Raw genomic sequence first — 56700 nt, forward strand, 5'->3', positions numbered from 1 at the left:
CTTTATCGGGACTGGTTGCCTTCGAGTCATGAAGAACTGCGGGATCATCCGTTGTTCTTTCAGTACCTGAGTGTGTATCCGGAAACGCCGCTGGAGCAGTGGGAGACGGATGTTTATGTGCCGTTGAAGTAAGCATGGTCATGGGTAGCGGGCAACGCCAACCATCACAGGGCCAGACGCATCGCAGGCCAAGTTGGTAGATTGTGCCCAGTCCCCAAATCCCCCGGCGTCGGGCAACCACGCCGGGTATCAGATACGTGTCTCAGAGGGCTCAAGAATCAGCTCAAATTCAATGTGCGGAACCGTTCCGGCCGTTCAGCGTTTTGCCGATGATGGATTGGGCCTATTCTTCCTGAAGATCTTTAACTACATGGCTTCCATAGCAACCATTCCGCCCTAGTACCATTTTTGTACTATCTGTTCTACCCCAACCCAGACCTTGCACAGACATACACTGTGTATACACACAGCAATCAAAGTAAGCCCTAATCATTTACCGATGCGGGCCGATAACTGACGCGGGGCCACACCTGACCCGAGAACACGAGACGATTATCACCTGCTTGTGTGACCGGATCGCTCAGCGCACTCGCGACAGCCGCCGACCGAGGCGAACTTTGAAAGGAAGGCGATGAAGGTCAGGATTGCATTCGGGTTACCTTATGATTGTCAATATACAATGCATCTCGATTTTCCATAATGCATCTCTCCCCAAATCTGGACGGATAGCTTCCTAGAATGCAAGATCATCGCCCTTGAAAGGAAACATCTTTGTTAATCTCCACCATCTTCATCTCTACCATTTTACCGTTAGAGACGCATCCAATAAGATACTTAGAGTTCACACTCCCAAGCAAATAGCAATCGGATTTTAAATCTGACGTCTTTGGCAGAGCAGTCTGCGCAGTTAATACCTCATAGCCCCATAACTTACCTAGATAATTTGGGGTTAGATAGAGCGAGATTAATCCTCCAAGCAGAGCCAACACCAAAACCATCCGAGTCAAACCGGCGCTGACATAGACATAGCCAGCGCACGCCAACAAACACCCTGAGGAGAGGAACAACAGACCACTTATAAAATCAGCCGTACTGAATGTTGTAAACCAATCGTCACCCCAACCAGTTTTTGGTGGAAACACGAAAAAACACACCACTAAACCAGCAATCCAAAAGGATAAAATTTTCAACCACACCCATCCACGGGTATAAAAAATATACGCCCCTGCCAAAGTTACAACGCCCACCATTACCAACGAATAACTTCCCACTCGCAAAATATCTTGCGACGTCAGAAACTCTACAACCCACCCCCCTCCGATCGCCTTATACATTGCAAGAGCCTTAACATAGCCTGCAACATAAGCAAACAAAGACAATCCAACAACTGCCCCGCCAAGCTTTGTTAAACCGTCAAAGAAATCATTTGTTGACACGGTATCGGATAGTAATTTATTCATTCTCTCCTGCCTCAATGAGTGCCAACCAGCAGCCGGCACTCGTAACACTTATTGATTCCCAAGCCATTCAACACCAAAAACTTTATATCTCTTCAGTTCTCCACGCCCCGTCAGAACCCTAGAAGCATGCAAAGCGATTTTACCATCTAACCCCCTATTCCTGTCATGACTGGACCTTGTAAGGAGTGCTTTTTCATCTGCACTCACATCCTCATCAAGATCGAACGGCACAGTCTTATCTAGCTCGTCAACAAACACCCTTCCATACCCACTAAGGATATTGTATTTTGTTACATTGCCAATAATCCCATCCTCTGGATCTTCCTCGTCCAAAATATTGACATAAGCCATAGTTGCTTGGTTCAACCGGACTATTTCGCCGACCTTGGGCCTGGAAATTGAGATCTCCATGTTAGCAGAATTTTCAATCGGACGGTGTAAGGAGGCCATGGGGCTTTCCAAGGCTATCCCAATCTCTCCGATTAAGGGTTCAACTCTATCTTCAAGCCTTTTTACGAATGGCGTCTGGGGGCGGTGCTGTTGCCCTACCGCTTCGGACCATGTCCACTTAACAAAGTCCCAAAACGCAGCTGCTATAACACTCCCGCCAATAGCCTGCACAACCGGATCACTAAATACAATTGTGACTAGCTCTTCAAAGCTTCCCTTGCGCGGCGGGTGTAAATACACCTTGGCTCCTTTCACCCTTTCTGCGCGCTTACGTATTTGCCCATCATTTACAAATGCATGAGTGGTGATAGATAAGGCCCGCGCCAGCCCTTGGGTAGATACACTTGCATCGTAAATATCAAGCAGACCCTGGTCTGCTGATCCGCCAGTATATGATATTTTAAAGTTTAATTCTTTCACGTTAATTCTCTTCTCCATGAGCCAGTGCCCACATGATGGCGATGGGCTACTTCCAATTAAGCCTCAATTCTGGAATTTTCCCAAGCCCCCTGTGATCAGCGAGCAAGAACTCGCCAGAGCTGATCTATCGGGGTCGTATAGGATTGGCTAATCATATCTCGGCGCATCCCCCACCCCGCGGGCGCGCGCGAGGCTAGCTACCTGCCTCATCACCCGCCCATACTTGTCATTGATCTCATCCAGTACTGCCATCAGCCGGCCACAAGACTCCGGCTGCTTAACGAGCCAGGGCAGCAGGGCTTGGGCGCCTTTTTGCATGCCCGCATTGGCGCAACGAATGGGCAAAATAGCAGCCGTCCGGCCGGGCCAGCTCGCTGCATCCTAATATTCCTCCCAGCCGAATTCCCAGTCACCCTTCGTGGGTGGCCATCTATGATCGGTGGCTATCGATCCCCCCTCTAAATCGGCTTAATCGGAAAGGTAGAAATGCCTAAATACCTTCCCTTGAAGTTACAGCCCTCGACCTAGAGCGGCCGATGACGGCAGAGGCGCACGCATACCTATTGCCTAAAGCGAAGCGAGTAAGCTAGTCTTCAAAATGCCAGCATGCTGGTAAAGGGACTTGTCGAGTTGATGTCTTTAGCATCAGTACCAATGCGCACTTCAAATCCTCGCGGGCGCCGACGAGAGTATTTTCCTCCAGAAGGTGCGTATCCGGACCACTTGGTGCCTGTTTCAAACTAGGCCATAGATCAATGTCAAAATCAGCTCCTCTCGCCACACTGCTAAAAAACCGTGGTGCACTTCTGCAAATTCTGGTCGCCACAGTTTTCCTCGCAGTGGGCGTAAATTTGCTTTCTTCGGCGATCGAAGGATCGCTATCAGGAAGTTCTGCGCTATGGAAGTTATCACTTCTGCTTTTGACAATAAGCTTGATCGTGATAGTGAAGCAGACAATTCCATCGCGTCACGTTTATCGAGAAATGAAGGGCTTTTTAATCATCCACTCAAAAACCAAGGAACTCATAAAAGTACCCCGATATCATTACAGCGAAGTCCTGAGATCTTTTTTTGTAGCCCTTTTTGCTGAAAACACTGCTCCTAAGCGCTTGTGGGAATCAGATTCTGTTGAAAATGCGTTTAAAGAAATACATGCAGGCGGAAAGCGAATCAGAGAAACCGAAGCAGGCAAACTAATTGTTGAAGCAACAGAGTATTATATACTAGAGGAGCTTTCGACTCATTTGACAGACTACTTCGGTCAATCCGAACTTGAGTCAAAGCGGCTACAGGAACTGTCTAGGGAGGATATTCCCGATATTGTCTTTAACAATAGATTTTTAGATACATTTTCACGACCTATGCGAGAGCGGGCTGCTTTTGTCGGCGAGCCGAACACCCCCCTCAATTTTCAGCCAATTATGTTTTCCGGACCTGGCGGGATTCGCTACTCGAGATTTGACCTAACATTGCCGCTAGGTGCGAATGTGCAGCGGCTCGCACCAGGCTCGATTTCGATTGAAACTCCAAAATTCAAGCTAAAAATCGTCATTGACTTTAAAGGTTTCTCAGCCAGCATTCCATTTGATTTTTCAAGTTTGTATCTTGATGGGCTCAAGCGCTCGGACAATAGACCGTATGAGATAAAGCTCTCAACGAGCGTCGAATTCAAATACTGGTCACTTCTATCTCGATCTGGCTGGGAATACCACGCGTGGCTTGATTCGTTTTTGGCAAAGCTTGAGAGTAAATTCGCTGGTGATGAGTTCTTCAAAAAAATAAATTGGGAAACTGCATCTACAGTCGCACGCTTGGTGCACCAAAGGATGCATCCAGTCGATATTACTTCTAGCGAAAGCCTACGTACCTCCAACACAGAAGACTAATTAGAGCGAGAGTCGAAAGTGGCGCTTAGAGGGTAGACGGTCTGCTTAGGGGTGATTTGAGCTGTTGTCGCACCGGCTGCTCATTGGGTGTCTGCACACTACCTAATAAATCACCTCAACAAGCGCTGCGAGTCGAAAGCGGCCCCTACTGACAGATGGATCGACCAAGGGCCGTGACAGGCGTAGGGGTGATCATGGCCGCCTCATATCGATCAACGTATTCAATGCACTGAGCACGTCCGCTGCAACCGACTCTTTAAGGCGAAGCACAAGTGATGGTCAACTCTGCGCATATCCCAAGCAACTACTCCACCCGGGCGCCTAGGATAACGGGGGCCGGATAATCCGCTCCAACCAACTCCATCCTAAATATCGATCGCCACGCCCCCTCAGATGGGTGTAACGCCGCAGCGAATTCCAGTCCGATCTCCTGCTCGGGGTTCTTCATGTCCCGCACTTTCACCGCCTGGCGATGCTCATCCAGATCCTCCCATATGATGCGAGCGATCTCGTCCATACGTCGCGTAGAAAAGATGGCAAACGCCACGATTTTCAGCATGTGAATGACTCCCGGACGCAGTGCAAGCATCTCAAAGAAGTGCTCGAGCACCTTGTCGAGATCTTCGAGCGTTGGCCTGCGATCCCACCCCCGGCTTTTCATGTTGTAGCCGAGGCGCTTCAGGACAAGGCGCGCGTCAGCCATAGCTTGGGGGATGATCTCGTACCCCGACGTTGCCCTGGCCAACGACAATACTGACCCCAGGTGAGCCAGATCATTGCCGGCTTTCTACGGCTTGATGCCACCGCCTTAAGAGCTCATATGCCATAGGGCATAGTCCACCAGCACCAGCAAATTCCGCGTCTGTCTCTGCCAACTCAGTCTCTCGTCGCCTCCCTCAGCCTTGAGCAGCCTGCTCACGGGCGAACGTCCGGTCTTCTTGGTAGACTAGGACACCCTTTTTCTTGAGGCCGGATCTAAACGGTATAGCTAACCGTTCCATCGGCCTTTTTCCTTGCTCTAATCGTTGCCATGATTTCCGGTGGTACAAGCGTGGCTGGCATTGGTACATCGCACCACCGCCACACCAAAAACCCCCGAAAAATGGTACAAAATGCGTAGACCAGAATGCCCCTAGAATCAGCATCAAAGCCACAAACCACGCGCCCTGAGCCCTCTCGCCGCTTCAGCGTTGCACCCATGATGGACTGGACAGACCGCCACTGCCGCTTCTTCCTGCGCCTGCTCTCCAGCCAAACCCTGCTCTACACCGAAATGGTCACCACCGGCGCCCTGCTCCACAACGACGCCCACCGTTTCCTGCGCCACGATGTCTCCGAGCACCCGCTGGCCCTGCAACTGGGCGGTAGTGTGCCCGCCGACCTGGCTGCCTGCGCGCGCCTGGCCGAGGAGGCCGGCTACGACGAGGTCAACCTCAACGTCGGCTGCCCGAGCGACCGGGTGCAAAACAACATGATCGGCGCTTGCCTGATGGCGCACCCGGCGCTGGTGGCCGATTGCGTGAAGGCCATGCGTGATGCGGTGTCGACGCCGGTGACGGTCAAGCACCGCATTGGCATCAATGGCCGCGACAGCTACGCCGAACTGTGCGACTTCGTCGGCCAGGTGCGCGAGGCCGGCTGCCGGAGTTTTACCGTGCATGCGCGTATCGCGATTCTGGAGGGGCTGTCGCCGAAGGAGAACCGCGAAATCCCGCCGCTGCGCTATGACGTGGCAGCGCAGTTGAAGGCCGACTTCCCGGACCTGGAGATCGTGCTCAACGGCGGGATCAAGACCCTGGCCGAATGCCAGGCGCACCTTGAAACCTTCGACGGCGTGATGCTGGGGCGTGAGGCGTATCACAACCCTTACCTGCTGGCCGAGGTGGACCAGCACCTGTTTGGCAGCGCGGCGCCGGTGGTCAGCCGTACCGAGGCGCTGGCACAGCTGCGGCCTTACATCGTGGCGCATATGGCAAGTGGTGGCGCGATGCATCACGTTACCCGGCACATTCTGGGGTTGGCCCAGGGGTTCAAGGGCGCACGGCGCTTCCGCCAATTGCTGTCGGCGGATATTCACAAGGCCGCTGAGCCGTTGGCGGTGTTTGATCAGGCAGTGGAGTTGTTGCAGGGGCGGTGACAACGCAGGATTGGGAACCTCCGGCCGGCTTGCGACTCGAATCTTCACCTTTCGCACCGCCCTTCGCGGGCAAGCCTGCTGCAACCGCTTGCCTGCATGGTTTCGACGGCCCTTGAGCGGCCGTCGGGGCTCGGGTAATGTCGAGTCATTGCACAGGACAGAGCACGCCCATGACCTCCAAGCTGGAACAACTCAAGCAGTTCACCACCGTGGTCGCCGACACCGGGGACCTGGATGCCATCACCCGCCTGAAGCCGGTCGATGCCACCACCAACCCGTCGCTACTGCTCAAGGCCGCCGCCATCCCGGGCTACGCCGATCTGCTCACGCAGGTGAAGGCCGATGCCAAGGGCAATGTCGACCTGGCTTGCGACAAGTTCGCAGTGGCCGTGGGCTCGGGCATTCTCAAGGTCATCCCGGGGCGTATCTCCACTGAAGTGGATGCGCGCCTGTCGTTCGATGAGCCGGCCCTGCTGGCCAAGGCGCGCAAGCTGATCGAGCTGTACGAAGCGGCCGGCGTTGGCCGTGAGCGTGTGCTGATCAAGCTGGCCTCCACCTGGGAAGGCATTCGCGCCGCCGAAAAGCTGGAGAAGGAAGGCATCCAGACCAACCTCACCCTGCTGTTCTCCTTCGCCCAGGCACAAGCCTGCGCCGATGCCGGGGTGTTCCTGATTTCACCGTTCGTGGGCCGCATCTACGACTGGTACAAGAAGAGCACCGGCAAGGAATACGTCGGCGCCGAGGACCCGGGCGTGCAGTCGGTCACGCGGATCTACAACTACTACAAGGCCAATGGCTACAACACCGTGGTCATGGGCGCCAGCTTCCGCAACATCGGCCAGATCGAACAGCTGGCTGGCTGCGACCGCCTGACCATCAGCCCGGAGCTGTTGCAGCAGCTGAGCGATGACCAGGGCGAGCTGCCGCAGGTGCTGAAACCGGGCAATGGCGGTGAGGCGAAGCAGCAGCTGAATGAAAGCCAGTTCCGCTGGGCGATGAACGAAGATGCCATGGGCACCGAGAAGCTGGCCGAGGGTATCCGCCAATTTGCGCGGGACCAGGAAAAACTGGAGAAGTTGATGGCTGAGAAGGCCTGATACAGTTCGGGTTTGCCTGACGGGCGGGAAGTGTTCAGCATTTTCCGCCCGTTTTGTTTCCCCTGGCATTAGATGTGTATTGAATTCCAGGGCCTCTTCGCGGCGGTTCGGCGCGAAGAGGCCCGATAAGCCACCTGAGCTGTCGATGACCTCCTCTACCCCCTTGCCCCTCGTACTCACCGGCCCGGTACTGCGCCGCCTGGAGCCCCAGCGCCTAGCCATCTGGCTGGTCGCCACCCAACCGCTGCAACCCGATTTCATCTGCCCCGCAGGCGAGGCCCAGGTCGATTGCCAGGTTATCCCGGTCGGCCAGCACGCCTTCATCCACCTGCTGGACATCCACTTCAACCACCCTCTGCCCTGCAACCAGCTGCTTGACTACGACCTGCTCATCAACGGCCAGGGCATCGCGGGCTGGGCACCGCACCTGCTCTACCCCGGCACCCAGCGCCCAAGCCTGGTGCTGCGCGATCGCCTCAATCACTTGCTGCACGGTTCCTGCCGCAAGCCGCACCACCCTGCTGCCGATGGCCTGCTGTGCGCCGACCGCCTGCTGCAAACCTGCAAGCAACCTGAAGACCGCCCGGCCGTGCTGCTGATGACCGGCGACCAGGTGTACGCCGACGATGTCGCCGGCCCCATGCTGCGCGCCATCCATAGCCTGATCGCGCGCCTGGGCCTGTTCGACGAGCAACTGGAGGGTGCGGTGGTGCCTGATAGCCAGGCGCTGTACCAGCACCCGGCCAGCTACTACCACCGCGCCGACCTGCTGCCGGCGCAGGAACACAACGACACCCTGCGCAAGCGTTTTTTCGGCGGCAAGCGCAAGCCGATTTTCTCGTCCAGCAACGCCGACAACCACCTGGTGACCTTCGCCGAGGTCATGGCCATGTACCTGCTGGTGTGGTCACCGGTGCCTTGGCAACTGGTGAACCTGGACATGCCCACCGGCCTTACCGACCAGCGCCAGGCCCGTTACCGGCAAGAGCTGCCACTGATCCAGGCGTTTGCCGACAACCTCGGCCAGGTCGCGCGGGTGATGGCCCACCTGCCCTGCCTGATGATTTTCGACGACCACGACATCACCGACGACTGGAACCTCTCTGCACAGTGGGAAGAAACCGCCTACGGCCATCCGTTCTCGCGGCGCATCATCGGCAACGCCCTGCTCGGCTACCTGCTGTGCCAGGCCTGGGGTAACAACCCGGACGGCTGCAAGCCACTGACCGAGCAATGCCAGGCGCTGACCGGCCAACGCCAGGATGAGCTGATCGGCGCGCTGTTGCGCTTCCAGGGCTGGCAATTCAGCCTGCCCACAAACCCGCCCCTGCTGGTGCTGGACACCCGCACCCGCCGCTGGCGCAGTGAAAGCAGTTTGGCCAAACCGTCCGGCCTGCTCGATTGGGAGGCGCTGAGCGAGCTGCAGCAAGCACTGCTCGACCACCCGTCAGCGGTCATCGTGTCACCAGCGCCGATTTTTGGCGTGAAGCTGATCGAGACGGTGCAAAAGGTATTCAGCTGGCTGGGCTATCCACTCTTGGTCGATGCCGAAAACTGGATGGCCCACCGGGGGGCGGCGCAGGTCATCCTCAACATCTTCCGCCACTCCCGTACACCGGGGCACTACGTGGTGCTGTCCGGGGATGTGCACTACTCGTTCGTCTATGAAGTGCTGATCCGCCACCGCCAGCGCAGCCCTCACTTGTGGCAGGTGACCAGCAGCGGGATTAAGAACGAGTTCCCCCGGCGTTTGCTGGATGTGCTCGACCGGCTCAACCGCTGGCTATATTCGCCACGCTCGCCGTTGAACTGGTTCACCAGGCGCCGGCAGATGGAAGTGGTACCGCGCACGCCCAGCCACAGCAAGGCTGGAGAGCGGCTGTGGAATGGCGCGGGGTTGGGGCAGGTGTTCTTCGACGAACAGGGGCGGCCAGTGCGGGTATTTCAGCTGGATGCCGACGGCGCTGAAGCGACCGAGTTTGTTGCCGGGCGCTAGCCTGGCAACAGGTCAGCTTCGCTCCAGCGCACTGACCAGATCATGGAACGCTTCGCGGTTGGAGTCGTTCAGGCCCATGAGGATCTTGTGCGCCTCTAGCACCTTGGAGCGCACCACATCTTCGTTCTGGTCCTGCGATGGCAGGTCGGTCAGGCATTCCGGGCACGGAATGGGGCGATCGACAATGTTGAACACCTGATCGAAGCCCATCGACTGCAGCAACCGGGAAATGTCCGGGTGGGTGGTAACCACGGTCGGCAGCAGGCCCACCTTCTGCCGCGACAGGATCGACAGCTTGGCCAACAGGCCCAGGGTGGTGCTATCGATGCTTTCGGTTTCAGTCAGGTCGATGACAATCGCCGAGAAGTTCAACGCCGTGAAAATCTTCTCGATCGTCGCATCCAGCGCCGAACACAGGGTCAGGCGCACTTCACCGACAAATTTCAGTACGAAGGTACCACTCTGCTCGGCGAACTGGATTCTACCGGTACTCATTGAAGGTTCCTGCTCAACACCAATAGGGCGATATCATCCGGCATCTCCCCAAGCGTAGCCAATCCAAATCGTTGACGCAGCCCATCCAGGCTGCCACCTGCTGCCTTGACGATCTCCGGCAAGGCGGTTTCTTTATCTTTGAGCGTGTCACCCGGCAAAAGGTCCAGAATGCCATCGGACATCAGGCTGAGGCTGAACTGCGGTGGCAGCTCGACTACCAGGTCCTGGTAGGTGGCCTCTTCGAACAGCCCCACCGGCAGGCCACGGCCTTCCAGGTAGCGGGCATGATCGGGGGTGTACAGCACCGGCAGCGGCAAATGGCCGCCAACGGCGTAGGTCAGCAGACCGGACTCTTCGTCGATCACACCGCCGACCATGGTGACGTGCTTGCCCAGCTTGCTGTTGATCAGGCCGCGGTTGATATGGCTCAGCACTTCCGACGGCTTGAACTCGCGCATCTTGCTGCGCTTGAGCTCGAACATGAGCCGCGTGGTCATGAATTTCAACAGCACGGTGACAAAGGCCGACGACGCGCCATGCCCGGAAACATCGGCGAGGTAGAAGGCAATGCGCCGCTCGTCCACGCGGAAGTAATCGACAAAATCACCCGACAGGTACAGCGACGGAATGATCTGGTGCGCGAAAGCGAACTCGCCGGCTGCCCAGGGGCTTTCCGGCAGCATGTTCATCTGCACCTGGCGACCGGCGGTCTGGTCCTCCTGCAGCAGGTGCAGGCTGGCTTCAAGTTCGCGGTTGGCGGCTTCGAGCTTGTCGCGGTAGCGCTGATTTTCCAGCACCAGGCGCGAACGGTCGAGGGCGCGGCGCACCGAATGCTCGAGTACGGCCAGGTCTTCCAGCGGCTTGATCAGGTAGTCGGCGGCGCCCAGGCGCAACGCTTCCACCGCATCACTCATGACGCCGGCACCCGACACCACGATCACCGGCAACTGCGGCGCGCGCTCGCTGACCTGGCGGATCAGTTCGAGGCCGCCCATCTGCGGCATGCGCAGATCGCAGATCACGAGGTCGGGCTGGTGTTCTTCGAAGACCTGAAGCCCCTGCTGGCCATTACCGGCCTGGAGGACGCTGAAGCCACTGTCTTCAAGATAGGCGGCGAGGCTCGCACGGACCACGTCGTCGTCATCGATGATCAGCAGCGTTGCACTGGTTTTCTGCATGTGGGCGAACGGCGCCGATTTAGGTTGGTGCAGCGGTGTCGGCAAGGCAGACGGCCAGCTACGGGAATTCTTTATGGTCACACTCTACTTGAGTTGTAGGACAAGAACACCTGCCCGGCAACTCTCCGGCAACTGTGAGCGCTACCTTGTAAGGCGCAGACGGTACTCCCATCCGGCAGGGGTTTCAAGCATGCAAGGGTCGACCTCGCCGCTCTTTACAGGGCAAATCACCGGGAGTTATAAGAAAGTCGACCAGCGCAACCCGATGGGAAGGATGCAGCATGCCCCACACGCCCTCCAGCCACAGCGAGAAACGCGACTTTATCCGGATGCGCATCGACACCGAGGTGAGCCTGTTGCATGAAGGCCAGGTGATTGCGGCGGTGTGCCTGGACCTCTCCAGCGGCGGCATGCAGGTGCAGGCACCGCAGCGCTTTCTGGTGGGGGATCATATCGAGGTGCGGATCGACTCGGACCACCCGGCGCTGAAAGGGCTGCATGCCAGTACCGAAGTGGTATGGATTGCCGATCAGCCGGGCGGGCAGCAGAAGTTCGGGCTGCGGATTCTGGCGATGCACTGAACCTGGGGCCGCGTTGCAGCCCCAGGCCTACGGATCAGAAGTCGTCTTCGACTTCGCCGTCCTTCACCTTGAACTCGCGGTTCTGCAGGTAGGCGTTGCGAATGAAGATGTACTTGTCACCCTGAATCAGCTTCTCGGCCGACAGCAGGTCGGCACGGGTGTCGATCACGTCCAGGGCGAAGATCGAGTTACGCGTCGGCACATGGTCTATGTAGCGGTAGGGTTTGGTGTAGGTGTCCGGGTACTTGGCTACGCCGTCACGTACGGTGCTCGGCCCCAGCAGCGGGATGACAACGTACGGGCCGCTCGGCACGCCCCAATAACCCAAGGTCTGGCCAAAGTCCTCGTCATTACGTTGCAGGCCCATCTTGGTGCCCACATCGAAGAAGCCGCCCAGGCCGAACGTGGTGTTGACGATCAGCCGCGCAGTGTCCACGCCCGCTGCATGGGGCTTGAGCTGCAGCAGGTCGTTGGCCAAGTTGGTCACGTCGCCCAGGTTACGGAAGATGTTGTGGATGCCATCTTCAAGGAACTGCGGGGTGACCGCCTGGTAGCCCTTGGCCAATGGCTTCAGGGCATAGGTGTCGAGGGTATCGTTGAAACGGAAGATCGGGCGGTTGACCGCTTCCCAGGGATCTTCCTCGGTGGCGGCCTGGGTGGCTGCCACGGGCGCCAGCAGCAAGCTGGCGCAGACACAGGCCTGGGTGACTCGTTCGATCACACTGGCACCGATCCTACGCATAGATGTCTCTCCATCGAATTTCTCGGCCGCACGCGCAACGGGGCGCGCTGCTGGTAAGGCGGCAGTATAGAGGCTTGCGGCCTGATAAACAGCTTTACACATTTTTGCTCAATATTTTGTGAACAACTGTTGCGCGGGCGAGCCTGTCACAGGCCGGTAACAATCAGCGAATAGCCTGCGGACTATTTGGGGGACGTTGCCATGGACGCTGCACCCGCCTTCACTGCTGTGCTGTTCGGCTTGCGCGGCTGCCTGGTGCAGGCTGCCAATGGCGGCGCCCCCTCACCCGCCCCCGGCGCACTGGCCACCCTTGCCAGCCTGCGTCATCGCCAGGTGCCGTGCATCTGGCTGGATGACCTCACCGCCGCCCACAGCAAACGCCTGGCCCATGTGCTGCCCGACTGGCTGCCAGGGCACCTGGTCAACGGCGTCCGCTGGCCAGCGCCCAACGCCTGCTGGCAGGCCTTGATGAGCCTGGACAGCGAACGCCTGGACGGCTGCGTGCTGGTCAGCGGCGACCCGCGCCTGCTGCAGTCGGGCCTTAATGCGGGCTTGTGGACGGTAGGACTGGCCGCCTGCAGCCCGCTCTGCGACCGCAGCTCGCAGCACTGGCAAGCCATGAGCACACAGGAACAGGACCTGGCCCGCGGCAAGGCGACCCTGGAGCTGTTCAGCCTGGGCGTGCATTCGGTGATCGACCACCTCGAAGCGCTGGATACCTGCCTGCAGGACATCGCGCAGCGCCGGCGCAAAGGTGAAAAACCCTGATACAGCACCTTTGACACGGATCATGCAAAGCGGCGGCAGCTGGATTACGCTGAAGACAGGCCAGAACCTTTGCCGCTTCGCTGAGGTCCATGGTTTGCCAAGCCATTGATGGAGAACTACCAATGCCTGCCCGCGAATTGCAAGAGCGCCTGAACAGCTTGCGCGAGCAACTGGACCGCAACGTACCGCTTTCGGAAGACGAGCTGGCCGCGTTGCACGAAGAAGCGCGCCAGATCGAGGCGCAACTGAAACTTGAGGAAGCCACGCCGGACAACAATCTGGTGGATGGCGTGAACCTGGCGATCGAACGCTTCGAGGCCGACCACCCCGACCTCACCGCCACCCTGCGCAGCATTGCCAACTCGCTGCACAGCATGGGGATCTGAAATAGCCGGGGGCCGCTTGGCGGCCCCCATACCTTACTGCCGAACCAGCCGCGTGTTCTGCGGGCTGATCGCCCCGGTGCTGCGGTAAGGGTTGATGTCCAGCCCACCCCGGCGCACATAGCGCGCATACACCGTCAGGTGCTCCGGCTGCAGCAGGTTCTTCAAGTCCAGGTAAATGCGTTCCACGCACTGCTCGTGGAAGTCGGCATGCTGGCGGAAGCTGATCAGGTAGGTCAGCAGGCTGGCGTGGTCCAGCGCCCTGCCCTTGTACTCGACCACCACGCTGCCCCAGTCCGGCTGGCCGGTAACCGGGCAGTTGGACTTCAGCAGGTGGCTGTGCAAGATTTCTTCCACCACCCGCTCCGGGTCGCAGCGTAGCAGTTCTGGTTGCGGCTGCTCGTAGTTGCTGATGGCCACATCCAGCGCATCGATGCACAGCCCCGGCAAAGCCACCACACCCTGGGCCTCGACCTCGGCCAAGGTCCGCACCTTCACGCCCACCGGCTTGCCAGCGGCAGCGGACAGGTCTTTCTCCAGGCACGCCTGCAACTCGCCCAGCGAGGCGAACACCGTCTGGTTCAGCGAGTTGAGGTACAGCTTGAACGACTTGGATTCGATGATGTTCGGCGAATCAGCCGGAATGGCGAACTCGCCGATCGCCACCACAGGCTTGCCCGACGGCAGCAGCCAGCTCAGCTCAAAACAGTTCCAGTAATCCACGCCCTGCCAGGGCAGGGTCTGCGCGGTGACGCCCAGCTCGGCCCACTTGGCAGTACGCGGGATCGGGAACAGCTGCTCCGGGGAGTAGGTGGCAATGTATTCGCTGGATTTGCCCAGCGGGGAGTGTTCGGCAGCGGGATGCATGGAAACTGACCTAGAGGTTCGAAATTGCCCCTAGTTTACCGGTTTTGCACCCCGCCTTGCAGGGCAAGTCACTCGATGGTCAAGGCCCCGACCATACCGGCCTGGTAATGCCCTGGTACGTTGCAGGCAAACTCGATGGGCGCCGACTGGCGGAAGGTCCAGGTCAGCTCGGCGCGCTGGCCGGGCATTACCAGCACGGTATTGCCCCCACCGTGACCATGGCCGCCACCGTGATCCATCATCTGGCCGTGGTCCATGCCTTCATGGTTCATGGCCTGGGTGAACATCTTGCCTTGCATGGCGACCATCTCTTTCTGGTGCTCGGCATGCATGGCCTTGTCACCCAGGTTGAACTCGTGCGGCAGCTTGCCCTCGTTGACCAGCACGAAGCGCACCGTCTCACCGGCTTTTACCTGCAGGCTCTTGGGCTCGAAGGCAATGTCTTTGAGCACCACCTCCACCGTGCGGGTGGCTTTGGCCGCCGGGGCCGGCTCGCCGAAGGCGAAGGTTTGCGCCTCGCCAGAAAAGGCCGGCAGGCTGACCAAGGCAAGGGTGGCGGCAATGAACAGGTGTTTCATGATGACTCCGGGCATGCGCAACAGTATGAGGCCACCTTAGTCAGGGACGGCTGGCAGCAACCTGACAGGGAGATTACAACTTTGTCAGCTTGAGTGACGGCCGGGATAGTCACGTATCATTTCAAGCATCACCCGGCCCTTGCTGGAGGCAAGCTACCCAATGAAATTGCTGATCGTCGAAGACCAGGCCCGCACCGGCCAGTACCTGAGCCAGGGCCTGAGCGAAGCCGGCTTCGCCACCGAACTGGCCACCGATGGCGAAACCGGCCAGTTTCTGGCGCTGACCGGTGACCATGACCTGCTGATCCTCGACGTGATGCTGCCCGGCCGGGATGGCTGGCAAATCCTGCAAGCGGTGCGCCAGGCCGGCCTCGACACGCCGGTACTGTTCCTCACCGCACGCGACGCCGTCGAAGACCGGGTGCACGGCCTGGAGCTGGGCGCCGACGATTACCTGGTCAAGCCCTTTGCCTTTTCCGAGCTGCTGGCCCGGGTGCGCACCCTGCTGCGCCGTGGCACCAACCCCGGCCAGGACACCACCCTGAGCCTGGCCGACCTGCGCCTGGACCTGATCCGCCGCCGCGCCGAGCGCGCCGGCCAGCGCATCGACCTGACCGCCAAGGAATTCGCCCTGCTCGAACTGTTGATGCGCCGCCAGGGCGAGGTGCTGCCAAAATCGCTGATTGCCTCGCAGGTATGGGACATGAACTTCGACAGCGACACCAACGTGATCGAGGTGGCGATCCGTCGCTTGCGCCTGAAGATTGACGACCCGCACCCCAACAAACTCATCCACACCGTACGCGGCATGGGGTATGTACTCGAAGAGCGTGCAGATTGATGCGCAGGCTTTCCCTCGGCAGCCGTTTGGCCCTGTTGTTCGCCGCCTGCACAGCAGCCGTCTCGCTTGGCGCCGGCCTGTTGTTCAGCAAGGCCAGCGAGCAGCATTTCGTCGAGTTGGACCAACAATTGCTGGACTCGCGCCTGTCGCTGTTCCGCACACAACTGGCCGGCATCAGCACGCCGGAAGATTTACAGGCCCGCCTGCCCGCCCTGCACGATGAGCTGAGCCACCAGGCCGACCTGGCCTTGCGCATCAGCGGCAACGACGGCACCACCTGGTTCGAAAGCCGCACAGGGCTGCCGCAGGCACCACGGCCCGCCGGGCTGGCTACCCTGCACGCGCAAGGCACCGACTACCGCAGCCTGGCCGTGCACCTGGCACAAGGCACAACACCGTCGCCGCAACTCACCCTTTACCTGGACATCACCCACCACCAGCACTTCCTGCAAGGCATGCAACGGTTGATCTGGCTAACCGTCGGCCTGTCGGCACTGGCCACCGCGCTGCTCGGCGCCTGGGCCGCACGCAGTGGGCTACGCCCTTTGCGGCAGATGGGCCAGGTGGCCGCTGGCGTGTCGGCACGCTCGCTCACCACACGCCTGCCGGTGGCGCAGATGCCCGAGGAGCTGGCCGAACTGGCCACCAGCATGAACGCCATGCTGCAGCGCCTGGATGATGCCTTCCAGCGGCTTTCAGCATTCTCTGCCGACATCGCCCACGAGCTACGTACACCGCTATCCAACCTGTTGACCCACACCCAGGTCACCCTCACCCGCCCACGCAGCCTGGAGGAGTACCGCGAAGCACTGCATGGCAACCTGGAAGAGCTGCTGTGGATGGCGCAGATGATCAACGACATGCTGTTCCTCGCCAAGGCCGATCACGGCCTGCTGGTGCCGGGGCAGGCGCCGCTGGCGTTGCATGAAGAAGTGGATGCTCTGCTGGAGTACTACGCGCCACTGGCCGAGGACAGCGGTGTGCAGATGCTGCGCGAGGGTGAGGCCGTGCTGCAGGGCGACCGGCATATGCTGCGGCGAGCGTTGTCCAACTTGCTGGATAACGCCATGCGCTTTACGCCGGCGGGCGGGCAGATAAGGGTGACGCTGGAGCCGGGGCCTACAATCTGCGTGGCCAATACCGGGCAGGCTATCGACCCTGCAGCGTTACCACGGTTGTTCGACCGCTTCTACCGGGTCCACCCGGCGCGACGGGAAGGCAGCAGCGAGCATGCGGGGTTGGGTTTGGCGATTACCCGGTCGATCGTGCAGGCCCATGGCGGGTGCATCCGGGCGGAATGCGAGGATGGGTGGACGCGGTTTTTGATCGAGTTCACTCAGGATCGGTGAAATTGGGGGCTGCTTCGCAGCCCATCGCGACACAAGGCCGCTCCCAGACTCTCAGGTAAACATCAAACCGCCAGGCCAATCGCCGGCTGCACCTGCGATGCCCGATATGCCGGGTAAATGGTCGCCAAAAAGCTCATCACCAACCCCGCCGTGCAGATGATCGCCACATCCCCCCACTGCAACTGCGACGGCAAGCTGCTGACAAAGTACACATCCGACGTAAAGATGTGCTGCCCGCTCACCCGCTCGAGCCATCCAACGATCTGGCTGACATTGAACGCCGCAATCACCCCCAGCACGCCACCAATCAACGTGCCGACAATGCCGATCAGGCTGCCCTGAACCATGAACGTGCCCATGATCTGCGCGGGCGTGGCGCCCAGGGTACGCAGGATGGCAATGTCCGGCCCCTTGTCGTTCACCACCATCACCAGGGTGGCGATGATGTTGAATGCGGCCACCGCGATGATCATCATCAGCAACAGGCCGATCATGGTCTTTTCCATCTTCATGGCGCTGAACAGGCTGCCCTGGGTGTGCGACCAGTCATCGGCGCGGTAGGCATCGCCCAGCCCGGCAGCGATGGCCTTGGACACCTGCGGCGCGGCGTACAGGTCATGCAGTTTCAACCGCACGCCCTGCACCTGGCCCGGCGCCCAGCGCTGCATCTCACCGGCATCCGCCACGTGGATATAAGCCTGCGAACCATCCAGCTCGGCGCCGACCTTGAAAATACCGACCACGGTCAGGCGCTGCATACGCGGGGTAATGCCGCCCGGCTCCTTGCTGATTTCCGGCACGATCAGGGTCAGCTTGTCGCCGGTGTTCAGGCGGAAGCGACGCGCCGTCAGTTCGCCGATGACCACACCGAACTCACCCGGCCGCAGGTCCTGCAAGCGGCCCTGCACGATGTGCTGGCCAACGATAGAGACCTTGCCCTCTTCGGCCGGGTCGATACCGCCCACCTGGATCGGCTGCATCGCCCCCTTGTACGACAGCATGCCTTCCATTTCGGTAATCGGCGCTGCCGCCATCACCGCCGGGTTCTGCAGGGCCGTGTCGGCCACCTTGTGCCAGTCGTCCATCGGCTGCACGCCCAGGATGGCGGCATGCGGCACCAGGCCAAGAATGCGCGCGCTCATTTCACGCTGGAAGCCGTTCATCACCGACAACACCACGATCATCGCCAGCACACCCAGCGACAGGCCGATCATCGAGGTCATCGAAATGAACGAGATGAAGTGGTTGCGACGCTTGGCTCGGGTGTAGCGCGCGCCGATGAAAATGGGCAAGGGTCTGAACATGTACGGAATCACCCAGTGAAAACAGGAAAACGGGGCGGCACCTGCCACCCCGGGCAGTCGATCAGATGGCCACCAGGTGGCCGTCGTCGAGCTTCAATACACGGTCCATCTGCCGCGCCAGGTTGAGGTCGTGGGTCACCACCAAGAACGCCGTGCGCGAAGCGCTGGACAGCTCCTGCATCAGCTCCTGAATGCCCTGGGCGGTATGGTGGTCGAGGTTGCCGGTCGGCTCGTCGAGCATCACCAGGCCAGGGCGGTTGACCAAGGCCCGGGCAATCGCCACACGCTGGCGCTCACCGCCGGACAGCTCGGCCGGCTTGTGGTTCAGGCGATGGCCCAGGCCCACGCGCTTGAGCAGCGCCTCGGCGCGCTCACGGGCCTCGGGGATGGGCGTGCGGCCGATCAGCAGCGGCATGCACACGTTCTCGATGGCGGTAAACTCTGGCAACAGGTGGTGGAACTGGTAGACAAAGCCCAGCTCACGGTTGCGCAGCAGGCCACGGGCGCGCTCGCCCAGCGCCGACAGCTCTTCGCCGGCCAGCCAGACGCTGCCCTGGGTCGGACGGTCGAGGCCGCCCAGCAGGTTGAGCAAGGTACTCTTGCCAGAGCCCGAGCTACCGACGATGGCAATGCGCTCACCGGCATGCAGCTCCAGGTTGAGCCCGGACAGCACCTGCACCGACTCCGGGCCCTCGTCGTAGGACTTGCCCAGGTTGCGGCAACTCAGAACGGCTTTATCACTCATGCGCGACTCACTCATAACGTAGCGCCTCTGCAGGCTGGGTGCGGGCCGCACGCCAGGCCGGGTACAGGGTGGCGAAGAAACTCAGGACCAGCGCCGCACCGCAGACCATGTACACGTCCTGGGCCTGGATCTGCGAGGGCAGGTAATCGATGAAGTACACGTCGGCGTTGAGGAACTTGTGCCCGATCAGTTTCTCGATGCCAGCGATCGCCGCACTCACGTTCAGCGCGGCAACAATCCCGACCACGGCGCCGATCAGGGTACCGATCACCCCGATTACCGTGCCCTGGACCATGAAGATGAGCATGATCTGTCCGGGCGTGGCGCCCAGTGTGCGCAGGATGGCAATGTCACCACGCTTGTCGTTCACCACCATCACCAGCGTGGAAATGATGTTGAACGCCGCCACCGCCACGATCAGCAGCAACAGCAGGCCGATCATGGCCTTTTCCATGCGGATGGCCTGGTACAGGTTGCCGTGGGTACGGGTCCAGTCGCGGCTGTAGTACTCCTGGTCACCCAGCTGCTGGGCAATGCTCCAGGCCACCCGCGGCGCCTGGAACAGGTCGTCGAATTTCAGGCGCAGGCCCTGTACCTGGTCGGGCTTCCAGCGGTGCAAGCGGGACAGGTCGCTGATGTTGGTCAGGCCCAGATAGCCGTCGATCTCGCCCGCACCCACATGAAAGGTGCCCACCACGGTGAAGCGTTTCATGCGCGGGAACATGCCGGCCGGTGTCACGCTGACTTCCGGGGCGACGAAGGTGAGTTTGTCGCCAATGGCCACACCCAGCTTGGCCGCAGCCTTGTCGCCGATCATGATGCCCCACTCGCCCGGCGCCAGCTGGTCGAGGCGGCCTTGCAAAATGAAGTTGTCGATAATCGACACCTCGCGCTCGCGGGCCGGGTCGATGCCGTTGAGCAGCACCTTCTGCACCTTGCCGTCATGGGTCAGCAGGCCCTGCATCTGGGTGAAGGGCGCTACCGCCACCACCTGCGGATTCTGCTTTACTTGTTGGGCAAGGGCAGGCCAGTCGGTAATGGGCTGGCCGCTCTCCAGCGTGGCATGCGGGACCATGCCGAGCACGCGTGTGCGCATCTCGTGGTCGAAACCGTTCATCACCGACAGCACCACGATCATCACCACCACGCCCAGGGCGAGGCCGATCATCGAGGTCAGGGAAATGAACGAGACGAAGTGATTACGGCGTTTGGCACGGGTATAACGCGTACCGATGAATGCGAAAAGAGGTCTGAACATGTCGGGGCTTGTTCGGATGAAAGGGAACGTCCTTGTGGCGAGGCGCCTACGGCGGCTTTACACTCGGACCACCGCCGCTACCTTGGGTTCGCCATGACGACATTAGACGAAGAAGATCGCCGCGAATACTACCGCATCGAAGATCGGATCGCACTTCAAATAAGCCCCCTCAGCGCGGCCGAAGCCCTCGACCCAGATGTGTTGCAAGATGATTCCCCGCTGTTCAACCTGCTCAGCGAACTGCATCTGTCCGACTTCGAGTCGCAGCACCTGCTGCGCCAGCTGAGTGACAAGGACCGCACCCTCGCTGCCTTTCTGCGGGCGCAGAACAAGCGCCTCGACTTGCTTAGCGCGGTGGTTGCGCAAACCCTGCTTGGCGAAGTCGGCCAGCCGCTGCCGGTGATCATCTCCGAAGGCGGTATCGAATTCGTCCAGGCCACGCAGATTGAACCCGGCACCCGGGTAAAAGTGAAAATGGTGCTGATGCCGCGTGCCCATGGCCTGCTGCTGCGCGGCAAGGTCACCCATTGCGACCCGCGCCCGGAGGGCGGCTTCGAGGTCGGCACCGAGTTTACCGACATGACCGACGCCCAGCGTCAACTGCTGGCCCGCTACATCCTGCAGCGCCAGCAACAACAACGGCGCCAGCAGCTGGAACAGAACGACCCCGCCTCCTGAGCCCATTTCCCCCTGATTTGAAGGAACGAACGTGACCCTGATCTACGGCCATCGCGGCGCCAAGGGCGAAGCACCCGAGAACACCCTGACCAGCTTTCGCCAGTGCCTGTCCCACGGCGTCACCCGCTGCGAGCTGGACCTGCACCTGTCGGCCGACAACGAGCTGATGGTGATCCACGACCCTACCCTCAAGCGCACCACCGGCAAACGCGGCAAGGTGGTCGAGCACCCGGCCGCCGACCTGGTGAAAATCGACGCACGTAAAGGCGGCCCGGGCCATGTGCAGCCCTGCCCTATTCCAAAACTGGAAGAACTGTTCGAGAAGTGCCCGTTCGAGCACTGGCAGCTGGAAGTCAAGAGCGCTTCGCGCACCCGCGCCGCCACCACCGTACTGGCGATCCGCGAACTGGCCCAGCAATACGGCCTGCTGGACAAGGTCACCATCACCTCCAGCTCACGCGAAGTATTGGGCGCAGCCCAGGAACTGGTGCCGGACGTGAAACGCGGGCTGGTAGCCGAATACGCCTGGCTCGACCCGTTGAAGGTGGCGCAGAACTACGGCTGCGAGATGCTGGCCCTGAACTGGACACTGTGCACCCCCGAGCGCCTGCTCAAAGCACAGGGCCAGGGCTTGCACGTGTCGGTGTGGACGGTCAACGAACCGGCACTGATGCGCCGGCTCGCTGACTTTGGCGTGGACAGCCTGATTACAGACTTTCCCGGTTTGGCCAAGACCACCCTCGGGTAGGGTTGAAATCGGTCTCTCCGACCGGCTCAGGCCACCGGTCGGAGCCGCTCAAAAAAGCCGGTTCAGGCCGTCGTAAGCAGCTACCCGGTAGGCTTCGGCCATGGTCGGGTAGTTGAACGTGGTGTTGACGAAGTACTTCAGGTTGTTGTGCTCACCCGGCTGGTTCATGATCGCCTGGCCGATGTGGACAATTTCCGAAGCCTGGTAACCGAAGCAGTGCACACCGAGGATTTCCAGGGTTTCGCGGTGGAACAGGATCTTCAGCATGCCCTGCGGCTCGCCGGCGATCTGCGCACGCGCCATGCCCTTGAAGAAGGCCTTGCCCACTTCGTACGGCACCTTGGCCTGGGTCAGCTCCTGCTCGTTCTTGCCGATCGAGCTGATCTCCGGAATGGTGTAGATGCCGGTCGGCACGTCATTGACGAAGCGCCAGCTGCCATTGTCGACGATGCTGCCAGCCGCCGAACGGCCCTGGTCATGGGCGGCACTGGCCAGGCTTGGCCAGCCGATCACATCGCCTGCACCGTAGATGTTCGGCACGCTGGTGCGGTAGGCCTCGTCGACCTCGATCTGGCCACGGCTGTTAACCTTGATGCCGATGTTCTCCAGGCCCAGCTTGTCGGTGTTGCCGGTACGGCCGTTGCACCACAGCAAGGCGTCGGCCTTGATCTTCTTGCCCGACTTCAGGTGCAGGACCACGCCGTTGTCCAGGCCTTCGACGCGCTCATACTCTTCGTTGTGGCGCACGGTGATGTTGTTGTTGCTGAAGTGGTAGCTCAGCGCCTGGGAAATTTCCGAATCCAGGAAGCTCAGCAGCTGGCCACGGTTGTCCACCAGCTCTACCAGCACGCCCAGGCCACTGAAGATCGAGGCGTATTCGCAACCGATCACGCCGGCGCCGTACACGATCAGCTTGCGCGGGGTGTGGCTGAGGCTGAGGATGGTGTCGCTGTCGTACACACGTGGGTGGTGGAAGTCGATGTCGGCCGGGCGATACGGGCGCGAGCCAGTGGCGATGATGATGTGCTTGGCGTTGAGTTTTTCCACCACGCCGTTCGGGCACACCACTTCGACGGTTTGCTCGTCGGCAAAGCTGCCGGTGCCGAAGAACACGTCAACGCGGTTACGGGCGTAGTAGCCCGTTCGCGATGCCACCTGCTTGGCAATCACCTTCTCGGCGCTTTTCAGCACGTCCGGGAACGAGAACCAGCGCGGCTCACCGATGGCACGGAACATCGGGTTGGTGTTGAACTGCATGATCTGCCGCACCGAGTGACGCAGTGCCTTGGACGGGATGGTACCCAGGTGGGTGCAGTTGCCACCGACCTGACGACGGTCATCGACCATCGCTACCTTGCGCCCTGCTTTGGCGGCGTTCATTGCCGCGCCTTCACCGGCCGGGCCGGAACCCAGCACCACTACGTCGTAGTTGTAGACAGCCATGCGTACTCCTTCAGAACTGGCCCGCAAGCCACGGTCGCTCGCGGGGCGCGATCATGCCGCCGGGGCGTCATGAGAAAATTCGGGTGCAGTCTAATCAAGCGTGAACGCCGCGCACATTAACCCTTGGTCGCGTCGTAGGCCAATTTCGCCCGCACTACATATGGTTTACCCATTCCCTGGCGGCAATCATCCCTGCCTGCGCTTTCAATCGCCTTTCACCGCCCGTTCGAATGCGGGCGTAGCTCGGGAGACGAAGCCACCCTCGGCCCGAGTCACCAATACCGCAGCCAGGCCATACGCCAGGGCAAAATCCCAGCCACGCTCAGGGCCAAGGATCAGCAGCAGCGTCGAATAACCGTCGGCCTGCAGCGCCGACGCGTGCAGCACGGTGACGGCGGCCAGGTCATGTTGCACCGGGCGCCCCAGACGGGCATCGAAGGCGTGCGAATAGCGCCGGCCATTCTGCTCGAAATAGTGCCGATAGTCACCCGAGGTTGATACTGAAAGGCCATTGACCGGGATGATCTGCCGGGCGATCTGGCGGTCTTCACGGGGCAGTTCCAGGGCGATGCGCCAAGGGCTGCCATCGGGTTTGCGGCCGACCGCCTTGAGCTCGCCAGTGGCCTCTGCGACAAAGCGGGTTACCCCCATGGCTTGCAGGCGAGCCGCAATCAGGTCGACGGCATGGCCGGCGGCAATGCTGTTGAAGTCGAGCTGCACCGGGGCATCCTTGCACAGGGCCGGGCCTTTGATGTGCAAGTGCCGATAGCCCACGCGCTGACGAGCCTGGGCCAGGGCTTGCGGGTCCGGCACCTGCTCGTGGCGGGCCTGAGGGCCAAAGCCCCACAGGTCGAGCAGGGGCTCGACGGTGAGGTCGAAGGCGCCATCGCTCTGCTCGGCCAGGTGCTGGCCAAGGTTGACCAGTTCGAGCATGTCGGGCGGCAGGGCCAGGCACTGGTTGGCGGGCAACTGGTTGAACAGGCTGACGACGGAGTCTGCGCGGTAGGTCGAATAGTGCTGGTCGATGTCGCCCAGGATGGTTTCGACCGCTGCTTGCACCTGTTCCGGCGCCGGGCCGCCGGGCTCACGGACGTACTGGATGCTGTAACTGCTGCCCATGGTCGGGCCACCCAGGCGCTCCAGGGTGGGGCCTTGGTTGCAGGCGGTGAGCAGCATGAGGATGAACAGTATGGCTTTGCGCAAAAAATCGGTTCCTGGGTGCTTGGCTTGAATTTTGTGGCGTGGCACACATCGAGCGCCGCCCGCGCGGCGCATCGCGAGCTGCGCTCGCTCCTACGTTTGTTTCTGGCCAGTAACGCCTGCGGCAGGCGCGCGCGACCGCCTCGTTTGTACGACACGATATCGAGCCATGCACCAAGGCGTTCGCGCGCAAATTCCACAGGAATAATTGGCCCGAAACAAACGTAGGAGCGAGCGCAGCTCGCGATGCGCCGCGCGGGCGGCGCTCGATCTAACAGGCGCCACACAACTTTCTCCAGGCAAAAAAAACGGGAACCCGAAGGTTCCCGTTTTTTCATTGCCTTACAAGCGCATTAGCGTGGAAACGCTGGCGGGTTCACACCGGCCATCTCTTCCATCACGCGAACCACCTGGCAGCTGTAACCGAACTCGTTGTCGTACCAGACGTACAGAACAACGCGGTTGTCGTTGGCGATGGTGGCCTCAGCGTCAACCACACCGGCGTGGCGCGAGCCGACGAAGTCGGTCGAAACCACTTCCTGCGAGCTGACGTAGTCGATCTGCTTGTGCAGCTCTGAGTGCATGGCGGTCTGGCGCAGGTACTCGTTGATCTCGTCGCGGCTGGTGGCCTTTTCCAGGTTCAGGTTCAGGATGGCCATCGAAACGTTCGGCGTCGGTACGCGAATGGCGTTGCCGGTCAGCTTGCCCTTCAGCACTGGCAGTGCCTTGGCGGCAGCGGTGGCGGCGCCGGTTTCGGTGATGACCATGTTCAGCGGCGCGGCACGGCCACGACGGCTGCCCTTGTGGAAGTTGTCGATCAGGTTCTGGTCGTTGGTGAACGAGTGAACGGTTTCGACGTGGCCGTTGACGATGCCGTACTGGTCGTTGATGGCCTTGAGCACCGGCACGATGGCGTTGGTGGTGCAGGAAGCTGCCGAGATGATCTTGTCATCGGCGGCGATGTCACCGTGGTTGATGCCGTGCACGATGTTCTTCAGCGCGCCCTTGCCAGGTGCGGTGAGGATCACGCGGGCAGCGCCCGGGCAGGCCAGGTGCTGGCCCAGGCCGTCAGCGTCACGCCATACGCCGGTGTTGTCGACGATCAGCGCGTTGTCGATGCCGTACTGGGTGTAGTCGACTTCGCTCGGGCTCTTGGCGTAGATAACCTGGATCAGGTTGCCGTTGGCGGTGATGGTGTTGTTGGCTTCGTCGATGGTGATAGTGCCATCGAACGGGCCGTGAACCGAGTCACGACGCAACAGGCTGGCACGCTTGACCAGATCGTTTTCGGCGCCTTTGCGCACGACGATGGCACGCAGGCGCAGGCCGTCGCCACCACCGGTCTTCTCGATCAGGATGCGCGCCAGCAGGCGGCCGATGCGGCCAAAGCCGTAGAGGACAACGTCGGTGCCTTTACGGGCCGAAGCGTTCTGCTGGCCAACCACCTCAGCCAGCTCTTCACGGACGAACTGCTCGGCAGTGCGGCCATTGCCTTCCTGCTTGAACTTGTTGGCCAGCTTGCCCAGGTCGACCGAAGCGGCGCCCAGTTTCAGCTCGCTCATGGCCTTGAGCAGTGGGAATGTCTCGTGGACGGACAGTTCGGTTTCGTCGGCTTGACGATGACGCGCAAAGCGGTGCGCCTTGAGGATCGAGATAACCGAACGGTTGATCAGGCTGCGGCCATAAATCGAGCTCACCACGTTGTTGTTGCGGTAGAGCTGACCGATAAGCGGGATCATCGCTTCAGCCAGGGCTTCACGATCAATCCACTCACCAAGACACTGGTCGGGCTTCTGAGTCACGGGAACCTTCCACATGTAGGGACAGAAAAAAGGGGCTACATTATGACGCCCCAACGCAGAACCGGCAATGAGCGCCTGTCGCAGTCACGCAAGCCAGCGTTCATGCCCTTTCAAGCCTGACAGGCGGCACTGGCACCGGTACAATCGGTCTCTTTGCCGCAACGCTTGGAGTGCAATCTCCCGTGTCAGTTCTGCGCCTACCGCAAATGTCGGCCACGGCCGGCAAACAAACCTGGGGCAACCTGCCCGGTGCCGCCCTCAGCCTTGCCATCGCCGAGGCCGCCAGCAGTGCTGGCCGCTTCACCCTGCTGCTGACGGCCGACAGCCAGGCCGCCGACCGTCTGGAACAGGAGCTGCGCTTCTTTGCCCCGGACCTGCCGGTGCTGCCGTTCCCCGATTGGGAAACCCTGCCCTACGACCTGTTCTCGCCACACCAAGACATCATTTCCCAGCGCATCGCCAGCCTGTACCGCCTGCCGGAGCTGAGCCACGGCATCCTCGTGGTGCCGGTCACCACCGCCCTGCACCGCCTGGCACCCACACGCTTTCTGCTGGGCAGCAGCCTGGTGCTGGATGTGGGCCAGACCATCGACGTGGAACAGATGCGTACACGCCTGGAGGCCAGCGGCTATCGCTGCGTCGACACCGTGTACGAGCATGGTGAGTTTGCCGTGCGCGGCGCGCTCATCGACCTGTTCCCGATGGGCAGCAAACTGCCCTACCGTATCGACCTGTTCGATGACGAGATCGAGACGCTGCGCACCTTCGACCCCGAGACCCAGCGCTCGATCGACAAGGTGGATTCGGTGCGCCTGCTACCCGCGCGCGAATTCCCGATGCAGAAAGAGGAAGTGACCCGTTTCAAGGCGCGTTTCCGTGAGCGCTTCGACGTCGACTTCCGCCGCAGCGCCATCTTCCAGGACCTGGCCAGCGGCATCATCCCCGCCGGCATCGAGTACTACCTGCCGCTGTTCTTCGAAGAAACCTCGACCCTGTTCGACTACCTGCCAGCCGACACCCAGGTGTTCTCCCTGCCCGGTGTGGAACAGGCCGCCGAACATTTCTGGAACGACGTGCGCGGGCGTTATGAAGACCGTCGCGGCGACCTGAGCCGGCCACTGCTGCCACCGGCCGAGCTGTTCCTGCCGGTGGAAGACTGCTTCGCCCGGCTCAAGCAATGGCCGCGGGTGGTGGTCAGCAGCGATGACCTCGAACCGGGCGCGGGCCGCGAGCGCTTCCCGGCACGCGCCCTGCCCAACCTGGCCATCGAGGCCAAGGCCAACCAGCCGCTGGCCGAACTGGCCAACTTCCTCGACCAGTTCCCCGGCCGCGTGCTGTTCACCGCCGAATCGGCGGGCCGCCGCGAAGTGTTGCTGGAGCTGCTCGACCGGCTGAAGCTGCGCCCGCATACCGTCGACGGCTGGGACGATTTCATTACCGGCAGCGAGCGCCTGGCAATCACCATTGCCCCGCTGGACGACGGCCTGGTGCTGGACGACCCAGGCCTGGCCCTGGTGGCCGAAAGCCCGCTGTTCGGCCAGCGGGTGATGCAGCGCCGACGCCGCGACAAGCGTGGCGAAACCGCCAACGACGCCGTCATCAAGAACCTCACCGAGCTGCGCGAAGGCGCGCCAGTGGTGCACATTGACCACGGCGTGGGCCGCTACCTGGGCCTGGCCACCCTGGAAATCGACGGCCAGGCCGCCGAGTTCCTTACCCTGGAATACGCCGAGAACGCCAAGCTCTATGTGCCGGTGGCCAACCTGCACCTGATCGCCCGCTACACCGGTAGCGACGACGCGCTGGCGCCGCTGCACCGGCTGGGCTCGGAGGCCTGGCAGAAAGCCAAGCGCAAGGCCGCCGAACAAGTGCGCGACGTGGCCGCCGAGCTGCTCGACATCTATGCCCGCCGCGCTGCGCGCAAGGGTTATGCGTTTGCCGACCCGTCTGCCGACTACGCCACCTTCAGCGCTGGCTTCCCGTTCGAAGAAACCCCGGACCAGCAAGCCGCCATCGAAGCCGTGCGTGCCGACATGCTGGCACCCAAGCCGATGGACCGCCTGGTGTGCGGCGACGTCGGCTTCGGCAAAACCGAAGTGGCCATGCGCGCCGCGTTCATCGCCGTGCACAGCGGCCGCCAGGTGGCCGTGCTGGTGCCCACCACCCTGCTCGCCCAGCAGCACTACAACAGTTTCCGCGACCGCTTCGCCGACTGGCCGGTGACCGTGGAAGTGATGAGCCGCTTCAAATCCGCCAAGGAAGTGGCCGCCGCTGCCGCCGACCTGGCCGAAGGCAAGATCGACATCCTCATCGGCACCCACAAGCTGTTGCAGGACGATGTGCGCTTCAAGGACCTGGGCCTGGCCATCATCGACGAAGAACACCGTTTTGGCGTGCGCCAGAAGGAGCAACTGAAGGCCCTGCGCAGCGAGGTCGACATCCTTACCCTCACCGCGACGCCGATTCCGCGCACGCTGAACATGGCGGTAGCGGGCATGCGCGACCTGTCGATCATCGCCACGCCGCCGGCGCGCCGCCTGTCGGTGCGCACCTTCGTCATGGAACAGAACAAGAGCACGGTCAAGGAAGCGCTGTTGCGTGAACTGCTGCGCGGTGGCCAGGTGTACTACCTGCACAACGATGTGAAAACCATCGAAAAATGCGCCGCCGACCTTGCCGAACTGGTACCCGAGGCGCGCATCGGGATTGGCCACGGGCAAATGCGCGAGCGCGAGCTGGAACAGGTGATGAGTGACTTCTACCACAAGCGCTTCAACGTGCTGGTGGCCTCGACCATCATCGAAACCGGCATCGACGTGCCCAGCGCCAACACCATCGTCATCGAGCGTGCCGACAAGTTCGGCCTGGCCCAGTTGCACCAGTTGCGTGGCCGGGTCGGCCGTAGCCACCACCAGGCCTACGCCTACCTGCTCACGCCCACCCGGCAAAAAGTCAGCGCCGACGCCGAAAAACGCCTGGAGGCCATCGCCAACACCCAGGACCTGGGCGCCGGTTTCGTGCTGGCCACCAACGACCTGGAAATCCGCGGTGCGGGCGAGCTGCTGGGCGAAGGTCAAAGCGGGCAGATCCAGGCGGTGGGCTTCACCCTGTACATGGAGATGCTCGAACGTGCGGTGAAGGCGATTCGCAAAGGCACCCAGCCGAACCTCGAACAGCCACTGGGCGGTGGCCCGGAGATCAACCTGCGCCTGCCGGCGCTGATCCCCGAAGACTACCTGCCCGACGTGCACGCACGGCTGATCCTGTACAAGCGCATTGCCTCGGCGGCCGACGAAGAAGGCCTCAAAGACCTGCAAGTGGAAATGATCGACCGCTTCGGCCTGCTGCCGGAGCCGACCAAAAACCTGATGCGCCTGACCTCGCTCAAGCTGCTTGCGGAAAAGCTCGGCATCAAGAAAGTCGACGCCGGCCCCAATGGCGGCAAGCTCGAGTTCGAGGCCGAAACCCCGGTCGACCCGCTGACCCTGATCAAGCTGATTCAGGGCCAGCCCAAACGCTACAAGTTCGAAGGCGCGACCCAGTTCCGCTTCCTGGTGCCGATGGAGCGCCCCGACGAACGTTTCAACACCCTGGAGGCGCTGTTCGAGCGCCTGACCCCACAGCCTGCCTAAGGAAGATCCATGCGTGCCATCCGTAGCCTGACCCTGCTGCTGGCGCTGTTTGCGCCAGCCGCCTTCGCCGAAGGCCTGTATCAGGTTGAAATGATCCTGGTGCGGCAAAACGCCGTGCCCGCCTTCACCAGCCCGTTCGCCCCGGAAAACTGGAGCGCCGGCGCCCCACGCCTGGAAAAGGACGCCGAGCGCCGCCTGGCGCTGGAAGACGAAGCCACCCGCCTGGAAGCCACTGCCGACTACACCGTGTTAATGCATAAGGCCTGGCAGCAACAGGTGGGCAGCGAGCCAAGCCGCATTGCCCTGGGCGAAGGCGCCGAGCAGTTCGGCCACTTCCCCATCGAAGGCAACCTCAGCATCGCTGAAGGCCGCTTCATCACGGTCGATGCCAATTTCTGGGTCAACCAGCTGGACGGCAACGGCAGCGTGCTGCAAAGCGAGCAGTTCAAACAAAGCAACAGCAACGTCAAGGGCGGCCAGCTGACCTTCCTCGACGGCGGCCACCTGGCCGTGCTGCTGAAGGTGACGCCGCCGGGCACGCCGAAAATGCCGGTGATGGACCCGGAAATGATGGAGCAGTGATGTGAGCGAGAGCGATGCGCAGTTCTTTGTGCGGGAGCACGACGGCTGGACGTTTGCGTTTGACCGCAAGTCTCTGCAACGCGGCCTGGATTATGCCGAGGAAGGCAGAAGCGAAATCGTATCGATCCTCGACATGACGATTCGCGCCCAGTGCGCAGGCTCCGCAGGCCGGACCTACTACCAGCGCATCACGCTGAACATGACCGAAGATGGCCTGGAGTGTGAGGGCACTTGCTCTTGCCCGGTAGGAGAAAATTGCAAGCATTGCGCAGCTGCGCTCTATTTGCTGGAGCGGGGGCCGGATTACGCCGAAGGCAGCCATGATGCCCCTCACCCACCTGTTGACGCCTCCCGGCACTCTCTGGACCTCCCACCTGAACTCGCCCATTGGGTCGAAGCTCTGGAAGCGCCAACAAAGCCTGCCGAGCCTGCCAAGCGCAAAGGCCCGTCGCTCTACTACAAGGTCGTTAATGAGCGCGGCCTTTGCACGCTCAGCGTAGCCAAAGGCACCCGCGAAGCCGATGGCCAGCTGAAACTCGCCCGTGCCAGCTCGCTGCCTGAGATGCTCTACTACACGCCACGTTACGTCACGGATGAGGACCTGCGCATCCTCAGGCTGATTGACGCCCTTGGCAAAAACACCAACATGCCCATCGCAAGACTGGAAGGAAAGCAAGGCGCAGAGCTGTACGAGTTCGCATTGGCCAGTGGCCGTCTGATCTATGGCGAGCAATTGTTGCCACTCGCCCCCGGGCCGACACTGCCGGCCGAGTTTCGCTGGATGAGGCTTGAGAACGGCAGCTATCGTGGTGCGTGGCACCATGATGAGCGGTTGCATGACATGGCACTGCCGCTCGACCCGCTCTATTACATCGACACCCAGACGGGCATGACTGGCAAGCTTGCGCATGATCTTGACCCGTTCATTGCCAGCCAACTGGCAAGCGCACCTACGGTGCCCGAACACTTGATCATCCCCCTGAGCCACCGGTTGAATGCGCTGAATCGCCAGGTGCCAACGCCTACAAGCGTACGCAGTGAAGAGATCGACAGTGTTCAACCCAGGCCGCACCTGACGCTGGGCAGCCTCGAATTCAGCGCCTACATGCCCAAGACCGGCCGTATGCAGCGGCAGATGCAGCATCGGGCCGCACTGGCGTTCGACTACGACGGTTTACGCGCCAGCGGCAGCGACGAAAAACCGCTGACCCGCCTGGTCGACAACACCAGCCAGCGCATCCGCCGCCAGCCGCAGGCCGAGCAGGCGCTGCGCAAGGTGCTGCGCGACCTGGGCTTCAAGGCCGCCACCCGGCAAAGCAAGGCCCTGCCTGACAGCGCCGGCGAAATGTTCCAGCTGCCAGACGACGAAGCCTGGCTGCGCTTTGCCCGCGAAGGCCTGCCACGCCTGCGCGAGGCCGGGTGGGACATCGACATCCACCGCGATTTCGCCTTCAACCTGCAAGAGGTGGACGACTGGTACGCCACCATCGACGAAGCCCCCGGCCATGAATGGTTCGACCTGGAGCTGGGTATCGTGGTCGATGGCCAGCGCCACAGCCTGCTGCCGATCGTGCTGCAACTGCTGCGCAGCAACCCGGAATTGCTGCGCCCCAGCGAACTGGCCCGGCGCAGCGACGACGAGCACCTGCTGATCGACCTCAACCGCGGCCGCCTCGATGCCTCGGCCCTGCGCGTTGCCCTGCCCTACGGCCGCCTCAAGGCAGTAATGGGCACCCTGGGCGAGCTGTACCTGCACGAAGACGTAGCCGGCCCGTCCCTGCGCCTGGACCGCGCCGATGCTGCACGCCTGAACGATATCGAAGGCCTGCCCCTGCACTGGGAAGGTGGTGCACATGTGCGGGATCTGGGCCGCCGCCTGCGCGACGCCCGCGACTTGCAGGTAGCCCCGCCGACAGGGCTGCAGGCCAGCCTGCGCCCCTACCAGCAACAGGGCCTTAACTGGCTGCAGGCACTACACGAAATGGGCACCGGCGGCATCCTGGGCGACGACATGGGCCTGGGCAAGACCCTGCAGGCCCTGGCGCACCTGCTGCTGGAAAAGCAGGCCGGGCGCCTGACCGCTCCCGCCCTGGCAGTGATGCCGACCAGCCTGGTGCCCAACTGGCTGGACGAAGCCCAGCGTTTCGCCCCCGACCTGCGCGTGCTGGCCCTGCAAGGCCCGGGGCGCAGCAAGCATTTCGCCACGCTGCACGACTACGACCTGGTGCTGACCACCTATGCCCTGGTGCCACGCGACCTCGAACACCTGCGCAGCCAACCCTGGCATGTACTGGTGCTGGACGAGGCGCAAAACATCAAGAGCAGCACCAGCAAGGCCGCACTCGCCGTCTGCGAGCTGCAGGCCAACCAGCGCCTGTGCCTGACCGGCACGCCGATGGAAAACAACCTAGGCGAGCTGTGGTCGATCTTCCACTTCCTGATGCCCGGCTGGCTGGGTGACCTGAAGCGCTTCAACCAGGACTACCGCACCCCCATCGAACGCCACGGCGACAGCGAGCGGCTGGCTCACCTGGTGACACGCATTCGCCCGTTCCTGTTGCGCCGCACCAAGGAACAGGTGGCCACCGAGCTGCCAGCCAAGACCGAGATGGTGCACTGGGTGGAGCTGAGCGACGCCCAGCGCGACACCTACGAGGCCGTGCGCGTGGCGATGGACAAGAAAGTGCGTGACGAAATCGCCCGCAATGGCGCCGCCCGCAGCCAGATCGTCATTCTCGACGCCCTGCTCAAGCTGCGCCAGGTGTGCTGCGACCTGCGCCTGGTCAAGGGTGTGGAAAGCAAGGGTAACCAGGCCGACAAGGGCAAGCTGGGTGCGCTGCTGGAAATGCTCGAAGAACTGCTCAGCGAAGGGCGCCGGGTACTGTTGTTCTCGCAGTTCACCTCGATGCTGGCATTGATCGAGCAGGAGCTGGAAAAGCGCAAGATCCGCTACAGCCTGCTGACCGGTGACACCCGCGACCGTCGCACGCCGGTGCAGCAATTCCAGCAAGGTGAAAGCGACGTGTTTCTGATCAGCCTCAAGGCGGGTGGTGTGGGGCTGAACCTGACGGCTGCGGACACGGTGATCCACTTCGACCCCTGGTGGAACCCGGCGAGTGAAAACCAGGCCACCGACCGCGCCTACCGCATTGGCCAGGACAAGCCGGTATTCGTGTTCAAGCTGATTACGCGGGGGACGGTGGAGGAGAAGATTCAGCTGTTGCAGCAGGAAAAGGCGGCGCTGGCGGCAAGCCTGCTGGATGGCGGGCAGGCCGGACAATGGCGCATGGGGGATGAGGAAATCGAGGCGCTGTTTGCGCCATTGCCAGGCAAGCGCGGGCGCTAAACCTTTCATCTTCTGTTGCCTGTACTGGCCTCTTCGCGGGCTCGCCCGCTCCCACAGGATTATCAATGCCCTCAAGGGCGATGCTGTACCTGTGGGAGCGGGCATGCCCGCGAAGAAGCCAACACGGTCAATCGATCAACTGAGCTTCCTTCAGCGCCCCCAACGCCTCCAGCCAGCGCGGCTGCTGCCGGTAGTCGGTCCGCGCAAACCCTTGCCCACGCATCCGCGCAATTCGCGGCGAGGGCTTCACCTTCATCCGTTGCGCCGCACTCAGCGCCAGCTCCGCCGCCGCCCGGTCGTTACACACCAGGCCCATGTCACAGCCGGCACTCAGCGCCGCTTCGATACGGCTGGCCGCATCACCCACCACATGCGCCCCGGCCATCGACAGGTCATCACTGAAGATCACCCCGTCAAAGCCCAGCTCGCCACGCAGGATGTCCTGCAGCCAGCGCCGCGAGAAGCCGGCCGGCTGGTTGTCGACCTGCGGGTAGATGACATGCGCCGGCATCACCGCTGCCAGTTGCCCGCTCAGGCGGGTGAACGGCACCAGGTCGGCCTGGCGCAGCTGCTCCAGGCTGCGCTCATCGGTAGGGATGGCCACATGCGAGTCGGCCTCGGCCCAGCCATGCCCCGGGAAATGCTTGCCACAGGCGGCCATGCCCGCCGCATTCATACCGCGAATGAAGGCCCCGGCCAGTTGCGTGGCACGCAGCGGGTGACCCTCGAAGGCGCGGCTGCCAACCACGGCGCTACGCTGGTGGTCCAGGTCGAGCACCGGGGCAAAGCTCAGGTCCAGGCCAACCGCCAGCACCTCGGTCGCCATCAGCCAGCCGCATTGCTCGGCCAGGTACTCGGCATTGTCATTGTCGGCCAGCGCACGCATGGCCGGCAGGCGCACAAAGCCCTGACGCAGGCGCTGCACACGGCCACCTTCCTGGTCTACCGCCAGGATCAGGTCGGGACGAATGGCGCGGATCGACGCACACAGCTCACGCACCTGGCGCGGGCTATCGATGTTGCGGGCAAAGATGATCAGGCCAGCCACTTCGGGCTGGCGCAGCAAGTGACGGTCTTCGGCGGTCAGCCATTTACCGGCGATATCCACCATCAGGGAGCCTTGCAGGCTGACGGTCATGGGTAATCCTTCATTGAAGACTGAGAGAAGCCCACTGGGGGCAGGCGGCTTGTTCGATGCGCACCGGGCAATGGACCGGCACCCGCTCGAACAGGCTTAGCAAGTCGGTGTTACGCAGGCGTATGCAGCCATGGGACAACGCTACGCCCATGGGTTCCGTATCCGCAGTGCCGTGCAGGTAGATATAGCGGCGGAACGTGTCGACTGCACCCAGGCGGTTGACACCAGGTTCGCAGCCGCTGAGCCAGAGGATGCGGGTGAGGATCCAGTCGCGCTCCGGGTTTTGCGCGTGCAGTTCCGGCGACCACACCTCACCCGTCCAGCGCCGCCCGGCCAGTACCGCGTTCAGCGGCAGGCCTGCGCCAATCTTTGCCCGCACCTGATGCAGGCCGCGCGGCGTGCACCCCGAACCGTTACGCTCGCCGGCGCCGTTACGCGCCGTGGACACGGGCACGCGCACGCGCAACTGGCCACGGGCAAAACCGTACAGGCATTGGTCGGCAAGGGAAATGTGCAACAGATTGAGGTCGGGCATGGGCGCTAGCTTAGCCGAAGCGCCCTGCCCCGCCCAGCCTTCAGGCTTTGGCGGTGGTAGCGCTGGTCTTGGTACGCGGGCGCAACTGGGCGCTGGCCATGGCGTCATCGGTGACACCGCTGTCGGCACGCATGCCGGCCGCCAGGAACGGCACCATCAGGCGCATCACCTGTTCGATCGAGGTATTGATGCCGAAGTCGGTCTCGGCGATCGCCCGCAGGGCCTTGATACCGGACATGCTGAAGGCCGCAGCACCGAGCATGAAGTGCACACGCCAGAATAGCTCCAGCGGTGGAATGCGTGGCGCGGCCTCGTTGACCAGCAGCATGTAGCGGCGGAATACCTTGCCATACATGTCTTCCAGATAGCGCCGCAGGTGGCCCTGACTCTGGCTGAAAGCCAGGCCCAGCAAGCGCATGAAGATCGACAGGTCATTGTTGCTGCGAGGCTGCACCGCCAGCGCCTGCTCCACCAGCATTTCCAGCAGCTCTTCAAGGCTGGGCTTTTGTTCCGGCCTGGCCTGACGCCGCTCCAGCTCACGCTCCAGGCTGGCGCAAAACGGGCCGAGGAAGCGCGAGAACACCGCCTGGATCAGCGCCTTCTTGGAGCCGAAATGATAGTTGACGGCCGCCAGGTTGACCCCGGCCTTGCTGGTAATCAGCCGCAACGAGGTTTCGGCGAACCCCCTTTCCGCGAACAACTGCTCGGCAGCATCGAGAATGCGTTCAACGGTTTCCGATTGGGCCATGACTACTCCGGGTACTCCGCCAGACAAACAGGTGTTTGAAACATACGTTTCAGCCCTGCTTCTGTCAAGGCTCGGTGACCGGGCGGTCGCCATTTAAAAGCGCCAGACGGCCGGCTGCAAGCGCCACCTCTGCTGTTTATTGCGCCTTTTGGCTTGCAGCGCATCCAGTACTGTATATAATTCCAGTCACTGTACAAAAAGACAGAGCGCTCACCATGTTGAAACTGACGCCACGCCAAGCCGAAATTCTCGCGTTCATCAAACGCTGCCTGGAAGACAACGGCTTCCCGCCGACGCGCGCCGAGATCGCTCAGGAGCTGGGCTTCAAGTCGCCCAACGCCGCCGAGGAGCACCTCAAGGCCCTCGCCCGCAAAGGCGCCATCGAGATGACCCCGGGCGCCTCACGCGGCATCCGCATTCCCGGCCTGGAAGCCAAAGCCGAAGAAAGCGGCCTGCCGATCATCGGCCGGGTTGCTGCCGGCGCGCCGATCCTTGCCGAACAGCACATCGAGCAATCCTGCAACATCAGCCCCGCCTTCTTCCACCCCCAAGCCGACTATCTGTTGCGCGTACACGGCATGAGCATGAAAGACGTCGGCATCTTCGACGGCGACCTGCTGGCGGTACACACCTGCCGCGAAGCCCGCAACGGCCAGATCGTGGTGGCGCGCATCGGCGACGAAGTGACCGTCAAGCGCTTCAAGCGTGAAGGCAGCAAGGTATGGCTGCTTGCCGAGAACCCCGAATTCGCCCCCATCGAAGTCGACCTGAAAGAACAGGAGCTGGTGATCGAGGGCTTGAGCGTCGGCGTCATTCGCCGCTGATCCAGGAGGCGTCATGCAGCCGTTCATTCACGCACCCGAGCAAGCCCAGTTGCCCCTGTTCGAAGCATTTCTCGCCCAGCCCGTGCTACCGGGCCTGAAAGCCAGTGAACTGGCACGCAAGAGCAGCCAACCCGAGCTGTTCAGCGAACTGTCGCTGCGCGGCGCCCCTGGGCACTGCCAAAGCCTGCTGGCACCGGTACTGCGCGAGCTGAGCGAAGAGGACGAGGCCCGCTGGCTGACCCTGATCGCTCCACCCTCCAGCCTGACCCAGGCCTGGTTGCGCGATGCCGGGCTTAACCGTGAACGTATTTTGCTGCTGCAACCTCGCAGCAATCAAAGCCCGCTGCAACTAGCCTGCGAGGCCTTGCGCCTTGGCCTCAGCCACACCGTGGTGAGCTGGCTGGGTAGCGTCAATGCCACTGCACGCCAACAGTTGCTACGCGCGGCCAGTGTCGGAAATGCACAAAGCCTGAACATCCGCCTAGGCTGATGTTCAGGCTTTGCCTGTCACTTCAAAAAGCCTGACACGTTACTGCACCTTTAGTGCAGCACACGCGGCCCTTCATCACGCTCAAGCTCGCCATCCATCAGGCGACCGGCCATCTGCACGCCCACACTGAGCATGGCCTTGGCCACTTCCACATGCTGACCCTGCAGGAACACCTTGGCGTCTTCCGAGAAATCCAGGGTTACCAGAGAGCCCTCATCCTCGGCGCGACGCAGTTCGATGCGGCCATCAGGCAACTCGACAATTTCCAGAAACGACGTAGACATAAATGGCAGTTCTCCGCGAAAGGCCGCTAGTGTACCAGCCGTTGCGGCTATCAGCACTCACTCAACGCGTCGCGGAAACGTCTTACCAAGCCCTTGAGGTTGTTGCGCCAGCTTTCCAGTTCGGCACGCGACAGTGCAGGATGCTCGGGCTCATCGAGATTGACGGCCTGGATCAGGGGTTGAGTAACGTCAGTTTTCGGCGCCTTCTTCGCGACAGGTGGTCGGAACAAATCGGCATAAGCACCCAGCATTTGCGCCAGCCAGGTTTCGCGCTGACGGGCGATTTCCAGTAGCTCAGCTACTTCCGGGATGGCGATGCCATTCAGCGCGTCGTCAGCCAGTGCCTGCTCAACCGTTGCCACAACCGGCAAGCGATAGAAACCACCGATTTCATGGCACAAGCCCAGCAGCGCGCCGTACAGGTGGAACAGCGCCGATTCGCGCTCGGCCTGCACCAGGCCTTGAGCGTTCATGGCCTGGCTTTGCTCGGCCTTGGCCATGGACTCCAGAGCGAGGCCAGCGAAGAACAGTTTCTGGTTGGTACGGGTGTAGAGTTCCTGGGCCATTTCTGTGCCCTCCCATGAGGCTGCAAGGCGAATGTCTGCATCATAAATGATTGGGGCCGCTTTGCGCCCCTTCGCGGGCAAGCCCGCCCCCACAAGTTTCGCGCAGCCCTTGAATCTGGCGCAGAACCTGTGGGAGCGGGCTTGCCCGCGAAGGGGCGCAAAGCGGCCCCAATTACAGCAGCGTCAGATCAGCGCTTGTCTTCAACCTTCCACGCATTCCCGTCGAAGAACGCCTTCCAGCCGGTCGGCTTGCCATCGACCTCGGACTGCACGTACTGCTCCTTGGTCTTGCGGCTGTAGCGGATTACCGCCGGGCGGCCTTCCGGGTCTTTCTGCGGCGCATCGCACAGGAAGTGGTACTTCGGATCGATCTCATGCTTGTGCGGCACGATCTCCAGCACCAGCGGTGCGCGGGTTTCGCGGTTCTTGGGGAACTGGCTGGCAGCCAGGAACAGCCCCGAAGCGCCGTCACGCAACACGTAGGTGTCGTCGACCTTTTCGCACTTGAGCTCCGGCATGTCCACCTTGTCCATCTTCGGTGGCGCAGCCTCGCCGCTCTTGAGCAGCTTGCGGGTGTTCTTACACGCCGGATTGGTGCAACCGAAGAACTTGCCGAAGCGGCCGGTTTTCAATTGCATCTCGCTGCCGCACTTGTCGCACTCCAGGCTCGGCCCTTCGTAACCCTTGATGCGGTAGTTGCCTTCCTCGATCTCGTAGCCGGCGCAATCCGGGTTGTTACCGCAAATGTGCAGCTTATGCTTCTCGTCCAGCAGGTAGGCGTCCATCGCCGTGGCACAGATCGGGCAGCGGTGCTTGCCCAGCAACACGCGGGATTCCGATTCGCCCTCGTCATCAGCGGCAATCTCGTCACCGGGCACCAGGTTGACGGTGGCCTTGCAGCGCTCTTTCGGCGGCAGGCTGTAACCCGAGCAACCCAGGAACACACCCGTGGAAGCAGTGCGGATCATCATCGGTCGGCCACATTCCTTACAGGCAATGTTGGTCATGGTCGGCTGGTTGGCGCGCATGCCGTTTTCGCTGGACTCGGCAGTCTGCAGTTTCTTGCTGAAGTCGCCGTAGAACTCGTCGAGCACGTTTTTCCAGTCCCGCTCACCCTGGGCCACGTCGTCGAGGTTCTCTTCCATGTCGGCGGTAAAGCCGTAGTCCATCAGGTTGGAGAAACTCTCGGACAACCGCTCCGTGACGATGTCGCCCATCTTCTCGGAATAGAAGCGGCGGTTGTGCAAGGTCACATAGCCACGGTCCTGGATGGTCGAGATGATCGCCGCATAGGTCGAGGGCCGGCCAATGCCGCGCTTTTCCATTTCCTTGACCAGGCTGGCTTCGGTGAAGCGCGCCGGCGGCTTGGTGAAGTGCTGGCTCGGGTCGATCTGGATCAGCTTCAGCGCTTCGCCCTGGACCATTTCTGGCAGCACGTCGTCTTCGCCCGGCTTGCTCTGCTGTGGCAGCACGCGGGTGTAACCGTCGAACTTGAGAATACGGCCCTTGGCACGCAGCTCGAAGTCGCCAGCCGCCACGGTGACGCTGGTGGACAGGTACTGCGCCGGCGGCATCTGGCAGGCCAGGAACTGGCGCCAGATCAGCTCGTACAGGCGCTCGGCGTCACGCTCCATGCCACTGAGCTTGGTCGGGTGGGTATTCACGTCAGAAGGACGAATCGCTTCGTGCGCTTCCTGAGCACCTTCCTTGCTGCCGTATACCAGCGGTGCTTCCGGCAGGTACTGCTTGCCGAACTCGCGCTCGATGTAGCTGCGCGCCATGTCCAGGGCATCGGCCGACAGGTTGGTCGAGTCGGTACGCATATACGTGATGTAGCCGGCTTCGTACAAACGCTGGGCCATCATCATGGTTTTCTTCACCCCGAAGCCCAGGCGGTTACTGGCCGCCTGCTGCAGGGTGGAAGTAATGAACGGCGCCGATGGCTTGCTGCTGGTCGGGCGGTCTTCACGCTTGACCACGCTGTAGCTGGAAGCCTTGAGCTTCTCCAGCGCCGCCATGGCCTGGGCTTCGTTCAGCGGTTTGAACGCCTCACCCTTCTCGCGCGCCACCTCGAAGCGCACCTTGGCGTTTTTGGCAGTGCCCAGGTCGGCGTGGATCTCCCAGTACTCTTCCGGGATGAACGCGCGGATTTCGCGCTCGCGCTCCACCACCAGCTTTACCGCCACCGACTGCACGCGGCCGGCAGACAGGCCACGGGCAATCTTGGCCCACAGCAGCGGCGACACCATGTAACCGACCACACGGTCGAGGAAACGGCGCGCCTGCTGGGCGTTGACCCGGTCGATATCCAGCTCGCCTGGCTGCGAGAAGGCCTCCTGGATGGCCTTCTTGGTAATTTCGTTGAACACCACGCGCTTATAGCGGGTGTCGTCACCACCGATGGCTTCGCGCAGGTGCCAGGCAATGGCTTCCCCTTCGCGGTCCAAGTCGGTTGCGAGATAGATGGTGTCGGCATCCTTGGCCAGGCGGCGCAGCTCTTCGATCACCTTTTCCTTGCCAGGCAGGATCTCGTACTTGGCCTTCCAGCCATGGTCAGGGTCGACACCCATACGTGCCACCAGCTGGCGACGGGCCTTTTCCTTTGGCGAAAGGGCCGGAGCCTCACCCGCGGCCTTGCCACGCTTGGCGGCTGGCTCTTTGCTCGCGCTGGCCGAACCGCTGGTGGGGAGGTCTCGGATATGGCCGATACTCGACTTCACCACGTACTGGTTGCCCAGGTACTTGTTGATGGTCTTGGCCTTGGCCGGGGATTCCACAATGACCAGCGATTTGCCCATGGATCGGAGTATTCCTGAATCTGAAGATGAAAAACGCGTCAGGTGCCAGACGCGGCACCGCTATATATAGTGGCAAAAGTGTGAGGTCAAGCTCGAACGATCATGCGTGCGACTTGCCCAGCAACCCGGGCAGCCCCTCTTCGGCCTTGACCAAAGCAAAGCGTGGCACCTGCTCGCCGTCAACCTCGACCGACTCCTGGAACATCGAAAGTGGCCGTACCCAGAAGCTGTAATCACCATACAGACACTGGTAGAACACCATCCACTCTTCGCTCTCGGAGTGCCGTGCAACACTGAAGACACGGTACTCAGGCCCTTTGTAATGCCGGTATACGCCTGGTTGTATCTGCATGTTGCCCACCCTCTTGACTTGAACCTGAAAAAAACAAAAACCGGGGCACAAGGCCCCGGCTGCTGTCCCGCAACGCGATCAGACGCGTTCGAAGACAGTGGTGATACCTTGGCCGAGGCCGACGCACATGGTCGCCACCCCCAGGGTACCGCCATTCTGCTTCATGACGTTGAGCAGGGTGCCCGAAATACGTGCCCCGGAGCAACCGAACGGGTGGCCCAAGGCAATGGCGCCGCCGTGCAGGTTAACCTTCTCATCCATCTTGTCGAGCACTTTCAAGTCTTTCAGCACTGGCAGGGCCTGTGCAGCGAAGGCTTCATTGAGCTCGATGAAGTCGATATCGGCCATGGTCAGGCCGGCACGCTTGAGGGCTTTCTGGGTCGACGGCACCGGGCCATAACCCATGATTGCCGGGTCGACACCGGCCACCGCCATCGAACGAATCACCGCCAATGGCTGGATACCCAGGTCCATGGCGCGCTGGCCGGACATCACGATCATGCACGAGGCGCCGTCGGTGATCTGCGAAGAGGTACCGGCAGTGACGGTACCGCCTTTCGGGTTGAACGCAGGCTTGAGCGATGCCAGGCCTTCGAGGGTGGTTTCCGGGCGAATGGTTTCGTCGAAATCGAACACCTTCAGGAAGCCGTTCTCGTCGTAGCCCTGCATCGGGATGATCTCGTCCTTGAACTTGCCTTCGACCGTGGCCTTGTGGGCCAGCTGGTGCGAACGCAGGCCGAACAGGTCCTGCTGCTCACGGGTGATGCCGTGCATCTTGCCGAGCATTTCCGCAGTCAGGCCCATCATCCCGGAAGCCTTGGCGGCGTGCAAGGACAGGTGCGGGTTGGGGTCGACGCCGTGCATCATGCTGACGTGGCCCATGTGCTCCACGCCACCGACCACGAACACATCACCGTTGCCGGTCATGATCGCCTGGGCAGCCGTGTGCAGCGCGCTCATCGACGAGCCACACAGGCGGCTGACGGTCTGGGCTGCGGAGGTGTGCGGAATCTGGGTCATCAGCGAGGCCATGCGGGCGATGTTCCAGCCCTGCTCCAGGGTCTGGTTGACGCAGCCCCAGATCACGTCCTCGACCTCTTTCGGGTCGACCTTGTCGTTGCGTTCCAGCAGTTTGCTGATCAGGTGCGCCGACATGTCTTCGGCGCGGGTATTGCGGTGCATGCCACCCTTGGAGCGGCCCATTGGCGTGCGACCGAAGTCGACAATCACCACGTCTCTTGGATTCAGGCTCATATCAAATCTCTCGCTCTAGCTCGTTGACCGCTCAGTTGAAGAAGCGCTGGCCGTTCTTGGCCATTTCACGCAGCTTGGCGGTCGGGTGGTACAGCGGCCCCAGGTCGGCGTACTGATCGGCCAGGGCAACGAATTCGGCCACACCGATCGAGTCGATGTAGCGCAGCGCACCCCCGCGGAAAGGAGGGAAACCAATGCCGTAGACCAGGCCCATGTCGGCTTCGGCGGCGGTTTCGACAATGCCGTCTTCCAGGCAGCGCACGGTCTCCAGGCACAGCGGGACCATCATCCAGTTGATGATGTCTTCGTCGGTGACTTCACGCTGCTCGAAGACGACCGGCTTGAGCACGTCCAGCACGGTGGCGTCGAAGACTTTCTTCGGCTTGCCGCGCTTGTCGGTTTCGTAGGCGTAGAAGCCCTTGCCGTTCTTCTGGCCCAGGCGGTTGGCCTCGTACAGTGCGTCGACGGCCGAGCGGCGGTCGTCTTTCATGCGGTCCGGGAAGCCTTCAGCCATCACGTCGCGGCCGTGGTGGCCGGTGTCGATGCCGACCACGTCCATCAGGTACGCCGGGCCCATTGGCCAGCCGAACTTTTCCATCACCTTGTCGATACGCACGAAGTCGACACCGGCGCTGACCAGCTTGGCGAAGCCGCCGAAGTACGGGAACAGTACACGGTTGACCAAGAAGCCCGGGCAGTCGTTGACCACGATCGGGTTCTTGCCCATTTTCTTGGCGTAGGCCACGGTGGTGGCGACCGCCACTTCACTGGACTTCTCGCCACGGATCACTTCCACCAGCGGCATCATGTGCACCGGGTTGAAGAAGTGCATGCCGACGAAGTTTTCCGGGCGCTTGAGCGCCTTGGCCAGCAGGTTGATGGAGATGGTCGAGGTGTTGGAGGCGAGAATCGCATCGTCCTTCACCTGGCCTTCCACTTCAGCCAGCACGGCCTGCTTCACTTTCGGGTTCTCGACCACGGCTTCGACGACGATGTCGACATGGGCGAAATCGCCATAGGACAGGGTCGGGCGAATGGCGTTGAGCGCCTCGGCCATTTTGGCCGGGGTCAGGCGGCCCTTCTCGACGCGGTTGCCGAGCAGTTTGGAAGCCTCGTTAAGGCCCAGCTGGATGGCTTCCTCGCGGATATCCTTCATCAGGATCGGGGTACCCTTGACCGCCGACTGGTAAGCGATACCGCCACCCATGATGCCAGCGCCGAGCACGGCAGCCTGCTTCACGTCGCGGGCGATTTCGTCATGCGCCTTGGCCTTGCGCTTGAGCTCCTGGTCGTTCAGGAACAGGCCGATGAGGCTTTCGGCAACCGAGGTCTTGGCCAGCTTGGCAAAGCCTGCGGCTTCGACCTCCAGCGCCTTGTCGCGACCGAAGTTGGCAGCTTTCTGGATGGTCTTGATGGCTTCGACCGGTGCCGGGTAATTCGGGCCGGCCTGGCCAGCGACGAAGCCCTTGGCGGTTTCGAAGGCCATCATCTGCTCGATGGCATTGAGCTTGAGCTTTTCCAGCTTCGGCTGGCGCTTGGCCTTGTAGTCCAGCTCGCCGCTGATGGCGCGCTTGATCAGGTCCAGGGCACCGGCCAGCAGCAGCTCAGGGGCGACCACAGCGTCGACGGCACCCACTTTCAGGGCGTCTTCGGCGCGGTTTTCCTTGCCGGCGGCAATCCACTCGATGGCGTTGTCCGAGCCGATCAGGCGTGGCAGGCGCACGGTGCCGCCAAAGCCCGGGTAGATACCCAGCTTGACTTCCGGCAGGCCGATCTTGGCGCTGGTGGACATGACCCGGTAGTCGGCGGCCAGGCACATTTCCAGGCCACCGCCCAGGGCGATGCCGTTGATGGCGGCAACGGTTGGCACTTCGAGGTCTTCGAAGGCGTTGAAGATGCGGTTGGCTTCCAGGTTGCCGGCGACCAGTTCGGCCTCGGGCAGCTTGAAGTTGTCGACGAACTCGGTGATGTCGGCGCCGACGATGAACACGTCCTTGCCACTGCTGACGATCACGCCCTTGACCGAGGCGTCGGCCTTGATGGCATCGACGGCCTGGCGCAGCTCGTTCAGGGTCAGGCGGTTGAACTTGTTGACGGACTCACCCTTGAGGTCGAACTTGAGCTCGACGATGCCACTTTCAAGAGCCTTAACCGTGATGGCTTTACCTTCGTAAATCATCAACTGATCTCCACGATATGGAAGCTGAACTGTACACGCCGATCGCTGCAGCAGAAGCAGGCCTAACTGCCCCGCCCCAGGCACACCCGTCAGCGCGCTAGTCGGAAGTATGGCTTGGCGTCACGACATACAAACGCTCAATTCATACGCCCGTTTGATTTGGGTGTGCACACATTCTCCGAAAAGATCGGCGTTGTCAAATGCTCACGAGCATGGCGAAAACGCGACTTTCCAGTCATTTTGTATCGTCTTGGTACAAAACATGATGACAGTGATCGCCGCCCATTCATGTCAGCGATTGACCACAGCCACTTGCAGCGTGCTGCAACTTTCCGCTTGCACGACAACCCCGGGCGGCTACACTGGCACTTGCTTGAATGAATACCCGGCCTGCCTGGCCTTTTCTGCGCAGCAGAACGCAAAGCGGCGACTTGGCACCCCACCCCTTCAGGGTTCTGCCAAGCCGCCGCTTTGTCGTTCATAGCGATTGAAACCGCCGCATTCACTGTGGGAGCGGGCGTGCCCGCGAAGCATTCAACGCAGTGGCTGGCACCGGCTGCGCCGGTGTTCGCGGGCATGCCCGCTCCCACAGTGACCGTGCAAAGCAGGTATCAGGCTAGGGTTTCGAGGACGTAGGCAACATCCTGCAATACTGCCGTATCGCCCCGCTCAGTCCAGTACAACGCGATCATCCGAGCATCCGCCTCGACCTTGTAAACGCTCGCCGGCAAGCGCGCCAGGGCCTCCACGAAGCGCGGATTTTCGCAGGGTTCACGCCACTGGTTCCACCACACCCCCGGGCTGACCTGCCAGAAGCTGAAGCTGTCCTCGTGCCCACGGCGCCGGGCGCGATGGTACTGCGGGCAGGGGCTGGGCGGCTCCTTTTCCAGCCAGTGCGGCCATTGCTGCGGCGCCAACTGCATGGCCAGGCCCATGCGCCGCGCTTCCAGGCGCAGCTTCATCTGCTCACTCTGTTTGCGCGAGGAACGCAGCCAGGAAAGCGGGCTGAGAATCAGCGCAAGGATTGACACCACCAGCAATACCGTCATATCAGTAGATCCCATAAAGCGTTGCAAATGAGCTGGTTAGCCATTTTTCACGGAAGACCCGCCCGAAAGCGACCATACTTCTTCTATCGCGATTGTCAGGAGTACCGCTCATGCAATACGAACATTTGTTGGTCGCCGTCGACCTGACCGAAGAATGCGACCCGGTGATCAAGCGTGCCATGGCGCTGGCCGCGCCTTCGAACGCCAAGGTGTCGCTGGTGCACATCGTCGAACCGATGGCCATGGCATTTGGCGGTGACGTGCCGATGGACCTGTCGCAGCTGCAACAGCAGCAGTTCGACCAGGCCAAAGAGCGCATGGAACGCCTGTTCAACAAATACCCGGACATCAAACGCGGTGACTCGCACCTGACTTACGGCCAACCGCGCCAGGAAATTCACCAGTTGGCCAAGGACCAGAAATGCGACCTGATCGTGGTCGGCAGCCATGGCCGTCACGGTCTGGCATTGTTGCTGGGTTCCACGGCCAATGACGTGCTGCATGGGGCGCCGTGTGATGTGCTGGCGGTGCGGTTGCTGAAGAAGGAATGATTTAACCTGTACTGGCCTCTTCGCGGGTTTACCCGCGAAGAGGCCAGTACAGATTGAAATCTGATCAGCCTTCCAACTCAGCCCAGCGCTCTACCAGTACATCCAGCTCACCCTGCAGCTTCTCGATCTTGGCCAGCACCGCCGAAGTCTCCGCAATCGGCCGCTGATAGAAGCCCGCCGCATTCACTTCTTCCTGGGCTTCAGCCATGCGCTGCTCCAGCGCGTCGATCTGCCCCGGCAGCATCTCCAGCTCACGCTGCAGCTTGTAGCTGAGCTTCTTCTTCGAGGCTTCTTCCACCACCGGCGCAGCAACAGGCGCAGGCTTGGCCTCGACCTTCTCCACCACCGCACTGTTGAGGGCCGACTTGCCGCCCTTGCTCTCGGTCACGCCCAGCAGCTTCGGCGAGCCACCCTGGCGAATCCAGTCCTCATAACCACCGACATACTCGCGCACCTTGCCCTCGCCTTCGAACACCAGGGTGCTGGTGACGACGTTGTCGAGGAAGGCCCGGTCGTGGCTGACGATCAGCACAGTGCCCTTGTAGTTGGACAGCACCTCTTCGAGCAACTCGAGGGTTTCCACGTCCAGGTCGTTGGTGGGTTCGTCGAGCACCAGCAGGTTGGCCGGCTTGCTGAACAGCTTGGCCAGCAGCAGGCGAGCACGCTCACCACCCGACAGCGCCTTGACCGGCGTGCGCGCACGCTGCGGGCTGAACAGGAAGTCGCCCAGGTAGCTCAGCACGTGGCGGTTCTGGCCGTCGATCTCGATGAAGTCACGGCCTTCGGCCAAGTTGTCGATCACGGTCTTTTCAAGGTCGAGCTGGTGGCGCATCTGGTCGAAATAGGCCACCTCGAGCTTGGTGCCGCGCTCTACCTTGCCTGCGGTCGGCTCAAGGTCGCCGAGCATCATCTTCAGCAAGGTCGTCTTGCCGGTACCGTTGGCGCCCAGCAGACCGATACGGTCCTCGCGCTGCAGGACCATGGAGAAGTCCTTGACCAGCATCGGCCCGTCAGGGTGATGGAAGCTGACGTTGTCCAGCACCATCACCTGCTTGCCGGACTTTTCCGCCGCTTCGATCTGGATGTTGGCCTTGCCCTGACGCTCACGGCGTTCGCCACGCTCCACACGCAAGGCTTTCAGCGCACGTACACGGCCTTCGTTGCGGGTGCGGCGGGCCTTGATGCCCTGACGAATCCACACCTCTTCCTGGGCCAGACGCTTGTCGAACAGCGCATTGGCGGTTTCTTCGGCGGCCAGTGCGGCCTCCTTGTGCACCAGGAAGCTGGCGTAGTCGCCGTTCCAGTCGATCAGGCCGCCACGGTCCAGCTCAAGGATACGGGTGGCCAGGTTCTGCAGGAAGGAACGGTCGTGGGTAATAAACAGCACCGCACCGTTGAAGCCACGCAGGGCTTCTTCGAGCCAGGCGATGGCACCGATGTCCAGGTGGTTGGTGGGCTCGTCGAGCAGCAACAGGTCGGGCTCGGACACCAGCGCCTGTGCCAGCAGCACACGGCGGCGCCAGCCACCGGACAGCTCGGCCAGGGTCTTGTCGGCGGGCAGCTGCAGGCGGCTGAGGGTGCTCTCTACCACCTGCTGCAGGCGCCAGCCATCACGGGCTTCCAGCTCGTGCTGGACGTGCATGAGCTTTTCCAGGTCTTCGTCACCCTGGATGTTCATGCTCAGGTGATGGAACTGCGCCAGCAACTCGCCCACGCCGTCCAGGCCAGCAGCCACCACGTCGAACACCGTACGCGCGTCGGCCACCGGCAGTTCCTGCGGCAATTCGCCAATCTTCAGGCCCGGGGCACGCCAGATTTCACCGTCATCGCCCTTCTGCTCGCCCTTGACCAGGCGCAGCATGCTCGACTTGCCGGTGCCGTTGCGGCCGATGATGCACACCCGCTCGCCACGAGCGATCTGCCAGGACACTTTGTCCAGCAGCGGCATGGCGCCGAATGCGAGGGACACATCGCTGAATTTGAGCAGGGTCATGTTGGTCTCCATAAATCGGGCGCGCATTCTACCTGACTTGGCCCTCGACGGCATCCGCCAGGCCAACCGGCGAGTGCCGGGCGACATCCGGTCGAACTTAATATCCCGATACAAGCACAGTGCTTTCACCCGCTGCCGGCAAACAGCTAAGCTAAGGCAATAGCTTTCAACAGTGCTGGCTCCGCCGTCACTTCCCCATGGTTCAACTGCCCGGACGTATCATGCGCAGCCGCCTGTTACATATTGCATCCTGCCTGCTGCTTACCGCTGCCACCTGCGCGGCGCAGGCCACCGACCTGACCCTGCAACGCCAGTACTACGACGAAGCCAAGCGTGCGCTGGCCAAAGGCGACAAAGGCCCGTACCTGCGTTACGCCCAGGCCCTGAACGACTACCCGCTGACGCCCTACCTGGCCTACGACGAACTTACCGCCCGCCTGAAAAGCGCCAGCAACCAGGAAATCGAAGGTTTCCTCGCCAAGCACGGCGACTTGCCCCAGGCCAACTGGATGAAACTGCGCTGGTTGCGCTGGCTGGCCGAACGGGGCGAGTGGGACACCTTCGTCAAATACTACGACCCCAAGCTCAACTTCACCGAACTGGACTGCCTCAACGGCCAGTACCAGCTCAGCCACGGGTTGCGTGCCGAGGGCTACGCCACGGCCGACAAACTGTGGAACGTCGGCAAGTCACAACCTGCCGCGTGCGACACGCTGTTCGGCATGTGGGCCGCCGAAGGCCAGCTGACCGAGGCCAAGCGCTGGGAACGCACCAAGCTGGCGGCCCAGGCGCGCAACTACGCCCTGGCCAACAACCTGGTCAAGACCCTGACCACCCTCGGCCCGCAAGGGCGCCTGCTGGTCGACGTGGCGCAAAAACCGGAGCTGCTCAACCAGCCGTCGCGCTTCACCCCGGTCAACGAAGCCATGTCCGACGTGGTCAGCCTCGGCCTGCGCCGCCTGGCCCGCCAAGACCCGGAGCGGGCCATGGCCTTGCTGGACGATTACGCCCAGCGCATGCACTTTTCCCGCGACGAGAAGGTGGCCATCGCCCGTGAAATCGGCCTGACCCTGGCACGCCGTTACGACCCGCGCGCCCTCGACCTGATGACCCGCTACGACCCGGAGCTGCGCGACAACACCGTCAGCGAGTGGCGCCTGCGCCTGCTGTTGCGCCTGGGCCGCTGGGAAGACGCTTACGATCTGACCAAACGCCTGCCTCAGGACCTGGCCAGCAGCAGCCGCTGGAAGTACTGGCAGGCTCGCAGCCTGGAGCTGGCACAGCCGAACAACCCGCAGATCCCGCTGCTGTACAAGACCGTGGCGCGTGAGCGCGACTTCTATGGCTTCCTGGCTGCCGACCGGGCACAAACACCGTACCAGCTGAACAACAAGCCGCTGCTGCTGAGCCCGCAACTGGTCAAGAAGGTACGCAACACACCCGGCATTCAGCGCGCGCTGGAATTCCATGCCCGCGGCCAGATCGTCGAAGGCCGCCGCGAGTGGTACCACGTCAGCCGCCACTTCACCCGCGACGAAATGGTTGCCCAGGCGCGCCTGGGCTATGAGCTGCGCTGGTACTTCCCGGCCATCCGCACCATCAGCCAGGCGCAGTACTGGGACGATCTGGACATCCGCTTCCCGATGGCCCACCGCGACACGCTGGTGCGCGAAGCCAAGGTTCGCGGCCTGCATTCGAGTTGGGTATTCGCCATCACCCGCCAGGAAAGTGCATTCATGGAGGATGCGCGCTCACCGGTGGGTGCCAGCGGCCTGATGCAACTGATGCCGGCCACAGCCAAGGAAACCGCGCGCAAGTTCAGCATCCCCCTGGCGTCACCGGCGCAGGTACTGAACCCGGACAAAAACATCCAGCTGGGCGCCGCGTACCTGAGCCAGGTGCACAGCCAGTTCAACGGCAACCGTGTGCTGGCTTCGGCGGCCTACAACGCAGGGCCCGGGCGTGTTCGCCAGTGGCTGAAAGGCGCCAAGCACCTGAGCTTCGATGTGTGGGTGGAGTCGATCCCGTTCGACGAAACACGCCAGTATGTGCAGAACGTGCTGTCGTATTCGGTGATTTACGGGCAGAAGCTGAATTCGCCGCAGCCGCTGGTGGATTGGCATGAGCGGTATTTCGATGACATGTAAGGTTTGTTGAGCCTGAACCGGCCTCTTCGCGGGTAAACCCGGGAAGAGGCCGGTTCAGCAAACCAAGTTACTCCAGAACTTCGACTTCCATCCCTACCTCAAGCCACCCACTGCCATCTACGGCTAGGTTCTGCCCGAACAGCACATCCCCCTCCTTCTCGCGAAAGGTCTTGAGCGTGGCCATAGGCTCCCGGTCGGCACTGCGCTCCCCGGTAGCCGGGTCAATCGTGGTAAAGATGCACCGCACACTCGGTTTGAGCACACGAAACACCAAGCTGCCGATACGAATCCGCTTCCAGCCATCTTCGGCGAAGGGTTCAGCGCCCTGCACCACTAGGTTGGGCCGAAAGCGCAGCATCTCCATGGGCCGGCCAACACGCCGACTGAGCTCATCGAGCGAGCCCTGGCCAATCAGCAGCAAGGGGAAACCATCCGGAAAGGCCGCCCGGTCACTGTTGAAACCATAACCATTGGGCAGGTAGCGCGCACGCTGCTCCGGGCAATGCACCAGGCGCACGGCCTTGCCCAGCAGTTCGCTCAGCCAGGCCGCCACTTCATCGCCTGCATCGGGCACTCGCAACGTATCGCGCCAGATGGTCACACCACGCAGGGCTTCGTCGGCAGCGGGTACAGGTACCCGCAATGGTGCCTGCCCAGGCGCCTGTAGCAGCAACTCGCCACTGTCGCCTTCACACGCCTGCAACTGGCCAAGTTGTGGCCATGCGCGCTGGGTCAGGAAGCGTCCGTTTTCTTCCTCGACCACCATCCAGCGCCGGTCACCCTGCAGCCCCAGCAACCCAACCGGTGAAGCCTGCAGGCTCTGCGCCTGCCCCGACTTCACCGGGTATCGATACAACTCACTGAGAAACATCCCTGCTGCCTCGCGTCATGCCAAAAGCCAAGCTTATACCTGGCCGGCCCAGGGTTCACGCAGTGGCGGTGTCCAGTAGCAGGCGTTGCTTGACCACGTCGACCAGGCGATCGGGCTGGAACTTGGACAGGAAGTTGTCGCAACCCACCTTTTTCACCATGGACTCGTTGAAACTGCCCGACAGCGAGGTGTGCAGCACTACGTAAAGCTGGCGCAGGCGTGCATCACTGCGGATCTCGGTGGTCAGCCGGTAGCCGTCCATTTCCGGCATTTCGGCATCGGTAAATACCATCAGCAGCTTCTCGCACACGTCTTCGCCGGCATCGGCCCAGCCCTTGAGCATACGTAGCGCTTTCAGGCCATCACTGGCCACATGCAGTTTCACGCCTAACTGGGACAGCGTATCGCGCAACTGCGCCAAGGCCACGCTGGAGTCATCCACCAGCAGCACCTCACGGCCACGCGCCCGGGCCAGCACCGGGTCGGCGAGTTTGTCGCCAGAGACCCGGGCGTTGTACGGCACGATCTCGGCCAGCACCTTCTCTACGTCGATAACCTCCACCAGCTTGTCATCGACCTTGGTGATGGCGGTCAGGTAGTGTTGGCGCCCGGCACTGGAAGGCGGCGGCATGATCGACTCCCAGTTCATGTTGACGATGCGGTCCACACCACCGACCAGGAAGGCCTGCACCGAGCGGTTGTACTCGGTGACGATGATGGTGCTGTCCGGCCCCGGTTGCAGCGGGCGCATGCCAATCGCCTGGGACAGGTCGATCACCGGCAGCGTCTGCCCGCGCAGGTTGACCACACCGCAGACGAAGGCGTGGCGCTGAGGCATCAAGGTCAGTTTGGGCAGTTGCAGCACCTCCTGCACCTTGAACACGTTGATCGCGAACAACTGGCGACCGGCCAGGCGAAACATCAGAATTTCCAGGCGGTTCTCACCCACCAATTGCGTGCGTTGGTCTACCGTGTCGAGAATGCCAGCCATTGGAAAACCCCCAGGCTTGAGTCGGAAAAGGTGAAATCATCTACCCTGTATCGGCGGTTTCACGCGCACCTTGACCCTTGCGGGAAAATACCGCCAAGGCAATTGATATCACTTTACCATCATGCTTTACTGCGGGCACACCGGGATAAACCGAGGGGGCTGCAAAAGTTCCCCACCCTGGCCCCGCATCAGGGAAACCCTTAGTCGCAATCGGGCGAAACCTGATGTTCGCGATATCCTTTAGCCATTAATGTGACGCCATTCTCACTGCATGAATGGAGTCAGGCTTTTGCTAGCTATCGTTTCGGCGTGCCCGCCCCCTGCGCCTACCCCACGCGCGGGGACCTGACAATGGACACTGCCTTATCGTTCGACGACGCCCTCCAGGGCTTCCTGCTGGATGCCCAGGTACTGCTGACCCAGGCCCAGGAATGCCTGCAGCATCTGGAACTGATCGACAATGATCCGGATGCCTGCCGCTGCCTGGACAACGTCCTCGACAGCCTCGCCCGTCAGGCCACACGCCTGGGCCTGCGTGAAGTCGCCCATTACACCACTGCCCTTCAACAGCTGCTCGCCCCGGCCTGCCACGGTGGTTGCCTGCAACGTGCAGCCCTACCCGCGATAGGGGAGTGCCTGACCCTGCTGGCCTGGCAACTGGAACTGGTCGACCCCCGTACCGGGCGGCTGAACCTGGACATCGGCGAGCAACTGGTGCTACTGGGTGAGTTGGCGAAGGTCGTGCAACAACCTTTAGCGTCAACCTGTACGTCATGCGATGAGCAAGGCAGCGTGTGCATTCACACCCCTGGTGAAGTGGCAGCCAGCAGCCGCCCTGACCGCTCTAAACCGGCGCTCTAATTGACGCAGTGTGCAACTAAGTACCGTTGTTCAAGCCCCACCATGGTCAAACTTGGAAAGTTCTGCAGGTTTTTAGTGGCCCAACTTGAACCCTGAGCACGCTAGTTGCAGCACAAGTGCGTACTGCACGATTAACGGGTGGCACTTTGCTACCCGAAAAGACCGGACCAGCAGGCGTTTCAAAGCGTTTCCCAGCCGCGACCGATGCAATGCAAAGTGGTAATATGCGCCCCCACAAAGGCTTGCAACCTGAAGCAAGGTTGAAAGATCACGCATTCGAAAAAACATCGAAAGTACTGCGCCAAAGCCTCTGACCAGCATTGTGCAAGGCCTCCATCAGCAATACTTCAGTGGCTTTCCTACTTATGTTCCCACGCTTGAAGACTTCTCTGCGTTGCTGCTCCCGCGCTGCCCTGCTGCGTTGGGCAACGGTCGGGCTGTGCGTGGCCTCGCTGGTTGCGAACCTGGCGCTGTACCTGGCCAACCAGGCCATCCCGGCCAGCCTGCTGGTGCTACAGCTGGCCGCCACGCTGGGCGCCGCCGTTCAACTGGGGCTGAGCGCCAGGTCGATCAGCCTGCGCCCGGCCGAACTGGCCGAGCGCATGCTCAAGGTGCAGGAAGACGAACGTCAGCACCTGAGCCGGGAACTTCACGACGACATCGGCCAATTGCTCACCGCTGCGAAGCTGCAGTTGCAGTGGCTGCAGCGGCGTATGCCCGACGAGCTGCAGGGCCACTGCGATGCCCTGCGCGGCACGCTGGATGACACCCTGGGCAACGTGCGCGATGTGTCCGCCCTGCTCAACCCCCGGCAGCTCGCCAGCCTTGGCCTGGAAGCCAGCCTGCGCGCGCACCTGGTACGTACCCTGGCCAGCAGCGGCGTGCACTGGAGCCTGGCGTGCAACCAGCGCCTGGGCGGCATCGACGAAGCCGTGGCCATGGCCGTGTTCCGCATTACCCAGGAGGCGGTGACCAATATGTTGCGCCACGCCCAGGCACACAACCTGGTCATCCGCCTGCAGCGCACCCCTGAAGGGCTGGCATTGTCGATCCACGACGATGGCCGCGGCTTCATCCCCGCCCGGCACCCGGCCGAGGCAGGCCAGCGCGGCCTTGCCGGCATGCAGGAGCGGGTAACCGCGTTGCAGGGCAGCCTCGACATCACCAGCCAGCCTGGCCTGGGTACGCAGATCGAAGCGATGTTCCCCTGGCCCCCGCGCAGCCAGCAACGCGCCCGGAGTACTGCCACCCATGACCTGTAGACTGCTGCTGGTTGACGACCATTCGCTGATCCGCGCCGGGGTGCGCGCGCTGGTCTGTGACATCCCTGGCTATCACGTGATCGGCGAAGCCGACGATGGCGGTCAACTGCTCGAACAGGTGCGCACGCTGGCGCCCGACATCGTCTTGCTGGACATTTCGATGCGCTCCACCAGCGGCCTGGACGCCCTGACTCAACTGCGGGCCAGCGGCAACGCCTGCAAAGTGCTGATTCTCTCGATGCACACCGACCCCGACCTGATCATGCGGGCGCTGGAAAGCGGCGCCCACGGCTATCTGCTCAAGGACACCAGCGCCACCGAACTGGAGCAGGCCCTGAGCGCGGTGCGCAACGGCGAGCGCTACCTCAGCCCAGCCATCGCCCACACCGTCATCAACCAGGCGTTACGGCACACCAAACAGGGCAAGCAGGCCGCTGGCGAGCGGCATAACCTCACGGCCCGGCAACTGGAAATCCTGCGCCTGATCGTGCGCGGCAAGTCCACCCGGGAAATCGCTGCGGGCCTTGGCCTGTCTATCAAGACGGTCGAAACCCACCGCTCGCAAATCATGAAGCGGCTGCAGATTCATGACGTGGCTGGCCTGGTACTGTTTGCCGTACGCGAGAAAATCATCAGCCTGGACGACTGAGCAATGGCGACCCGGCCGGCAGGTGCAGGCGTATCGCGGATGGCCTGGCCTGAAAGCGCAGGTTGTCGGCCTGCAACGGCTCGCCATCGAGGTTGATATCCAGCCCCTGCGAACTCTTGATTTCCACCCAGGGCAACCTCGCCCGAACGAACAGGCCATCGCCGGCCAGCAGATCGCGCAAAGCCCCGACCACTTCCTGCGGCGCAGGTAGGATGGCGATGTCCAGCAAACCGTCGTTCACCACCGCTTCAGGGCATAGCACCTGCCCTCCCCCAGCCTGGCGGCCGTTACCGATACCCAGCGCCAGCAAGCTCCCTTGCCACTGAAAGTCTGGCCCTTGCAGTTCCGCCGAAGCTGCCTGCAGTTCGCTGAAGCGCGACAAGCCGGTGAACAGGTAGGCGGCCGCCCCCAGCACTTTTTTCAGGTCTTCGGAGGTGTTGGCGGTGACCTGGCTGCCGAATCCGCCTGTGGCCATGTTAAGGAACAACTGGTCGCCAGCCTGGCCCAGGTCTATTGCCTGGGCCGGTGTGTTCAGCAACGCCAGAGCCGCAGCAGGCTCCAGCGGTATACCTGCGGCTCGGGCGAAGTCGTTGGCAGTGCCAAGGGGCAACAGCGCCAGGCTGGCATCAGCGCCGGCCAGCCCCATGGCTTCGGCCACGTCGCGCAAAGTGCCATCCCCACCACCGGCAACAACATGGCTGTAGCCCGCGCTCAGCGCCTCGCCGACCAGCCGCTGCGCATCACCCGCCTCCCAGGTGACACGTACATCCAGTGCCCAGCCGGTATCGCGCAGGTCGTGCACAGCGCTGCGCAATTCTTCGTTCATCGCCTGCTTACCGTGCAGGATCAGCATTGCCTTGCGCCCTTGCATTGCGCGTCTCCGTGAAGTTGAACCACCCAGATCTCGACCATGCGCAGCCAGGGATCGTTGCATGGGTGCAAAAAAATAACGAAGCCGACGCGGTCTTTTTCCCACACCCGACAATGCGCGGCTATGCTCAGAAAATGAACTTTTGACAAGTTTTTGACCCAGGCCAACATTTTTCCCAGGGAAGTCAGCCTTTTGACCTCTGTTCGCCGGGCCAATCTCGATCCTGGCCATGGACGCGCCACCGGCAGTGGTGTGCATAGCGCCGCCGATGGGCGCGTCTTTTCATCCGCAGCTTTCAGCGAGGATTCCGGGTCATGCGCA

The 56700-nt window shown here is 61.7% G+C and carries 51 protein-coding genes and 1 pseudogene (1 of these 52 only partly in view); 23 read left to right on the plus strand and 29 right to left on the minus strand.

What is annotated here, in order from left to right:
• Positions 1–132 (plus strand): GyrI-like domain-containing protein (locus tag ACF8MI_RS18305; protein ID WP_392517714.1); only part of this gene is annotated, 132 nt, incomplete at its 5' end.
• A 614-nt stretch (positions 133–746) separates the two neighbouring features.
• Here ACF8MI_RS18305 and ACF8MI_RS18310 read toward each other — a convergent pair.
• The 3 genes and pseudogenes from ACF8MI_RS18310 to ACF8MI_RS18320 form a co-directional block, all read right to left on the minus strand.
• A complete protein-coding gene (locus tag ACF8MI_RS18310) occupies positions 747–1460 on the minus strand; it encodes a hypothetical protein (protein WP_200929230.1) in 714 nt (237 codons plus the stop codon).
• Between the two features lie 48 nt (positions 1461–1508).
• Positions 1509–2330 carry a hypothetical protein gene (locus ACF8MI_RS18315; protein WP_200929229.1) on the minus strand — a complete coding sequence of 274 codons (822 nt, stop codon included), beginning with the start codon at positions 2328–2330 and terminating at the stop codon, positions 1509–1511.
• A 95-nt stretch (positions 2331–2425) separates the two neighbouring features.
• Positions 2426–2503, minus strand: a pseudogene (locus ACF8MI_RS18320) (DUF4113 domain-containing protein); the annotation flags it as partial.
• Positions 2504–3085: 582 nt separating this feature from the next.
• On the opposite strand from ACF8MI_RS18320, the gene ACF8MI_RS18325 reads away from it, so the two are divergent.
• The gene (locus ACF8MI_RS18325; protein WP_200929228.1) at positions 3086–4216 is read left to right on the plus strand and encodes a hypothetical protein; all 1131 of its coding nucleotides are present in this window, start codon (positions 3086–3088) and stop codon (positions 4214–4216) included.
• Positions 4217–4520: 304 nt separating this feature from the next.
• On the opposite strand, the gene ACF8MI_RS18330 is transcribed toward ACF8MI_RS18325, so the two are convergent.
• The gene (locus ACF8MI_RS18330) at positions 4521–4919 is read right to left on the minus strand and encodes a hypothetical protein (RefSeq protein ID WP_392517711.1); all 399 of its coding nucleotides are present in this window, start codon (positions 4917–4919) and stop codon (positions 4521–4523) included.
• Between the two features lie 423 nt (positions 4920–5342).
• Here ACF8MI_RS18330 and dusA point away from each other — a divergent pair, with 423 nt between their 5' ends.
• From dusA to ACF8MI_RS18345, 3 genes are all read left to right on the plus strand, one after another.
• Entirely contained in the window at positions 5343–6353 is a 1011-nt protein-coding gene (gene dusA, locus ACF8MI_RS18335) for a tRNA dihydrouridine(20/20a) synthase DusA (protein ID WP_182408551.1), read from the plus strand.
• A 170-nt stretch (positions 6354–6523) separates the two neighbouring features.
• The gene (gene tal, locus ACF8MI_RS18340) at positions 6524–7450 is read left to right on the plus strand and encodes a transaldolase (RefSeq protein ID WP_060500436.1); all 927 of its coding nucleotides are present in this window, start codon (positions 6524–6526) and stop codon (positions 7448–7450) included.
• Between the two features lie 145 nt (positions 7451–7595).
• Complete coding sequence (locus ACF8MI_RS18345) at positions 7596–9446, plus strand: alkaline phosphatase D family protein (RefSeq protein ID WP_200929227.1); 1851 nt, start codon at positions 7596–7598, stop codon at positions 9444–9446.
• Positions 9447–9458: 12 nt separating this feature from the next.
• On the opposite strand, the gene rssC is transcribed toward ACF8MI_RS18345, so the two are convergent.
• Positions 9459–9941: an anti-sigma factor antagonist RssC gene (rssC, locus tag ACF8MI_RS18350; RefSeq protein ID WP_200929226.1), complete on the minus strand. Its 483-nt coding sequence runs from the start codon at positions 9939–9941 to the stop codon at positions 9459–9461.
• Positions 9938–11119 (minus strand): two-component system response regulator RssB, encoded by a 1182-nt coding sequence (gene rssB / locus ACF8MI_RS18355; RefSeq protein ID WP_104835474.1) that lies wholly within the window; start codon positions 11117–11119, stop codon positions 9938–9940. The genes rssC and rssB overlap by 4 nt, the downstream gene beginning before the upstream one ends.
• Positions 11120–11400: 281 nt before the next feature.
• Here rssB and ACF8MI_RS18360 point away from each other — a divergent pair, with 281 nt between their 5' ends.
• Entirely contained in the window at positions 11401–11700 is a 300-nt protein-coding gene (locus tag ACF8MI_RS18360; RefSeq protein WP_060500429.1) for a PilZ domain-containing protein, read from the plus strand.
• A gap of 34 nt (positions 11701–11734) precedes the next feature.
• Here ACF8MI_RS18360 and ACF8MI_RS18365 read toward each other — a convergent pair whose 3' ends face one another.
• A complete protein-coding gene (locus ACF8MI_RS18365) occupies positions 11735–12442 on the minus strand; it encodes a VacJ family lipoprotein (protein WP_060500427.1) in 708 nt (235 codons plus the stop codon).
• Between the two features lie 201 nt (positions 12443–12643).
• Here ACF8MI_RS18365 and ACF8MI_RS18370 point away from each other — a divergent pair, with 201 nt between their 5' ends.
• Positions 12644–13210, plus strand: coding sequence for a phosphonoacetaldehyde phosphonohydrolase-related protein (locus tag ACF8MI_RS18370; RefSeq protein ID WP_060500425.1), 567 nt, complete (start codon positions 12644–12646; stop codon positions 13208–13210).
• Between the two features lie 122 nt (positions 13211–13332).
• The gene (locus ACF8MI_RS18375) at positions 13333–13596 is read left to right on the plus strand and encodes a DUF4404 family protein (protein WP_019471256.1); all 264 of its coding nucleotides are present in this window, start codon (positions 13333–13335) and stop codon (positions 13594–13596) included.
• Positions 13597–13629: 33 nt separating this feature from the next.
• Here the strand turns inward: ACF8MI_RS18375 and queF are convergent, their stop codons facing one another.
• The gene (queF, locus tag ACF8MI_RS18380) at positions 13630–14460 is read right to left on the minus strand and encodes an NADPH-dependent 7-cyano-7-deazaguanine reductase QueF (protein ID WP_060500423.1); all 831 of its coding nucleotides are present in this window, start codon (positions 14458–14460) and stop codon (positions 13630–13632) included.
• A 68-nt stretch (positions 14461–14528) separates the two neighbouring features.
• Positions 14529–15038, minus strand: a complete 510-nt coding sequence (locus ACF8MI_RS18385; protein ID WP_156867268.1) for a plastocyanin/azurin family copper-binding protein — start codon at positions 15036–15038, stop codon at positions 14529–14531.
• 160 nt (positions 15039–15198) lie between these two features.
• Between ACF8MI_RS18385 and cinR the strand changes: the two genes are divergently transcribed.
• A complete protein-coding gene (cinR, locus tag ACF8MI_RS18390; protein ID WP_104835237.1) occupies positions 15199–15879 on the plus strand; it encodes a two-component system response regulator CinR in 681 nt (226 codons plus the stop codon).
• Positions 15876–17228: a heavy metal sensor histidine kinase gene (locus tag ACF8MI_RS18395; protein ID WP_156867267.1), complete on the plus strand. Its 1353-nt coding sequence runs from the start codon at positions 15876–15878 to the stop codon at positions 17226–17228. The genes cinR and ACF8MI_RS18395 overlap by 4 nt, the downstream gene beginning before the upstream one ends.
• A 62-nt stretch (positions 17229–17290) precedes the next feature.
• On the opposite strand, the gene ACF8MI_RS18400 is transcribed toward ACF8MI_RS18395, so the two are convergent.
• The 3 genes from ACF8MI_RS18400 to ACF8MI_RS18410 all read right to left on the minus strand — a co-directional run bounded on the left by ACF8MI_RS18400 (position 17291) and on the right by ACF8MI_RS18410 (position 20535).
• Positions 17291–18532, minus strand: a complete 1242-nt coding sequence (locus ACF8MI_RS18400) for a lipoprotein-releasing ABC transporter permease subunit (protein WP_060500415.1) — start codon at positions 18530–18532, stop codon at positions 17291–17293.
• Positions 18533–18593: 61 nt separating this feature from the next.
• The gene (lolD, locus tag ACF8MI_RS18405) at positions 18594–19277 is read right to left on the minus strand and encodes a lipoprotein-releasing ABC transporter ATP-binding protein LolD (RefSeq protein WP_171577286.1); all 684 of its coding nucleotides are present in this window, start codon (positions 19275–19277) and stop codon (positions 18594–18596) included.
• Between the two features lie 7 nt (positions 19278–19284).
• On the minus strand, positions 19285–20535 hold the full coding sequence (locus ACF8MI_RS18410; RefSeq protein ID WP_060500413.1) for a lipoprotein-releasing ABC transporter permease subunit: 1251 nt from the start codon (positions 20533–20535) through the stop codon (positions 19285–19287).
• 93 nt (positions 20536–20628) lie between these two features.
• On the opposite strand from ACF8MI_RS18410, the gene ACF8MI_RS18415 reads away from it, so the two are divergent.
• Positions 20629–21213, plus strand: a complete 585-nt coding sequence (locus ACF8MI_RS18415) for a PilZ domain-containing protein (protein WP_200929225.1) — start codon at positions 20629–20631, stop codon at positions 21211–21213.
• A 31-nt stretch (positions 21214–21244) separates the two neighbouring features.
• Positions 21245–21961 (plus strand): glycerophosphodiester phosphodiesterase, encoded by a 717-nt coding sequence (locus ACF8MI_RS18420; protein ID WP_019096214.1) that lies wholly within the window; start codon positions 21245–21247, stop codon positions 21959–21961.
• A 48-nt stretch (positions 21962–22009) separates the two neighbouring features.
• Here the strand turns inward: ACF8MI_RS18420 and sthA are convergent, their stop codons facing one another.
• From sthA to ACF8MI_RS18435, 3 genes are all read right to left on the minus strand, one after another.
• Positions 22010–23404, minus strand: a complete 1395-nt coding sequence (gene sthA, locus ACF8MI_RS18425) for a Si-specific NAD(P)(+) transhydrogenase (RefSeq protein ID WP_060500409.1) — start codon at positions 23402–23404, stop codon at positions 22010–22012.
• 204 nt (positions 23405–23608) lie between these two features.
• Positions 23609–24607 carry an FAD:protein FMN transferase gene (locus ACF8MI_RS18430; RefSeq protein WP_060500573.1) on the minus strand — a complete coding sequence of 333 codons (999 nt, stop codon included), beginning with the start codon at positions 24605–24607 and terminating at the stop codon, positions 23609–23611.
• Between the two features lie 350 nt (positions 24608–24957).
• The gene (locus ACF8MI_RS18435) at positions 24958–26421 is read right to left on the minus strand and encodes a glyceraldehyde-3-phosphate dehydrogenase (RefSeq protein ID WP_060498880.1); all 1464 of its coding nucleotides are present in this window, start codon (positions 26419–26421) and stop codon (positions 24958–24960) included.
• Positions 26422–26588: 167 nt separating this feature from the next.
• Between ACF8MI_RS18435 and mfd the strand changes: the two genes are divergently transcribed.
• From mfd to ACF8MI_RS18450, 3 genes are read left to right on the plus strand one after another with little or no spacing between them, the layout of a single operon-like run.
• Complete coding sequence (gene mfd, locus ACF8MI_RS18440; protein ID WP_104835241.1) at positions 26589–30038, plus strand: transcription-repair coupling factor; 3450 nt, start codon at positions 26589–26591, stop codon at positions 30036–30038.
• A 9-nt stretch (positions 30039–30047) separates the two neighbouring features.
• On the plus strand, positions 30048–30620 hold the full coding sequence (locus ACF8MI_RS18445; RefSeq protein WP_060498878.1) for a CsiV family protein: 573 nt from the start codon (positions 30048–30050) through the stop codon (positions 30618–30620).
• A gap of 1 nt (position 30621) precedes the next feature.
• Positions 30622–33966: a DEAD/DEAH box helicase gene (locus tag ACF8MI_RS18450; RefSeq protein ID WP_200929224.1), complete on the plus strand. Its 3345-nt coding sequence runs from the start codon at positions 30622–30624 to the stop codon at positions 33964–33966.
• Between the two features lie 127 nt (positions 33967–34093).
• Here ACF8MI_RS18450 and nagZ read toward each other — a convergent pair whose 3' ends face one another.
• The 3 genes from nagZ to ACF8MI_RS18465 are packed head-to-tail and all read right to left on the minus strand — an operon-like array spanning position 34094 to position 36387.
• The gene (gene nagZ, locus ACF8MI_RS18455; RefSeq protein ID WP_177337101.1) at positions 34094–35092 is read right to left on the minus strand and encodes a beta-N-acetylhexosaminidase; all 999 of its coding nucleotides are present in this window, start codon (positions 35090–35092) and stop codon (positions 34094–34096) included.
• A 22-nt stretch (positions 35093–35114) separates the two neighbouring features.
• Positions 35115–35639 (minus strand): L,D-transpeptidase, encoded by a 525-nt coding sequence (locus ACF8MI_RS18460; protein WP_060498876.1) that lies wholly within the window; start codon positions 35637–35639, stop codon positions 35115–35117.
• Positions 35640–35679: 40 nt separating this feature from the next.
• The gene (locus tag ACF8MI_RS18465) at positions 35680–36387 is read right to left on the minus strand and encodes a TetR/AcrR family transcriptional regulator (RefSeq protein WP_060498875.1); all 708 of its coding nucleotides are present in this window, start codon (positions 36385–36387) and stop codon (positions 35680–35682) included.
• Positions 36388–36602: 215 nt separating this feature from the next.
• Between ACF8MI_RS18465 and lexA the strand changes: the two genes are divergently transcribed.
• Entirely contained in the window at positions 36603–37211 is a 609-nt protein-coding gene (lexA, locus tag ACF8MI_RS18470; RefSeq protein WP_016714901.1) for a transcriptional repressor LexA, read from the plus strand.
• 13 nt (positions 37212–37224) lie between these two features.
• Positions 37225–37701, plus strand: coding sequence for an SOS-induced cell division inhibitor SulA (gene sulA / locus ACF8MI_RS18475; protein WP_200929223.1), 477 nt, complete (start codon positions 37225–37227; stop codon positions 37699–37701).
• A 50-nt stretch (positions 37702–37751) separates the two neighbouring features.
• Here sulA and ACF8MI_RS18480 read toward each other — a convergent pair whose 3' ends face one another.
• From ACF8MI_RS18480 to ACF8MI_RS18510, 7 genes are all read right to left on the minus strand, one after another.
• Complete coding sequence (locus tag ACF8MI_RS18480) at positions 37752–37985, minus strand: hypothetical protein (RefSeq protein ID WP_003248777.1); 234 nt, start codon at positions 37983–37985, stop codon at positions 37752–37754.
• A gap of 50 nt (positions 37986–38035) precedes the next feature.
• Positions 38036–38551 carry a DUF6586 family protein gene (locus ACF8MI_RS18485; protein ID WP_060498881.1) on the minus strand — a complete coding sequence of 172 codons (516 nt, stop codon included), beginning with the start codon at positions 38549–38551 and terminating at the stop codon, positions 38036–38038.
• 188 nt (positions 38552–38739) lie between these two features.
• On the minus strand, positions 38740–41349 hold the full coding sequence (topA, locus tag ACF8MI_RS18490) for a type I DNA topoisomerase (RefSeq protein WP_200929222.1): 2610 nt from the start codon (positions 41347–41349) through the stop codon (positions 38740–38742).
• A 100-nt stretch (positions 41350–41449) separates the two neighbouring features.
• On the minus strand, positions 41450–41701 hold the full coding sequence (locus ACF8MI_RS18495; RefSeq protein ID WP_025754461.1) for a DUF1653 domain-containing protein: 252 nt from the start codon (positions 41699–41701) through the stop codon (positions 41450–41452).
• A gap of 78 nt (positions 41702–41779) precedes the next feature.
• The gene (gene fadA / locus ACF8MI_RS18500) at positions 41780–42955 is read right to left on the minus strand and encodes an acetyl-CoA C-acyltransferase FadA (RefSeq protein WP_013971712.1); all 1176 of its coding nucleotides are present in this window, start codon (positions 42953–42955) and stop codon (positions 41780–41782) included.
• Between the two features lie 31 nt (positions 42956–42986).
• On the minus strand, positions 42987–45134 hold the full coding sequence (fadB, locus tag ACF8MI_RS18505; RefSeq protein WP_104835247.1) for a fatty acid oxidation complex subunit alpha FadB: 2148 nt from the start codon (positions 45132–45134) through the stop codon (positions 42987–42989).
• Between the two features lie 611 nt (positions 45135–45745).
• A complete protein-coding gene (locus tag ACF8MI_RS18510) occupies positions 45746–46183 on the minus strand; it encodes a hypothetical protein (protein ID WP_060498871.1) in 438 nt (145 codons plus the stop codon).
• A gap of 110 nt (positions 46184–46293) precedes the next feature.
• Here ACF8MI_RS18510 and ACF8MI_RS18515 point away from each other — a divergent pair, with 110 nt between their 5' ends.
• Positions 46294–46734, plus strand: a complete 441-nt coding sequence (locus ACF8MI_RS18515; protein ID WP_060498870.1) for a universal stress protein — start codon at positions 46294–46296, stop codon at positions 46732–46734.
• A gap of 64 nt (positions 46735–46798) precedes the next feature.
• Here the strand turns inward: ACF8MI_RS18515 and ACF8MI_RS18520 are convergent, their stop codons facing one another.
• The gene (locus ACF8MI_RS18520; RefSeq protein WP_060498869.1) at positions 46799–48727 is read right to left on the minus strand and encodes an ATP-binding cassette domain-containing protein; all 1929 of its coding nucleotides are present in this window, start codon (positions 48725–48727) and stop codon (positions 46799–46801) included.
• A gap of 221 nt (positions 48728–48948) precedes the next feature.
• Between ACF8MI_RS18520 and ACF8MI_RS18525 the strand changes: the two genes are divergently transcribed.
• Positions 48949–50874, plus strand: coding sequence for a transglycosylase SLT domain-containing protein (locus ACF8MI_RS18525; protein WP_164524269.1), 1926 nt, complete (start codon positions 48949–48951; stop codon positions 50872–50874).
• Positions 50875–50941: 67 nt separating this feature from the next.
• Here the strand turns inward: ACF8MI_RS18525 and ACF8MI_RS18530 are convergent, their stop codons facing one another.
• The gene (locus ACF8MI_RS18530) at positions 50942–51745 is read right to left on the minus strand and encodes an MOSC domain-containing protein (protein WP_200929221.1); all 804 of its coding nucleotides are present in this window, start codon (positions 51743–51745) and stop codon (positions 50942–50944) included.
• Between the two features lie 55 nt (positions 51746–51800).
• Positions 51801–52736, minus strand: a complete 936-nt coding sequence (locus tag ACF8MI_RS18535) for a chemotaxis protein CheV (protein ID WP_016714890.1) — start codon at positions 52734–52736, stop codon at positions 51801–51803.
• Positions 52737–53087: 351 nt separating this feature from the next.
• Between ACF8MI_RS18535 and ACF8MI_RS18540 the strand changes: the two genes are divergently transcribed.
• From ACF8MI_RS18540 to ACF8MI_RS18550, 3 genes are all read left to right on the plus strand, one after another.
• Positions 53088–53597 carry a hypothetical protein gene (locus ACF8MI_RS18540; protein WP_060498866.1) on the plus strand — a complete coding sequence of 170 codons (510 nt, stop codon included), beginning with the start codon at positions 53088–53090 and terminating at the stop codon, positions 53595–53597.
• A gap of 365 nt (positions 53598–53962) precedes the next feature.
• Positions 53963–54859 carry a sensor histidine kinase gene (locus tag ACF8MI_RS18545; protein WP_060498865.1) on the plus strand — a complete coding sequence of 299 codons (897 nt, stop codon included), beginning with the start codon at positions 53963–53965 and terminating at the stop codon, positions 54857–54859.
• On the plus strand, positions 54849–55508 hold the full coding sequence (locus tag ACF8MI_RS18550; RefSeq protein ID WP_060498864.1) for a response regulator transcription factor: 660 nt from the start codon (positions 54849–54851) through the stop codon (positions 55506–55508). Before ACF8MI_RS18545 ends, ACF8MI_RS18550 begins: the two co-directional genes overlap by 11 nt.
• On the opposite strand, the gene yegS is transcribed toward ACF8MI_RS18550, so the two are convergent.
• Positions 55492–56379, minus strand: coding sequence for a lipid kinase YegS (gene yegS, locus ACF8MI_RS18555; protein ID WP_392517712.1), 888 nt, complete (start codon positions 56377–56379; stop codon positions 55492–55494). The genes ACF8MI_RS18550 and yegS overlap by 17 nt on opposite strands.
• A 314-nt stretch (positions 56380–56693) precedes the next feature.
• On the opposite strand from yegS, the gene ACF8MI_RS18560 reads away from it, so the two are divergent.
• Positions 56694–56700 carry the start of a glycosyltransferase family 4 protein gene (locus tag ACF8MI_RS18560; protein WP_016714885.1) on the plus strand. Its footprint extends 1241 nt past the window's final position, so 7 of the gene's 1248 nt are visible here — the first part of the coding sequence; its start codon is at positions 56694–56696; the stop codon falls past the right edge of the window.

Source organism: Pseudomonas sp. yb_9 (assembly GCF_043103635.1).
In the GTDB taxonomy this organism is placed as follows: Bacteria; Pseudomonadota; Gammaproteobacteria; order Pseudomonadales; family Pseudomonadaceae; genus Aquipseudomonas; species Aquipseudomonas monteilii.

Bases quoted from the DNA above. Each gene is read 5' to 3' on its own strand.
- ACF8MI_RS18330 (WP_392517711.1), bottom strand. From the start codon at position 4,919: ATGGCTGACGCGCGCCTTGTCCTGAAGCGCCTCGGCTACAACATGAAA.
- tal (WP_060500436.1), top strand. From the start codon at position 6,524: ATGACCTCCAAGCTGGAACAACTCAAGCAGTTCACCACCGTGGTCGCC.
- ACF8MI_RS18540 (WP_060498866.1), top strand. From the start codon at position 53,088: ATGGACACTGCCTTATCGTTCGACGACGCCCTCCAGGGCTTCCTGCTG.
- rssB (WP_104835474.1), bottom strand. From the start codon at position 11,119: ATGCAGAAAACCAGTGCAACGCTGCTGATCATCGATGACGACGACGTG.
- ACF8MI_RS18460 (WP_060498876.1), bottom strand. From the start codon at position 35,639: ATGCCCGACCTCAATCTGTTGCACATTTCCCTTGCCGACCAATGCCTG.
- ACF8MI_RS18525 (WP_164524269.1), top strand. From the start codon at position 48,949: ATGCGCAGCCGCCTGTTACATATTGCATCCTGCCTGCTGCTTACCGCT.
- sthA (WP_060500409.1), bottom strand. From the start codon at position 23,404: ATGGCTGTCTACAACTACGACGTAGTGGTGCTGGGTTCCGGCCCGGCC.
- fadB (WP_104835247.1), bottom strand. From the start codon at position 45,134: ATGATTTACGAAGGTAAAGCCATCACGGTTAAGGCTCTTGAAAGTGGC.
- ACF8MI_RS18385 (WP_156867268.1), bottom strand. From the start codon at position 15,038: ATGAAACACCTGTTCATTGCCGCCACCCTTGCCTTGGTCAGCCTGCCG.
- ACF8MI_RS18400 (WP_060500415.1), bottom strand. From the start codon at position 18,532: ATGTTCAGACCCTTGCCCATTTTCATCGGCGCGCGCTACACCCGAGCC.
- lolD (WP_171577286.1), bottom strand. From the start codon at position 19,277: ATGAGTGATAAAGCCGTTCTGAGTTGCCGCAACCTGGGCAAGTCCTAC.
- ACF8MI_RS18375 (WP_019471256.1), top strand. From the start codon at position 13,333: ATGCCTGCCCGCGAATTGCAAGAGCGCCTGAACAGCTTGCGCGAGCAA.
- cinR (WP_104835237.1), top strand. From the start codon at position 15,199: ATGAAATTGCTGATCGTCGAAGACCAGGCCCGCACCGGCCAGTACCTG.
- ACF8MI_RS18480 (WP_003248777.1), bottom strand. From the start codon at position 37,985: ATGTCTACGTCGTTTCTGGAAATTGTCGAGTTGCCTGATGGCCGCATC.
- ACF8MI_RS18495 (WP_025754461.1), bottom strand. From the start codon at position 41,701: ATGCAGATACAACCAGGCGTATACCGGCATTACAAAGGGCCTGAGTAC.
- rssC (WP_200929226.1), bottom strand. From the start codon at position 9,941: ATGAGTACCGGTAGAATCCAGTTCGCCGAGCAGAGTGGTACCTTCGTA.
- ACF8MI_RS18535 (WP_016714890.1), bottom strand. From the start codon at position 52,736: ATGGCTGGCATTCTCGACACGGTAGACCAACGCACGCAATTGGTGGGT.
- ACF8MI_RS18520 (WP_060498869.1), bottom strand. From the start codon at position 48,727: ATGACCCTGCTCAAATTCAGCGATGTGTCCCTCGCATTCGGCGCCATG.
- ACF8MI_RS18510 (WP_060498871.1), bottom strand. From the start codon at position 46,183: ATGACGGTATTGCTGGTGGTGTCAATCCTTGCGCTGATTCTCAGCCCG.
- ACF8MI_RS18415 (WP_200929225.1), top strand. From the start codon at position 20,629: ATGACGACATTAGACGAAGAAGATCGCCGCGAATACTACCGCATCGAA.
- ACF8MI_RS18325 (WP_200929228.1), top strand. From the start codon at position 3,086: ATGTCAAAATCAGCTCCTCTCGCCACACTGCTAAAAAACCGTGGTGCA.
- ACF8MI_RS18310 (WP_200929230.1), bottom strand. From the start codon at position 1,460: ATGAATAAATTACTATCCGATACCGTGTCAACAAATGATTTCTTTGAC.
- lexA (WP_016714901.1), top strand. From the start codon at position 36,603: ATGTTGAAACTGACGCCACGCCAAGCCGAAATTCTCGCGTTCATCAAA.
- ACF8MI_RS18465 (WP_060498875.1), bottom strand. From the start codon at position 36,387: ATGGCCCAATCGGAAACCGTTGAACGCATTCTCGATGCTGCCGAGCAG.
- ACF8MI_RS18530 (WP_200929221.1), bottom strand. From the start codon at position 51,745: ATGTTTCTCAGTGAGTTGTATCGATACCCGGTGAAGTCGGGGCAGGCG.
- fadA (WP_013971712.1), bottom strand. From the start codon at position 42,955: ATGAGCCTGAATCCAAGAGACGTGGTGATTGTCGACTTCGGTCGCACG.
- ACF8MI_RS18365 (WP_060500427.1), bottom strand. From the start codon at position 12,442: ATGCGTAGGATCGGTGCCAGTGTGATCGAACGAGTCACCCAGGCCTGT.
- yegS (WP_392517712.1), bottom strand. From the start codon at position 56,379: ATGCAAGGGCGCAAGGCAATGCTGATCCTGCACGGTAAGCAGGCGATG.
- ACF8MI_RS18550 (WP_060498864.1), top strand. From the start codon at position 54,849: ATGACCTGTAGACTGCTGCTGGTTGACGACCATTCGCTGATCCGCGCC.
- queF (WP_060500423.1), bottom strand. From the start codon at position 14,460: ATGCATCCCGCTGCCGAACACTCCCCGCTGGGCAAATCCAGCGAATAC.
- topA (WP_200929222.1), bottom strand. From the start codon at position 41,349: ATGGGCAAATCGCTGGTCATTGTGGAATCCCCGGCCAAGGCCAAGACC.
- ACF8MI_RS18545 (WP_060498865.1), top strand. From the start codon at position 53,963: ATGTTCCCACGCTTGAAGACTTCTCTGCGTTGCTGCTCCCGCGCTGCC.
- sulA (WP_200929223.1), top strand. From the start codon at position 37,225: ATGCAGCCGTTCATTCACGCACCCGAGCAAGCCCAGTTGCCCCTGTTC.
- ACF8MI_RS18485 (WP_060498881.1), bottom strand. From the start codon at position 38,551: ATGGCCCAGGAACTCTACACCCGTACCAACCAGAAACTGTTCTTCGCT.
- ACF8MI_RS18345 (WP_200929227.1), top strand. From the start codon at position 7,596: ATGACCTCCTCTACCCCCTTGCCCCTCGTACTCACCGGCCCGGTACTG.
- ACF8MI_RS18370 (WP_060500425.1), top strand. From the start codon at position 12,644: ATGGACGCTGCACCCGCCTTCACTGCTGTGCTGTTCGGCTTGCGCGGC.
- dusA (WP_182408551.1), top strand. From the start codon at position 5,343: ATGCCCCTAGAATCAGCATCAAAGCCACAAACCACGCGCCCTGAGCCC.
- ACF8MI_RS18445 (WP_060498878.1), top strand. From the start codon at position 30,048: ATGCGTGCCATCCGTAGCCTGACCCTGCTGCTGGCGCTGTTTGCGCCA.
- ACF8MI_RS18435 (WP_060498880.1), bottom strand. From the start codon at position 26,421: ATGTGGAAGGTTCCCGTGACTCAGAAGCCCGACCAGTGTCTTGGTGAG.
- ACF8MI_RS18515 (WP_060498870.1), top strand. From the start codon at position 46,294: ATGCAATACGAACATTTGTTGGTCGCCGTCGACCTGACCGAAGAATGC.
- ACF8MI_RS18410 (WP_060500413.1), bottom strand. From the start codon at position 20,535: ATGTTCAGACCTCTTTTCGCATTCATCGGTACGCGTTATACCCGTGCC.
- ACF8MI_RS18360 (WP_060500429.1), top strand. From the start codon at position 11,401: ATGCCCCACACGCCCTCCAGCCACAGCGAGAAACGCGACTTTATCCGG.